This is a genomic window from Luteimonas terricola (assembly GCF_004352845.1).
GTDB classification, from domain to species: Bacteria; Pseudomonadota; Gammaproteobacteria; order Xanthomonadales; family Xanthomonadaceae; genus Luteimonas; species Luteimonas terricola.
Window position 1 is genome coordinate 1 of record NZ_SJRX01000008.1, and the last position, 56707, is coordinate 56707.

Annotated in this window: 50 protein-coding genes and 1 pseudogene (1 of these 51 cut by a window edge); 26 read left to right on the forward strand and 25 right to left on the reverse strand. The window is 69.9% G+C overall.

Annotated features, from left to right (window positions below; translation table 11 throughout):
* Positions 1-355: 355 nt before the first annotated feature.
* Positions 356-2020 carry a urocanate hydratase gene (gene hutU / locus E2169_RS11800; RefSeq protein WP_188726148.1) on the forward strand — a complete coding sequence of 555 codons (1665 nt, stop codon included), beginning with the start codon at positions 356-358 and terminating at the stop codon, positions 2018-2020.
* Positions 2021-2110: 90 nt separating this feature from the next.
* Complete coding sequence (locus E2169_RS11805; protein WP_132986814.1) at positions 2111-2353, forward strand: hypothetical protein; 243 nt, start codon at positions 2111-2113, stop codon at positions 2351-2353.
* Positions 2354-2872: 519 nt separating this feature from the next.
* Here E2169_RS11805 and E2169_RS11810 read toward each other — a convergent pair.
* Together E2169_RS11810 and E2169_RS11815 are read right to left on the reverse strand one after the other, a co-directional pair.
* Positions 2873-3262, reverse strand: coding sequence for a DUF3037 domain-containing protein (locus E2169_RS11810; RefSeq protein WP_132986815.1), 390 nt, complete (start codon positions 3260-3262; stop codon positions 2873-2875).
* Positions 3249-4019: a HipA family kinase gene (locus E2169_RS11815; RefSeq protein WP_132986816.1), complete on the reverse strand. Its 771-nt coding sequence runs from the start codon at positions 4017-4019 to the stop codon at positions 3249-3251. The genes E2169_RS11810 and E2169_RS11815 overlap by 14 nt, the downstream gene beginning before the upstream one ends.
* Positions 4020-4163: 144 nt before the next feature.
* Here E2169_RS11815 and E2169_RS11820 point away from each other — a divergent pair, with 144 nt between their 5' ends.
* The 5 genes from E2169_RS11820 (at position 4164) to E2169_RS11840 (ending at position 11833) form a co-directional block, all read left to right on the forward strand.
* Positions 4164-5675, forward strand: a complete 1512-nt coding sequence (locus E2169_RS11820) for an amino acid permease (RefSeq protein ID WP_132986817.1) — start codon at positions 4164-4166, stop codon at positions 5673-5675.
* A 10-nt stretch (positions 5676-5685) separates the two neighbouring features.
* Positions 5686-6570: an ATP-grasp domain-containing protein gene (locus E2169_RS11825; protein ID WP_132986818.1), complete on the forward strand. Its 885-nt coding sequence runs from the start codon at positions 5686-5688 to the stop codon at positions 6568-6570.
* Positions 6571-6654: 84 nt separating this feature from the next.
* Entirely contained in the window at positions 6655-9054 is a 2400-nt protein-coding gene (locus E2169_RS11830; protein WP_370465121.1) for a DEAD/DEAH box helicase, read from the forward strand.
* Positions 9051-9992 carry a ribonuclease H-like domain-containing protein gene (locus tag E2169_RS11835; protein ID WP_132986820.1) on the forward strand — a complete coding sequence of 314 codons (942 nt, stop codon included), beginning with the start codon at positions 9051-9053 and terminating at the stop codon, positions 9990-9992. Before E2169_RS11830 ends, E2169_RS11835 begins: the two co-directional genes overlap by 4 nt.
* A gap of 47 nt (positions 9993-10039) precedes the next feature.
* Positions 10040-11833, forward strand: a complete 1794-nt coding sequence (locus E2169_RS11840) for a DUF885 domain-containing protein (RefSeq protein ID WP_132986821.1) — start codon at positions 10040-10042, stop codon at positions 11831-11833.
* Here the strand turns inward: E2169_RS11840 and E2169_RS11845 are convergent.
* Both E2169_RS11845 and E2169_RS11850 read right to left on the reverse strand, forming a co-directional pair.
* Positions 11830-12291 carry a BON domain-containing protein gene (locus E2169_RS11845; protein WP_132986822.1) on the reverse strand — a complete coding sequence of 154 codons (462 nt, stop codon included), beginning with the start codon at positions 12289-12291 and terminating at the stop codon, positions 11830-11832. The two genes, E2169_RS11840 and E2169_RS11845, sit on opposite strands and share 4 nt — an antisense overlap.
* Positions 12292-12424: 133 nt before the next feature.
* Entirely contained in the window at positions 12425-13264 is an 840-nt protein-coding gene (locus E2169_RS11850; protein WP_132986823.1) for a hypothetical protein, read from the reverse strand.
* A 127-nt stretch (positions 13265-13391) separates the two neighbouring features.
* Here E2169_RS11850 and E2169_RS11855 point away from each other — a divergent pair, with 127 nt between their 5' ends.
* Positions 13392-13784 (forward strand): DUF6165 family protein, encoded by a 393-nt coding sequence (locus tag E2169_RS11855; protein WP_132986824.1) that lies wholly within the window; start codon positions 13392-13394, stop codon positions 13782-13784.
* A gap of 160 nt (positions 13785-13944) precedes the next feature.
* A complete protein-coding gene (locus E2169_RS14650) occupies positions 13945-14277 on the forward strand; it encodes a PH domain-containing protein (RefSeq protein WP_425480561.1) in 333 nt (110 codons plus the stop codon).
* Positions 14278-14350: 73 nt separating this feature from the next.
* On the opposite strand, the gene E2169_RS11865 is transcribed toward E2169_RS14650, so the two are convergent.
* On the reverse strand, positions 14351-15409 hold the full coding sequence (locus E2169_RS11865; protein ID WP_132986825.1) for a hypothetical protein: 1059 nt from the start codon (positions 15407-15409) through the stop codon (positions 14351-14353).
* Positions 15410-15880: 471 nt separating this feature from the next.
* On the opposite strand from E2169_RS11865, the gene E2169_RS11870 reads away from it, so the two are divergent.
* The 7 genes from E2169_RS11870 to E2169_RS11900 all read left to right on the forward strand — a co-directional run bounded on the left by E2169_RS11870 (position 15881) and on the right by E2169_RS11900 (position 24622).
* A complete protein-coding gene (locus tag E2169_RS11870) occupies positions 15881-16150 on the forward strand; it encodes a hypothetical protein (RefSeq protein WP_132986826.1) in 270 nt (89 codons plus the stop codon).
* Between the two features lie 53 nt (positions 16151-16203).
* The gene (locus E2169_RS11875; protein ID WP_370465120.1) at positions 16204-16863 is read left to right on the forward strand and encodes a hypothetical protein; all 660 of its coding nucleotides are present in this window, start codon (positions 16204-16206) and stop codon (positions 16861-16863) included.
* 219 nt (positions 16864-17082) lie between these two features.
* Positions 17083-17754, forward strand: a complete 672-nt coding sequence (lexA, locus tag E2169_RS11880; RefSeq protein WP_132986827.1) for a transcriptional repressor LexA — start codon at positions 17083-17085, stop codon at positions 17752-17754.
* A 4-nt stretch (positions 17755-17758) separates the two neighbouring features.
* Entirely contained in the window at positions 17759-18448 is a 690-nt protein-coding gene (gene imuA / locus E2169_RS11885) for a translesion DNA synthesis-associated protein ImuA (protein WP_132986828.1), read from the forward strand.
* 9 nt (positions 18449-18457) lie between these two features.
* Entirely contained in the window at positions 18458-19933 is a 1476-nt protein-coding gene (locus E2169_RS11890) for a Y-family DNA polymerase (protein ID WP_132986829.1), read from the forward strand.
* Positions 19930-23358 (forward strand): error-prone DNA polymerase, encoded by a 3429-nt coding sequence (locus E2169_RS11895; protein WP_229659157.1) that lies wholly within the window; start codon positions 19930-19932, stop codon positions 23356-23358. The genes E2169_RS11890 and E2169_RS11895 overlap by 4 nt, the downstream gene beginning before the upstream one ends.
* A gap of 70 nt (positions 23359-23428) precedes the next feature.
* Positions 23429-24622 (forward strand): COG3904 family protein, encoded by a 1194-nt coding sequence (locus tag E2169_RS11900; RefSeq protein ID WP_229659156.1) that lies wholly within the window; start codon positions 23429-23431, stop codon positions 24620-24622.
* 123 nt (positions 24623-24745) lie between these two features.
* Here E2169_RS11900 and E2169_RS11905 read toward each other — a convergent pair whose 3' ends face one another.
* Genes E2169_RS11905 through E2169_RS11920 form a run of 4 tightly spaced genes read right to left on the reverse strand, consistent with a single transcriptional unit; the run spans position 24746 to position 29142 of the window.
* Positions 24746-26584 (reverse strand): ABC transporter ATP-binding protein, encoded by a 1839-nt coding sequence (locus E2169_RS11905; RefSeq protein WP_132986935.1) that lies wholly within the window; start codon positions 26582-26584, stop codon positions 24746-24748.
* Between the two features lie 19 nt (positions 26585-26603).
* The gene (locus E2169_RS11910; protein ID WP_132986830.1) at positions 26604-28364 is read right to left on the reverse strand and encodes a DUF2207 domain-containing protein; all 1761 of its coding nucleotides are present in this window, start codon (positions 28362-28364) and stop codon (positions 26604-26606) included.
* A complete protein-coding gene (locus E2169_RS11915) occupies positions 28361-28918 on the reverse strand; it encodes a LemA family protein (protein ID WP_207918393.1) in 558 nt (185 codons plus the stop codon). The genes E2169_RS11910 and E2169_RS11915 overlap by 4 nt, the downstream gene beginning before the upstream one ends.
* Positions 28915-29142, reverse strand: coding sequence for an RNA-binding S4 domain-containing protein (locus tag E2169_RS11920; RefSeq protein WP_132986831.1), 228 nt, complete (start codon positions 29140-29142; stop codon positions 28915-28917). Before E2169_RS11920 ends, E2169_RS11915 begins: the two co-directional genes overlap by 4 nt.
* Before the next feature lie 101 nt (positions 29143-29243).
* Here E2169_RS11920 and E2169_RS11925 point away from each other — a divergent pair, with 101 nt between their 5' ends.
* The gene (locus tag E2169_RS11925) at positions 29244-29633 is read left to right on the forward strand and encodes an MAPEG family protein (protein WP_132986832.1); all 390 of its coding nucleotides are present in this window, start codon (positions 29244-29246) and stop codon (positions 29631-29633) included.
* A 1-nt stretch (position 29634) separates the two neighbouring features.
* Here E2169_RS11925 and E2169_RS11930 read toward each other — a convergent pair whose 3' ends face one another.
* The 6 genes from E2169_RS11930 to E2169_RS11955 form a co-directional block, all read right to left on the reverse strand.
* Entirely contained in the window at positions 29635-30333 is a 699-nt protein-coding gene (locus E2169_RS11930) for a general secretion pathway protein GspB (RefSeq protein ID WP_132986833.1), read from the reverse strand.
* Positions 30334-30342: 9 nt separating this feature from the next.
* Complete coding sequence (locus tag E2169_RS11935; protein WP_132986834.1) at positions 30343-32061, reverse strand: ExeA family protein; 1719 nt, start codon at positions 32059-32061, stop codon at positions 30343-30345.
* 4 nt (positions 32062-32065) lie between these two features.
* Positions 32066-33007, reverse strand: a complete 942-nt coding sequence (locus tag E2169_RS11940) for a DMT family transporter (RefSeq protein ID WP_132986835.1) — start codon at positions 33005-33007, stop codon at positions 32066-32068.
* Positions 33008-33126: 119 nt separating this feature from the next.
* Positions 33127-34407 (reverse strand): NTP/NDP exchange transporter, encoded by a 1281-nt coding sequence (locus tag E2169_RS11945; protein WP_132986836.1) that lies wholly within the window; start codon positions 34405-34407, stop codon positions 33127-33129.
* 3 nt (positions 34408-34410) lie between these two features.
* A complete protein-coding gene (locus E2169_RS11950; RefSeq protein WP_132986837.1) occupies positions 34411-35376 on the reverse strand; it encodes an aldo/keto reductase in 966 nt (321 codons plus the stop codon).
* Between the two features lie 76 nt (positions 35377-35452).
* Positions 35453-36283, reverse strand: a complete 831-nt coding sequence (locus tag E2169_RS11955; protein WP_132986937.1) for a DUF72 domain-containing protein — start codon at positions 36281-36283, stop codon at positions 35453-35455.
* A gap of 112 nt (positions 36284-36395) precedes the next feature.
* Between E2169_RS11955 and E2169_RS11960 the strand changes: the two genes are divergently transcribed.
* The gene (locus E2169_RS11960; RefSeq protein ID WP_132986838.1) at positions 36396-38015 is read left to right on the forward strand and encodes a serine hydrolase; all 1620 of its coding nucleotides are present in this window, start codon (positions 36396-36398) and stop codon (positions 38013-38015) included.
* A gap of 466 nt (positions 38016-38481) precedes the next feature.
* On the opposite strand, the gene E2169_RS11965 is transcribed toward E2169_RS11960, so the two are convergent.
* From E2169_RS11965 to E2169_RS11975, 3 genes are all read right to left on the reverse strand, one after another.
* Positions 38482-40296: a DUF885 domain-containing protein gene (locus tag E2169_RS11965; RefSeq protein WP_132986839.1), complete on the reverse strand. Its 1815-nt coding sequence runs from the start codon at positions 40294-40296 to the stop codon at positions 38482-38484.
* A gap of 77 nt (positions 40297-40373) precedes the next feature.
* A complete protein-coding gene (locus tag E2169_RS11970; protein WP_132986840.1) occupies positions 40374-40670 on the reverse strand; it encodes a hypothetical protein in 297 nt (98 codons plus the stop codon).
* Between the two features lie 100 nt (positions 40671-40770).
* Complete coding sequence (locus E2169_RS11975; protein WP_370465119.1) at positions 40771-41706, reverse strand: peptidylprolyl isomerase; 936 nt, start codon at positions 41704-41706, stop codon at positions 40771-40773.
* Between the two features lie 100 nt (positions 41707-41806).
* Here E2169_RS11975 and E2169_RS11980 point away from each other — a divergent pair, with 100 nt between their 5' ends.
* Positions 41807-42187, forward strand: coding sequence for a PadR family transcriptional regulator (locus tag E2169_RS11980; protein ID WP_132986841.1), 381 nt, complete (start codon positions 41807-41809; stop codon positions 42185-42187).
* On the forward strand, positions 42187-43107 hold the full coding sequence (locus E2169_RS11985; protein WP_132986842.1) for a sensor domain-containing protein: 921 nt from the start codon (positions 42187-42189) through the stop codon (positions 43105-43107). The genes E2169_RS11980 and E2169_RS11985 overlap by 1 nt, the downstream gene beginning before the upstream one ends.
* Before the next feature lie 15 nt (positions 43108-43122).
* Here E2169_RS11985 and E2169_RS11990 read toward each other — a convergent pair whose 3' ends face one another.
* Both E2169_RS11990 and E2169_RS11995 read right to left on the reverse strand, forming a co-directional pair.
* Positions 43123-44433, reverse strand: a complete 1311-nt coding sequence (locus E2169_RS11990) for a polyhydroxyalkanoate depolymerase (protein WP_132986843.1) — start codon at positions 44431-44433, stop codon at positions 43123-43125.
* A 115-nt stretch (positions 44434-44548) separates the two neighbouring features.
* On the reverse strand, positions 44549-45139 hold the full coding sequence (locus tag E2169_RS11995) for a class I SAM-dependent DNA methyltransferase (protein ID WP_132986844.1): 591 nt from the start codon (positions 45137-45139) through the stop codon (positions 44549-44551).
* A 71-nt stretch (positions 45140-45210) separates the two neighbouring features.
* Between E2169_RS11995 and E2169_RS12000 the strand changes: the two genes are divergently transcribed.
* Positions 45211-45663, forward strand: a complete 453-nt coding sequence (locus tag E2169_RS12000) for a CopD family protein (protein WP_132986845.1) — start codon at positions 45211-45213, stop codon at positions 45661-45663.
* Between the two features lie 46 nt (positions 45664-45709).
* On the opposite strand, the gene E2169_RS12005 is transcribed toward E2169_RS12000, so the two are convergent.
* Positions 45710-47407: an alkaline phosphatase gene (locus E2169_RS12005; protein WP_132986846.1), complete on the reverse strand. Its 1698-nt coding sequence runs from the start codon at positions 47405-47407 to the stop codon at positions 45710-45712.
* A gap of 151 nt (positions 47408-47558) precedes the next feature.
* Here E2169_RS12005 and E2169_RS12010 point away from each other — a divergent pair, with 151 nt between their 5' ends.
* Positions 47559-48824: a dicarboxylate/amino acid:cation symporter gene (locus E2169_RS12010; protein ID WP_132986847.1), complete on the forward strand. Its 1266-nt coding sequence runs from the start codon at positions 47559-47561 to the stop codon at positions 48822-48824.
* 83 nt (positions 48825-48907) lie between these two features.
* Here E2169_RS12010 and bla read toward each other — a convergent pair whose 3' ends face one another.
* Entirely contained in the window at positions 48908-49777 is an 870-nt protein-coding gene (gene bla, locus E2169_RS12015) for a subclass B3 metallo-beta-lactamase (RefSeq protein WP_132986848.1), read from the reverse strand.
* Positions 49778-49917: 140 nt separating this feature from the next.
* Between bla and E2169_RS12020 the strand changes: the two genes are divergently transcribed.
* Together E2169_RS12020 and E2169_RS12025 are read left to right on the forward strand one after the other, a co-directional pair.
* On the forward strand, positions 49918-51324 hold the full coding sequence (locus E2169_RS12020; protein WP_132986849.1) for a M16 family metallopeptidase: 1407 nt from the start codon (positions 49918-49920) through the stop codon (positions 51322-51324).
* Between the two features lie 10 nt (positions 51325-51334).
* Positions 51335-52756: a M16 family metallopeptidase gene (locus E2169_RS12025; protein ID WP_132986850.1), complete on the forward strand. Its 1422-nt coding sequence runs from the start codon at positions 51335-51337 to the stop codon at positions 52754-52756.
* A 76-nt stretch (positions 52757-52832) separates the two neighbouring features.
* Here E2169_RS12025 and E2169_RS12030 read toward each other — a convergent pair whose 3' ends face one another.
* From E2169_RS12030 to E2169_RS12040, 3 genes are all read right to left on the reverse strand, one after another.
* Positions 52833-53705, reverse strand: a complete 873-nt coding sequence (locus E2169_RS12030) for a bile acid:sodium symporter family protein (protein WP_132986851.1) — start codon at positions 53703-53705, stop codon at positions 52833-52835.
* 148 nt (positions 53706-53853) lie between these two features.
* The gene (locus tag E2169_RS12035) at positions 53854-54522 is read right to left on the reverse strand and encodes a C40 family peptidase (RefSeq protein WP_370465147.1); all 669 of its coding nucleotides are present in this window, start codon (positions 54520-54522) and stop codon (positions 53854-53856) included.
* A gap of 93 nt (positions 54523-54615) precedes the next feature.
* Complete coding sequence (locus E2169_RS12040; protein WP_132986852.1) at positions 54616-55167, reverse strand: C40 family peptidase; 552 nt, start codon at positions 55165-55167, stop codon at positions 54616-54618.
* A 72-nt stretch (positions 55168-55239) separates the two neighbouring features.
* On the opposite strand from E2169_RS12040, the pseudogene E2169_RS12045 reads away from it, so the two are divergent.
* Together E2169_RS12045 and E2169_RS14490 are read left to right on the forward strand one after the other, a co-directional pair.
* Positions 55240-55719, forward strand: a pseudogene (locus tag E2169_RS12045) (FKBP-type peptidyl-prolyl cis-trans isomerase); the annotation flags it as partial.
* A 106-nt stretch (positions 55720-55825) separates the two neighbouring features.
* On the forward strand, positions 55826-56707 hold the 5' portion of the coding sequence (locus E2169_RS14490) for an NAD(P)/FAD-dependent oxidoreductase (RefSeq protein WP_229659154.1). 369 nt of this gene lie beyond the right edge of the window; only the first 882 of its 1251 coding nucleotides appear in the window; it begins with the start codon at positions 55826-55828; the stop codon falls past the right edge of the window.

Here is a 56707-nt window from a genome sequence, read left to right on the forward strand (position 1 = left end):
GCCTTCGCGGCTCATGTCCCCCGGCATCCGCCTGGCGGCGGATGCCTCCTCCTTTACTTCCCCGCGAAGGCCTTCCGGCCACGACGGGGCTCGGCGTTGCTGCGGGTTCGCGGGATACCGGCTTTGCCCTTGGGGGCGCCGCGTACTGCTGCGCACCGGGTGCCAAGGCCCTTGAGAGCGAAGTCAAGGAGGAGGCGATGGCCGCAGGCCAGCGCCGGGGGACATGAGCACTCAAGGGCCTTGGCACCCGGCGCCCGAGAGGATCAATGGCGCGCCATTCCCTCAGTTGGGAGAAGAACCTTCTTTTCGCGCGATGCGATAATCCGGCGTCCAGTCCTGTGTGGATGCCCCGCCGATGTCGACCCGCCACGACCCTTCCCGCACCGTCCGCGCTCCGCGTGGCACGGCACTCAGCTGCCGCTCGTGGCTGACCGAGGCGCCGTACCGGATGCTCCAGAACAACCTGGACCCGGACGTGGCCGAGCGCCCGGAGGACCTGGTGGTATACGGCGGCATCGGCCGCGCCGCGCGCGACTGGGAAAGCTACGACGCCATCCTCGAATCCCTGCGCAAGCTGGGCGACGACGAAACCCTGCTGGTGCAGTCGGGCAAGCCGGTTGGCATCTTCCCGACCCATGCCGACGCGCCGCGGGTGCTGATCGCCAACTCCAACCTGGTGCCGGCCTGGGCCAACTGGGAGCACTTCAACGAGCTCGATCGCAAGGGCCTGATGATGTACGGCCAGATGACCGCCGGCTCGTGGATCTACATCGGCAGCCAGGGCATCGTGCAGGGCACCTACGAGACCTTCGTCGAGATGGGGCGCCAGCACTACGGCGGCAGCCTCAAGGGCCGATGGATCCTGACCGCGGGCCTGGGCGGCATGGGCGGCGCGCAGCCGCTGGCGGCGTCGCTCGCCGGCGCGAGTTCGCTGACCATCGAGTGCCGCCAGGCCAGCATCGATTTCCGCCTGCGCACCCGCTACGTCGATGAACAGGCGACCGACATCGACGATGCCCTGGCGCGGATCGACAAGTACACGAAAGCCGGCGAGGCGAAGTCGATCGCGCTGCTGGGCAACGCGGCGGAGGTCCTGCCGGAGCTGGTGAAGCGCGGCGTGCGCCCGGACTGCGTCACAGACCAGACCTCGGCGCACGATCCGGTGCACGGCTACCTGCCGGTTGGCTGGACCGTCGAGCAGTGGCTGGCCGGACAGGACGCGCATCCGGAAAACGTGCGCGACGCGGCCAAGCAGTCGATGCGCGTGCACGTCGAAGCGATGCTCGCCTTCCACGCCCGCGGCATCCCGACCGTCGACTACGGCAACAACATCCGCCAGATGGCCAAGGACGAGGGCTGCGTGAACGCGTTCGACTTCCCGGGCTTCGTGCCGGCCTACGTGCGGCCGCTGTTCTGCCGCGGCGTCGGCCCGTTCCGCTGGGTGGCGCTCTCCGGTGATCCCGAGGACATCTACAGGACCGACGCCAAGGTCAAGGAGCTGATCCCCGACGACGAACACCTGCACAACTGGCTGGACATGGCGCGCGAGCGCATCGCCTTCCAAGGCCTGCCGGCGCGCATCTGCTGGGTCGGCCTGGGGCAGCGCCATCGCCTCGGACTCGCCTTCAACGAAATGGTCCGCAACGGCGAGCTGAAGGCGCCGGTGGTGATCGGTCGCGATCATCTCGATTCGGGCAGCGTGGCTTCACCCAACCGCGAGACCGAAGCCATGAAGGACGGCAGCGATGCGGTCAGCGACTGGCCGCTGCTCAACGCGATGTTGAACGTCGCCGGCGGCGCGACCTGGGTCAGCCTGCACCACGGCGGCGGCGTCGGCATGGGCTACAGCCAGCACAGCGGCGTGGTGATCGTCTGCGACGGCAGCGAGGCCGCGGACCGCCGCCTGGCGCGCGTGCTTTGGAATGACCCCGGTACCGGCGTGATGCGCCATGCCGATGCGGGCTACGAGATCGCAAAGCAGTGTGCGAAGGAACAGGGGCTCAAGCTGCCGATGATCTGAGCGGCGCCGGCTCGGCATCGCTTCACGGCAGGATGAACAGGAAAGCGGGATGATTGCGGCAGTCCACCCTCAGGTATGGAGCAACATTCGATGGTCAACGGACAAGGTTCCACCGGCAACGTCATCGCCGCCATCTGCAGCCTCATCGTCCCCGGCCTGGGCCAGCTGGTGCAGGGACGCGTGCTCTCGGCGATCCTGTGGTTCGCGGCCGGCTGCATCGCCGGCGGCCTGACCTGGATCCTGACCCTGTCGCTGTTCCCGTTCGGCTGGTTCGTGGTCAGCCTGTTTTCCTGCATCAGCGCGGCCCTGTACCGGCGGCCTGTGCAACGGTAAGCGTGCCGCCCTCCAGCGCAACGCGGAGGGCATCCGATGCCGCAGGTCCGTTGCTTACGAAGCGACGATGGCGGCGCGCGCCGCCACGGTGGCCTCGTCCGGATGCTGCGCCGAATCCGCGTGCTCCAGACCGGCGAGGACGGTGCGGACGCGCGACATGCCTTCTGGGCGTCCAAGCTCCCAAGGCCTATTCATAAATGTCTAAACGTGCTATACTTTGCTCCGTAAGTCACTGTAAACATTAAATTTATTTGTGGAGGATCAAAATCACCAGCCAGATCAAGCACTCAATCCTGTCCCTTTTCTTCCCTCGCCGCCCTTCCCGGACCACGCGCTCCCGCGCCAGGTCGAAGCCGGCCACGAGCCTCACGCGCATCCAGGCCGGCCTGCCGCAGGCACGCTCCGCGCCCGCCCATCACGTGCCTCGCCGCCGCAGCAGCCCGCACGTCGCCTATATCCACGGCAGCTATCGTTTGCGGCCGCGCCGCGACTCCCACATCGGCCAGCGGATGTTCCGCATCAGCTGACCCGCACCATCCTGTCCATCAGGTGCTCGACGATGGCGTCCATGTCGCCGCAACGGCCCATGTGCACCTGCGAGGTCTGGATGACGGCACTCCGTTTTGCGGTCAGCCAATGAAAGCGCGCGCGCTGCGGGAGCAGGCCGATCGGGCCGCCCCCGGGGCCGCCTTCGCAGATGCGCCGGATGGCGTCGAGGTGGCGCCGCAGGGTCGGCAGGTCGATCCGCGGATCCAGTGCGCGCAGGCGGGCCTCGTCGAGTTCGACGACCGCCTTGAGGTACCCCGTCTTCTCGCAGGAGACGATCACGCCCACGTTGATGAACTCGCCGCGCTCCACGCGCGGCACCACCCGGATGACGGCGTAGTCGTAGCTGTCATGCGCGCGCATGGATGGCCTCCTGCACGAAGGCATGCGGCAGCGCCAGGCGCTGCTGCAGATAACTGGTGTAGGCGTCGCGCTGCTGCTGCGGGCTGGCAAAGCCGTCGCCGCCCTGGAGCCATGGGTCCGGGACCAGCGCCACGATCTGCGCCAGCCGCTCCGGCGGCAGCAGGGCGCTGAGGCGCACGTCCGCCTGCTCCAGTTCGCTGGCCCAGGGAAGCAGGACGTGGTCGCGGATGAGCGGGAAGGGCTTCCCGGCACCCGAGGTGTCGCCGTCCCAGCCGTGGTGGAAGTACAGCGACGCGCCGTGGTCGATCAGGGTCAGCTGGCCGTGCCACACCAGCAAATTGGGGTTGCGCGCGCTGCGGTCGACGTTGCTGGTGAACGCATCGAGCCAGACGATCGCCGAAGCGAGTCCGGCCGACGGCTGTTCCGCCACGGGGTCGAAGTTCACCGCGCCGGGAAGGTAGTCGAGCGCGATGTTGAGGCCCGCGCTGGCCTGGATCAGCTGCTGGATCTCGGGATCGCCTTCGGTGCGGGCCAGTCCGGCATCGAGTTCGATGAAGACGATCTCCGGAACCGGGAGGCCCAGCGCGCGTGCGATCTCGCCGGAGACCAGCTCCGCCACCAGCGCCCGCGGCCCCTGGCCGGCGCCGCGGAACTTGAGCACGTACATACCGTCGTCGTCGGCCTCGACGATGGCGGGCATCGAGCCGCCTTCGCGCAGGGGCGTGACGTAGCGGGTGGCGTGGACGGTGCGTGGCATCGGGCAAGGATAGCGTCCGGCGTGCCGGAGTGGCTCTTTCGGCATTGTCCCGCCCTCGGCCTGCGGCGTAGTCTGGCGAACCGCTTCGTGCGGCCGGCCCGGCCGGTGCGCGAGCCGCCCCGCCGTCACGCGAGCCGTATCCGAATGAGCCAGCCGCCAAGCCCACAGCCCGGTCCGTCGCGCAGCCTGTTCCGCACCAAATCCATCGAGCAGACCATCGCCGACAGCCACGAGCCCGGCCGCGAACTCAAGCGCACGCTCACCGCCTGGGACCTGATGATCCTGGGCGTGGCGGTGGCAGTGGGCGCGGGCATCTTCTCGGTGGGCGCGCGTGCGGCGGGCAGCTTCGCGGGGCCGGCGGTCACGGTGTCCTTCATGCTCGCGGCGCTGGCCTGCGCGCTGGCGATCATGTGCTACGCGGAGTTCGCCTCCAGCATCCCGGTCGCCGGCAGCGCCTATACCTACACTTACGCCACGCTCGGCGAGTTCCTGGCCTGGATCATCGGCTGGGACCTGATCCTCGAACTGCTCACCGCGGGCGCCGTGATCGCCAAGTACTGGGGCATCTACCTGGCGATGGTGTTCGAGCTGCTGGATGTCCACATACCCACCACCATCGACGTGCTGGGCATCGGCGTGGACTGGGGACCGCTGTTCATCGTCAGCGTGTTCACGGCGCTGCTGATCATGGGCACCAAGATGTCGGCACGGGTCAACAACGTCTTCACCATCATCAAGGTCGGCATCGTGCTGTTCGTGATCGTGGTCGGGCTGACCTATTTCAACGCCGACAACCTCACGCCCTTCATCCCGCCGGCCGTACCTGCCGAAGGCGGCGGCGCGGACGCCTGGTCGCAGTCGCTGTTCTCGTGGATGACGGGCGCGGAGCCGGCGAAGTACGGCGTGGCCGGCGTGCTGTCGGGTGCGGCCCTGGTGTTCTTCGCCTTCATCGGCTTCGATGTGGTCGCGACCTCGGCCGAAGAGGTCAAGGATCCGCAGCGCACGCTGCCGCTGGGCATCTTCGGCGGCCTGGCCCTGGTCACGCTGCTGTACATCGGCGTGGCCTTCGCGCTGACCGGCATGGTGCCGTACACGCTGCTGGCCGAAGCCGAGAATCCTTCGCTGGCCACGGCCTTCGTGGCCGTCGGCGCGGGCTGGGCGGCGCAGGTGATCTCGATCGGCATCCTGGTCGGCCTCACCACGGTGATCATGGTGTTGCTGATGGGCCTGTCACGCGTGCTGCTGGCCATGAGCCGCGACGGCCTGCTGCCGCGCTGGCTCAGCGTCACCTCGGAAACGCGCAAGACGCCGGTGCGGCTGCAGCTGATCAGCGGCGCGGCCGTGGCGCTGCTGGCCGGCTTCACCCAGGTCGAGATCCTGGAGGAGATGATCAACATCGGCACGCTGTCGGCCTTCGTGCTGGTGAGCATCGCGGTGGTGGTGCTGCGCCACAAGCGCCCGGACCTGCCGCGCGCCTACCGGGTGCCGTTCTCGCCGGTGCTGCCGATCGTCTCGGCCGCGCTGTGCTTCTACCTGATGCTCAACCTGACCACGCTGACCTGGGTGCGCTTCGCGGTGTGGCTGGCGATTGGTGCGGCGATCTATTTCGCCTACGGGCGGCGGCACGCGCGGGTCGGGTTGCCGTCGGCCCCGTGATGGAACCCGCATGACCGATATCGCCATCCTCACGCCCGATCCCGCGGACCAGAGCTATCGGGATCTGTGGCAGAAGGTGCTGGCGCGGCTGCAGGACGCGCTGTCTTCACAGGGCATCGTGGCGGTGCCGACGCCCTGGACCGCGCACGTGGACGCTGCCGATGGCCTGCGGCGCTTCGCGCGCGTGCTGCCGCTGCTGGTCTGGGGCTACCACTGCGACCACGCACGCTGGCTGCGGGCCTGCGCGACCTGGCGGCAGGCCGGTATTCCGATGTCCAACCCCGCCGACGTGCTGGCGTGGAACTCCGACAAGCGCTACCTGCTCGAACTGGCCGCGCGCGGCGTGGCGGTGCCGCCGACGGTGCTGATGAGCGAGGTGACGGGCGCGCAGCTGCGGCGGGTCTTCGCCGAGACCGGCGCCGACGAATTGATCGTGAAGCCGACGGTGTCCGGCGGCGCCTGGAGGACGCGGCGCGTGCATCGCGACGCGGCCCTCGACGAGGTGCCGGCGGGCGACGCGCATGGCGGGGACATGCTGGTCCAGCCCTATCTGCCGACCATCGCCAGCGAAGGCGAAACCTCGCTGCTGTTCTTCGGTGGCACGCTGAGCCACGTGGTGAACAAGCGGCCACCGGCCGGCGAGTTCCGCGTCCAGGAGCAGTTCGGCGGTGTCTACACGTCGCTGCCGGCGCCGCCGGCCGGTGCGCTGGCGCTTGCCGAACGCACCTTGGCCGCCATCGACGCGCCACTGCTGTATGCCCGCATCGACACCGTGCCCGATGCCGAGGGCAACTGGCTGCTGATGGAAGCGGAACTGATCGAGCCGGATTTCTATCTCGGCGCGGATCCGCGACGGGGTGAGGGCTTCGCCGCGGCCCTGCAAGGGCTGCTGTAGCCGTTAACGGGCGCCGGCTGTCGCAGGGGCTGCGACAGCGACGACGCAGCATGCGGGCCCAGCCGCCGCCGGAGCCTGCAGTCCTTGAACGCCATCCTCAAGCCCGGGAAGGGCCTTGCCGCCGCGACCGGCAGCGACGCCCTGGCCGCGAAGCTCGCGGCCAAGTATCCCGGCCGGATCACCGGCAGCCTGTTGCAGCCGGGGCAGGGAGGCGAGTACGCACCGTTCCCGGACGGCCTGCCGGAACCGCTGGCGCGGGCGCTGCGTGCGCGCGGCATCGAGCGGCTGTACAGCCACCAGGCACGCGCCTGGCAGGCGACGCAGGCCGGTCGCCACCTGGTCGTCGCCACGCCCACGGCCTCCGGAAAGTCGTTGTGCTACACGCTGCCCGTGGTGGCCAGCGCGCTGCGCGAGCGCGGCAAGGCGCTGTACCTGTTCCCGACCAAGGCCCTGGCGCAGGACCAGGTGTCCGAGCTGCTGGAACTCAACGCCGCCGGCGACCTCGGCCTGCGCGCGGCGACTTTCGACGGCGACACGCCCGGCGACGCGCGCCGCGCGATCCGGGTCAGCGGCGACATCGTGGTCAGCAATCCCGACATGCTCCACCAGGGCATCCTGCCGCACCACACCAAGTGGGCGCAGTTCTTCGAGAACCTGCGCTACGTGGTGATCGATGAAGTGCATACCTACCGCGGGGTGTTCGGCAGCCACGCCGCCAACGTCATCCGGCGGCTGAAGCGGGTGTGTGCGTTCTACGGCGCATCGCCGCGCTTCATCCTGTGCTCGGCGACCATCGGCAACGCCGGCGCGCACGGCCGCGCGCTGATCGAAGCTGCGCTCGACGAGGTCGAGGTCATCGAGCACAGCGGCGCGCCGCGCGGCGACAGGCACGTGCTGCTGTGGAACCCGCCGGTGGTCAATCCCGACCTCGGCATCCGCGCGTCCGCGCGTTCGCAGTCCAACCGCATCGCGCGGCTGGCGATCCGCGCCGGGCTGAAGACGCTGGTGTTCTGCCAGTCGCGGTCGATGGTCGAAGTGCTCACCAAATACCTCAAGGAAGTCTTCGACCACGACCCGCGCAAGCCGCGCCGCATCCGCGCCTACCGCGGGGGCTACCTGCCGACCGAGCGCCGCGCGGTGGAGCAGGACATGCGCGCGGGTCGCATCGACGGCATCGTCAGCACCTCGGCGCTGGAGCTGGGCGTCGACATCGGCAGCCTGGACGTCGTGGTGCTCAACGGCTATCCCGGCAGCATCTCCGCGACCTGGCAGCGCTTCGGCCGCGCCGGGCGCCGGCAGCAGCCCTCGCTGGGCGTGCTGGTGGCGAGCTCCGAGGCGCTGGACCAGTACGTGGTGCGGCACCCGGAGTTCTTCGCCGCGGCCAGCCCCGAGCAGGCGCGCATCGAGCCCGACCAGCCGCTGATCCTGCTCGACCACATCCGCTGCGCGGCCTTCGAGCTGCCGTTCCGCAACGGCGACGGCTTCGGCCCGGTGGATCCGGGCCCGTGGCTGGAAGTGCTCGCGGAAAGCGGCGTGCTGCACCATGAAGGCGAGCGCTGGGAGTGGATCGCCGACAGCTATCCTGCGCAGGCGGTGAACCTGCGCTCGGTGGCCGACGGCAACTTCGTGGTGGTCGACAGAACCGATGGCCGCCAGAAGATCATCGCCGAGGTCGACTATTCCGCCGCCGCGCTGACGCTGTACGAGGGCGCGATCCACATGGTGCAGTCCGAGCCCTTCCAGGTGGAGCGCCTGGACTGGGAGGGCCGCAAGGCCTACGTGCAGCGCACGCACGTCGACTACTACACCGACGCCATCGACTACACGAAGCTGAAGGTGCTCGATGACGCCGAGCAGGCGCCGGCGGGCCAGGGCTCGGCGCACCTGGGCGAGGTGCACGTCGTGCGCCGCGTGTCGGGCTACAAGAAGATCCGTTTTCACACCCACGAGAACATCGGCTACGGCCCGGTGACGCTGCCCGACCAGGAGCTGCACACCAGCGCCGTGTGGTGGCAGCTGCCGCAGCGGGTGCTGGAGGATGCGTTCGCGATGCGCCACGAGGCGCTGGACGGCTTCCTCGGCGCGGCGCATGCGCTGCACCTGGTGGCGCAGGTGGCGGTGATGGCGGAGTCGCGCGACCTGCTGAAGTCGGTGGGAAGCGGTGATGGTGCGTGGTTCGCGAACCGCGACGCGCGCGGTGCTGGAAACGACCCTGGTGACGGCGTGATGGTGCTCGCCGGGGCCGGACGCTTCACGCCCACGCTGTATCTCTACGACAACTATCCCGGCGGCGTCGGCCTCTCGTCGCCACTGTACGAGCGCCGGGCCGAACTGGTCGCGCAGGCGCGCGCGGTAGTGGCGAGCTGCGACTGCCACGGCGGCTGCCCGGCCTGTGTGGGCCCGATCCTGGCCACCGACGAGGACGCCGCGCGGACGCCACGGCAGCTGGCGCTGCGCGTGCTGGATCTGCTGGTGACCGGATGAGCGCGCTGGCGAAGAGGCTCGCCGGACTGCGCAGGCAGGCGGGTTCGGCGGCGCCAGCGGCCGCCCTTTCCACGGGCGATGTTTCGGGGGGTGGATCGGATCCCGCCCGCGCGCTGCGCGAAACGGGGGGCGCGTATCGCAACGACGCCAGCGCCGCGAAGGCTTCGCGCGAAGCCACGATCGCCCAGCTCCGCAGCCTGTTGAAGATCCGCACCGCGCCGCCGCCGGCACCGCGCAGTCTCGACCGCGCACTCCCCGGCGAAGAAATCGCCCCCGGACTGCGCTACCACGAGCAATGGACGCCGTGGCCTGCAGGCGAGGACACGCTGCCGCTCCACGGCATCGGCCAGGACGACATCCCGCGCGCGCACCTGCTCGCCTTCGACACCGAGACCACCGGCCTCGCCGGCGGCACCGGCACCCGCGCCTTCATGATCGGCGCCGCCGACTGGCGCGATGTTGGCCTGCGCATCCGCCAGCTGTGCATCACCAGGCTGGCGGCGGAGGAGGCGATGCTCGCGGCCTTCGCCGGTTGGCTGGAGCCGGAGACGGTGCTGGTCAGCTACAACGGCAAGAGCTACGACCGTCCGCTGCTGTCCACGCGCTACCGCCTTGCGCGGCTGCGCGATCCGCTGCCTGAGCTTCGCCACGTCGACCTGCTGCACCCGGTGCGGCGACGCTACCGCGGCGTCTGGGCGAACTGTCGCCTGGCCACCGTCGAACGCGAGCTCCTGGGCGTGCTGCGCGAGGACGACCTGCCGGGCTCGGAAGCGCCAGGCGCGTGGCTGGCCTACCTGCGCGGCGGCAGCGCCTCCAAACTGCGCCGCGTTGGCCTGCACAACGCGCAGGACCTGCGCAGCCTCTGCGGCCTGCTGGAGGCGCTGCAGGACGTGGCCGAAGGCGATTCAAGGGTCTGCACGCTGCCGGTGATCGCCTGAGGGCAGGCATACTCCCCGGCTGCACGATTCACATCCGGGAGCCCAACATGTCCGCAACAGGCCGAGTCCGCCTGCGTCTTTCCACCCTCTGTCTCCTGATGCTGGGCGCATGCGCGGCCGCCGGTATCGCGCTGGCGCTGCCTGGCGTCGTGCCGCAGGACGCCGTGCGCGACAACGTCGCGGCCACGCGGCTGCATGCGCTGTTCGATGCCGACGGCGCATGGCGCCGGCAGGAATACGGCTATACCGAAGTCGACGGCCGCTGGCGGCAGTCGGCGCGCTTGCCCTCGAACACGCCCGAAGCCTGGGAGCGCCGCGCGGCGCACTGGTCCGACACCCTGGCGAAGCTGGACGCCATCCCTGCCGATGCGCTCACGCGCGAGGACCAGGTCAACCTGGCGGTGTTCCGCACCGCGATGCAGGCCGATGTCGAGAACGCCGTGCGCCGCACCTGGGAGGCGCCGTTCAACAGCGACACCTTCTTCTGGACGGGCTTCGCGCCGCGCCAGCCGTACCAGAGCGAGCAGGAGTGGCGCGACTACATTGGCCGCCTGGGCGACATCCCGCGCGTCTTCGACGAGCACATCGACAACATGGAGCGCGGCCTGGCGCGCGGCTGGAGCGTGCCCCTCGCGTCGCTCGACAACCGCGACAACACCATCGTGCCGTACACGCTGGATGACGCCGCCAACCCGCTGCTCGCGGCCTTCGACACGATCCCGGCGACCCTCCCCGAAGCGGTGCGCGCACAGCTGCGCGCGGACGGGCGCAAGGTGGTGCTGGAGGAGGCCGTGCCGGCCTACCGCCGGCTGCTGTCCTATATGCGCAAGGACTACCTGCCGCGCACCCGCACGTCGATTTCGGCCGCGGACCTGCCCGACGGCGCGGCGTTCTACCGCGGCCAGATCCGGGAGTACGTGACCCGCGACATGGATCCGCGCGAGATCCACGAGCTCGGCCTGGCCGAGGTCGCGCGCATCTCGGCGGAAATGCGCGAAGTGATGGCGCGCGCCGGATTCGAGGGCTCGTTCGAAGAATTCCTGGCCTACCTGCGGAGCGATCCGAAGTTCTACGCCAGGAGCCCGCACGAACTGCTCGCCACCGCCGCCTACGTGGCGAAGAAGGTCGACGGCCAGCTCAAGCACGTGCTCGGCACCCTGCCGCGCTACCGCTTCACCATCCTGCCGGTGGCCGACGACATCGCGCCCAACTACACCGCTGGCCGTGGCGGGCTGGAGGCCTGCTGGTTCAACACCTACGACCTGCCGTCGCGGCCGCTGTACAACCTGCCGGCGCTGACCCTGCACGAATGTTCGCCCGGCCACAGCCTGCAGGCCGCGCTGGCGCTGGAGGCGCCGGAGCGGCCGGACTTCCGCCAGCGCACCTACTTCTCCGGCTACGGCGAGGGCTGGGCGCTGTATACGGAATGGCTGGGCACGCTGATGGGCATCTACGAGACGCCCTACGAGGACTTCGGCCGCCTGAGCTTCGAGATGTGGCGCGCCGCGCGGCTGGTGATCGACACCGGCCTGCACGAATACGGCTGGAGCCGCGAGCAGGCGATCGAGTACCTGGCCAGCCACGCCGCGCTGTCGCGGCCGGACATCGTCAACGAGGTCGACCGCTACATTTCATGGCCGGGCCAGGCGCTGTCGTACTACATCGGCTACAAGACCATCCGCGACCTGCGCGTGGAGGCCGAGCTGGAACTGGGCGCGGACTTCGACCAGAAGACCTTCCACGACACGATCCTGCGACTGGGATCGGTGCCGCTGCCGGTGCTGGAGGAAGAGGTCCGCGGCTTCATCGCGGAACAGAAGGCCGCGCTCTCCGAAGTTTAGGGGGCAGCATCGAGCGGCGGCGCGCCGGGGACGACGTCCGAAGGCGGGATCCCCACGTGCAGCGCATTCTCCACGTCGCGCACGCCGCCGCAGCCCTCGACGAGGTCCTCGGCCAGGCGCTTCATCATGCGGTGCGGCACCGAACCGGACAGGCGGACCACGCCTTCGCGCACCTCCACGCTGATATCGCTGGCGTCCAGCGAATCGTCGTCCGCGAGGGCGTCGCAGACATCGTCATGGATGCGCGCGTCGTCGCGGCGGTAAGCCCGTGGACCGACGCCGCGGTAGCCATGGACGGAGACATCGGACGCGCCGGCCGCACGGCCCTGGTTGAACTCGTCGCGCTTCTCGCCCAGCCAGTCGCGCGCGGCGCCGACGCAGCGTCCGCCGAGCTTCATCGCATCGCGCGCCACATCGCGGAATTCCTCGCTGGCGCTGCCGGTGGTGGATCGGGTCATCGTCAAGCCTCCATGGAGTTGGCGGGCGGAGTGCGTCGCCTTGGAGGCAGTGTCGGACGCGGCGTGTTCAAGCCGCGTTACGCCGGGATGACGCCGCGAAGGCGCGCGATCCCGGAGGGGCGTCGAAGCCGGCTCAGCCGGCGTCCATCGGATAGACCGCGCGGATCGGGCATCCCGACTTCGCACCCAGGATCTGCATGCGGTCGGAGCCGGTCATGAGGAATTCCGTGGACCTGCCATCGGCCAGGAACAAGGGCTGCCCCGGGCCGCTCCCTGCGCTGCCGACAGAGGCGGTTCCGCGGGTGCCGGTCCTGATGTCGTCGCCCGGGTTGCCGCAGATCAGGCCGATGCCCACGCCCGAGCGGAACGAGATTCCCACTGGCCCCGAAAGATGCGGGCAGGAACGCACCAGCTCCACGCGGTAGTAGCGGTTGCCGCCCGAGCGGCGCGGGTTCACCTCCACCACCACGCCCCTGGGATCCTCGGACCAGCCGCGCACGTGCCTGGGGTTGAAGCAGTAGTTGTGGGATGCCGCGAACCCGTGCCGGCGCTCGCCCTTGACCACCACGGTCGCCAGCGTGGTGCTGCCGTCGGCGCCGGTCTGGCTGGCGCGCGCGTGCTGCGCGTACTCGGCCGAAGTGATCGGCGCCACCGCGGCCACCGGACACAGCTGCGAGTCCACCGACACGTACTCGTTGCCGGTGCCGCACATCCAGCCGTTGGCGGCCAGCATGCGGGTGTTGCTGGTGGCGGTGACATCAGGGCACGCGGCACCCAGTTCCACGCGGAAGCGCTGGCCGTCCGACTGCACCATTGCCAGCGTGCGTGCGTCGGACTGGAACACCTCGCTGACCTCGCGGGCGTCCAGGCAGTGCGGCGCCGGTGGCGTGCGGGATTCGGCCGCGACGGACAGCGGGGCGAGCAGGGCGAGGGCAGCGGTGACGAGGGTCGCGCGCGAGGTTGACGTGACCATGGGGTCCATTCCGGTCGGGATCTTCGCGAGTCTAAGGCAGCGGTATTGCATTTGCGACGCGGTGTCCCGCCTTGCCGTGCGGCCATCGAAGTTCCACGATGGCGCGAACGAACATGCCGGAGCCCCCATGCAGACCATTTCCGTCCCCGTATCCGTTGGCGAACTGGCCGACAAGATCTCGATCCTGCACATCAAGCACGAACGCATCGCCGACGCCGACAAGCGCGCGCACGTCGCGGTCGAGCTCGAAGGACTGCGTCCGATCTGGCGGAAGCTCGTGGACGCGGCGCCCGAACTCGACGGCTTCTACGACCGCCTGAAAGCGGTCAACGAGCTGATGTGGGACGTGCAGGACGGCCTGCGCGCCCGGGAAGCCGCCAAGTTGTTCGATGACGCATTCATCGAGTTGGCGCGCGCCGTCGCGGCACGCAACGGCGAGCGGGTGGCGATCAAGAACGAGATCAATCGCCTGGCGGGTTCCGAGTTCATCGAGGAAAAGCAGTACCAGGGAGGCGCGTGATGCCCGACGCGCTGTATGCGGCGAAGAGGGCGGGGCGCAACGGGTATCACGTGGGCGCGTAGCAGGCCGGTTCCCTGCCGGCGCGGCGTCCGCCCTCGGCAACCGAGACCTGATTGACCGAACTCGCGATCACCGACAAGCGCGTGATCGCAAGTTCGGCCTGGTCCGCAGGCAGACAGTCGAGCTCCTGCACGGCAAGGTCGAGGGATTGACCGTGGACCAGGGCATCCTGGGTCGCATCCTCAATTTCGGCACCGTCATGGTGAATGGCACGGGTTCGGGGCGCACTCCGATTCGCGGAATCTCGGAGCCGTTGGAGTTCCGAAGTCCGCACTGGCCGAGATCGAAAGCAAGGCCTGACCGAGCGTATCGCCGGGGCTTGATGCCTCGGCTTTCCCTGCGTGGCCCCATTTTCATCGAGGGATGTCATCACCAGCACCGCCGCTTGTTTCCGGGCCTGGTCGCTGGCGACGGCAACCGAGCCCGGCGTTAGGTCCGGCCGCAGCCGGTAGCCGACCTTGGGCGGAACAAGCAGGGCCCCGCGCGTGCGGGACCCTGCCCCTGGCTTACTCCGTCGACGCCTCGTCTGGAGTTTCTTCCTCGGGGTACCACGAGTAGCGCCAACCGAGTGGCGCGTCGGCATCGACCGCGCGTGCGACGTACTGTCCATCTGGCAGCGCCTGTACAACACGATCGGTATCGTCGCGCAGTGGCGCCTCCGTCACGTCCGTTTCTACGCGGGCGGGGAGTGAGCCGGCAAACAGGCGGCTCAGCAGCGTCTCGATGTCGGTCGCACCTTGCGTGAGCGCGGAACGAACCAGGCTGCAGTCGTCGGCCGTCCATGCGCGCGCGCGCGCAGCCGCCGCTTCGCGCGGTGTCCACTCAAGTCTCTTGGCCTCGCGCATGCGCGCTTGGTGGGTCCTGAGCAATCCGCTGGCGGCGCGGCGGGCCGTACGATCGCCCGCGTTGGCGGCTTGGATCAGCTTGTACGCGCCAGTGTCCGCGAAGCGCGTGGTCTCGCGGGAGATTGCGGCTTCCACGTCTGCCGGGGTCTTCCTGGCCAATGGGACGATGTCTGACACCACGACAAGGTCATCGCTCCACGCTGGCTTCTTCTGCCAGCGCGTCGGCGCCCCTGGCAGTTGCGCCGAGTACGCGGCCAGCGCGACCGAGGTGACCAGCGCGGAATAGTCCGGCGTCATGCTGTAGGTCGCCACCAGCTCGTAACGCGGCTCGTCCTGCGGCACCAGATCGTCCACCGAATGATCTGGCGCGAGCACATGCCGTTGGACGCTTCGTCCCGCACCCCATGGCGTGCCACCAACGCTGCGCTCGATCGCCCCCAACAGTGCGTCGGTGTTCGACAGCTTGCACTGGGCACGGTCGAACTCCGTGTTCGCATCCCGGACCTGGTTCTTGGCTGAGGCTTTGGCTTCGGCATTGATGAGTACCGAGGCGATCAGGCCACCGGCGAGGCCAGCGGCAGCCGCGCTGCCGTACGACAGTCCGGGCGTGCTCGCGTATAGGTTGTTTGTGGCGTTGGCGGCGGTGGCACCCACGTTGATGTACCCGTAGGTGATCTGGCTCTTGAGCCGGTCATGCGCGGCGACGGCGTGCACTGCCATGCCCGAGAGTAGTTCGTCTTGCGATGGATCGTGGCCCCCCGGCCTTTCCTTCGCCGCGTGCGCGGAACCGCATGCGCAGGCAAGAACCGCCGCCGCGAGCGGCAGCCCAATGCTTCGACTCGTCATTTCTTCCCCTTTCCCCTGAATGCGCGAACGCGCCGCGAGAGCTTATCCACAAGCCGCAAAGCTCGTAAAGTGGGTTTGGCTTAGGGCAGGTGAGTCCGACCGCGTGGGTTTACGGAACGGCAGCTGGGCAAGCTCGGATCCAGGGCGTGGCCGGAAGGCACGCAGCCCCCAATCCGCTGATATCGATCAGCCGATGTCCGCTTCCAACCCGAGCGGACATTGCGCGCGGTGCAGTAGTGATGCCGGGAGAGACTATGTCGACCGCCCGGTTGCCACATCTTCACAAACCATCTACGTATTCCAACGCCAGACTGGTCCTGATACCCCAGACGAAGGACGATTGAAATGCTTCTGACCAAACAACATCTGGTGATGGCGCGTACGCTCGGCGTGGCGATCATCGCCATCGCGGGACTTGCCGGCTGCGCAACCTATGCTGACGAGTTTGCGGGGATCAACTCACGCCTCGATCGACTCGACACGGAGGTGCAGAACGCGGCCCAGAGCGCCGAATCCGCCAATCAGTCCGCGCAGCAGGCCAACCAGCGGCTGGATCAGATCGAAAGCCGCGTCCAGCAGCTCGAAACGAAGCCGGGCCGCCCGCCGCGGGGTTAAAGGAATATCCCATCCGTACGTATACACACCCTGCGATCCGGGCCGTTTATGGCGTGCTCGCGCTGGGGCTGGCTTTTTCGAGCTTCGGCGTGGCCAGCGCCGAGGATGCCGCTGCGAAACCGGTCGCCGCCGTCGACCAGCTTCCGCAAGGCCAGGATGTGTCCGGCACGGTCATTGAGCTCGCGGGCTGGGTTGTCGCAGCCAGGGACAGCGAAGGCTATCCGTTCGCGGTCATGGACAAGGCCGCCGCACAGATCTTCGTGTTCGGCGGCGACGGCCGGCTTCGCGGCGCGGCGCCCGGGCTATTTGGCTCGGCGGTCGGCGATCATACGGCGCCCGGCATCGCCGGTCTCGCGCTTCGCGAGATTCCGGGCCGGGATCGCACGACGCCTGCTGGTCGCTTCGTGGGCGGTTACGGTCCGTCAATCGACGCTGGGCGGGTGCTGTGGGTGGACTACGATTCCGCGGTCTCCATCCACCCGACCGCTACTGGCGTCCCGGCCGAGAGACGCCCGGAACGCCTTGCATCGCCTTCGCCGGACGACAACCGCGTCACTCATGGTTGCATCAACGTCTCGCCCGAGTTCTACGAGCAGGTCATCCGTCCGACGTTCGCGCGGGGCGGGGTGTTCTACATCCTGCCGGATGCGGCGCCGATAGCGGAGACCTTCCCGGAGTTCGCGCAAAGCGCGACTACGCAAGGCAACGATTGAGGACGCGCACGGCCCGCCCGCCAGTAAAAGGCGCGTCGACGTGTTGCCTTCGCCCTTGACCCAGACATCCGTCTCCTCGGCATTGCTCCGTAAGCGGCTGCAGAGTCAGCCGCAAGCGATTGATCTGAAACCCCCTCTCATCCCCTGAGACCGCCCGGCGCTGGAATCTTCCGACCGCCGGGCTTGCTTATGCCCGCCAAGGTAAATAGATTTTTACCCATGACCGATGACCTCACCCCCCGACAGCGCGACGTGCTCGGCTTCATCCAGGCCCATGCCGGGGCCGAGGGCGCGCCGCCCACGCTGCAGCAGATCGCCGACGCCTTCGGTTTCCGCCAGGCCTGCGCGGCGCACAAGCACGTGCGCCGGCTGCAGCAGGCGGGCTACCTGGAGGTGCGGCCGAACGAGGCGCGCGGCATCCGCGTGGTCGGGGGGATGGCCGGCGCCGGGAAGGCACGGCGGAGCGGGGTGGGGCATGTGCCCGGGACGCGACTGAAGGTGCGCGACGACCGACTGGAGCTGCCGGTGCTCGGCCGCGTGGCCGCGGGTGCGCCGATCGGTGCCGATGCCGGCATCGAGCGTCATGTGCTGCTGGACCGCGCGCTGTTCACCAGCAAGCCGGACTACCTGCTGCGGGTGAAGGGCGACTCGATGCGCGACGACGGCATCTTCGACGGCGACCTGGTGGCGGTGCAGCGCGCCAGCGATGCGCGCAACGGGCAGGTGGTGGTGGCGCGCGTGGAGGGCGAGATCACCATCAAGCGGCTGGAGCGCACGCGCAGCCGGATCCGCCTGCTGCCGCGCAATCCCGACTACGCGCCGATCGAGGTGCCGGCAGGCGCGGACTTCGCCATCGAAGGCCTGTACTGCGGACTGGTGCGCACGGCGTGAGGGCATGGCGATGACCTCCGTGACCGCGCTCGCACCCTTGCCCAGCCTCGACGCCATGCTGTCGGCGCGCACCGTGTGGCGCGGCGGTCACACGCCGGTGGTGGCCGCCGGCGGCGAGCCTACCGGCCATGCCGGACTCGACGCGCTGCTGCCGCAGGGCGGCTGGCCGCGCGCTGCGCTGACCGAACTGCTGCTGCCGGCCGACGGCGTGGGCGAATTGTCGCTGCTGCTGCCGTCGCTGGCGCGGCTGACGCAGGCCGGCAGCGTGGTCGCGGTGGTGGCGCCGCCGTACCTGCCCTACGCGCCGGCGTGGCAGGCGGGAGGCGTGGACCTGCGCTATCTCGAGATCATCGCCGCCGACGCGCGCGGTGCGCTGTGGGCCTTCGAACAGTGCCTGCGCAGCGCGGCCTGCGCAGCGGTGCTGGGCTGGCCGCTGCAGGCCGATGCGCAGGCGCTGCGGCGACTGCAGGTGGCAGCCGACAGCGGCGATTGCCTGGGCTTTGCATTCCGCGATGCGAAGCACGCGACCAATCCGTCGCCGTCGGCGCTGCGGCTGGAGTACGCCAGGACAAGCACGGGTGAGAACGCGTGGCATGTGCGCAAATGCCGCGGCGGCAGCGTGCCTACCCGCACGTTCGCAGCAACCCTTGCTGTAGCTGCTCCTGCAGACAGCCGCCTGCGCGCCTGGTCGTAGGAGCACGCAATGCTCTGGGCCTGCATCGCGCTGCCGCGGCTGGCGCTGGACGCCGTCCTCCGCCGTACGCCGGATCCGTCGCGGCCGCTGGCGCTGGTCTCGGGGCCGGCGCAGCTGCGCCACCTGCACGCGGTCAACGCATCGGCGGCCGCCGCAGGGCTGAAGTCGGGCATGCGGCTGTCGGCCGCGCACGCGCTGCTGTCCGACGTGGCCATGGTCGAGCACGATCCGGCGTCCGAGGCGCGCTGGCAGCGCTTCCTCGCCGCCTGGGCCTATCGGCACAGCTCGCAGGTCAGCGCGCAGTGGCCGGGCGCGATCGTGCTGGAAGTGCGCGCCAGCTTCCGCCTGTTCGGGCCCTGGCCGCGCTTCGAGGCGCGGCTGCGCGAGGAGCTGGACGGCCTCGGCTTCAGCCACCGCATCGCACTGGCACCGACGCCGCGCGCGGCGCGGGTGTTCGCGGGGCTGCGCGACGGTTTCGCGGTCACCAGTGCGGAAGCGATGCGCGAAGCCCTGGCGCGGGTGCCGGTGCGCCGCGCGGCGCTGCCCGACGACGCCGGCGAGCGCCTGCATCGCATGGGCGTGCGCACGTTCGGTGCGCTGAAGGCGATGCCGCGTGATGGTTTGCGGCGGCGCTTCGGCATTGCGCTGCTCGACCACATCGACCGCCTGCACGGTGACGCCGACGATCCGTTGGAGTGCTACGCGCCGCCGGACCATTTCGACGGCCGCATCGAGCTGGGCTTCGAGGTCGAGAGCCACCAGGCGCTGCTGTTCCCGCTGCGCCGGTTGATTGCCGACCTCGCCACGTATCTGTCCGCGCGCGATGGCGGCGTGCAACGTTTCACCCTGCGCCTGGAGCACGAGGCGCGGCACGCGCTGCCTTCGCACGAGGCCGATCGCGAGCAGGAGGCCGGCCCCGCGCATACCGACGTGCCGGTCGGCCTGCTGGCCGCCGAGCGCGATGCGGCGGTGCTGTTCGACCTCACCCGCAACCGTCTCGAGCAGGCGGCGCTGCCGGCGCCGGTGATCGCTGTGCGCCTGCTGGCGCGCGAGCTGCCGCCCTTCGTGCCGGCCGCGCGCGATCTGTTCGACACCCGACCGGCACAGGCGGTGCCGTGGCCGCAGCTGCGGGAGCGCCTGCGCGCGCGGCTGGGCGACGAGGCGGTGCATCGGGTGGCGCCCTCGGGCGATCCGCGGCCGGAGCGTGCCTGGCGCCGCGCCGGCGTCGATGACGACGCGGCCTGCGCGGCACCGGCGCCGCCACGCCCGCCGCGTCCGGCCTGGCTCTTGCCGCGCCCGGTGCCGCTGCGCGATCCGCGGCTGCGCATCGTGTCGGGTCCCGAGCGCCTGGAAAGCGGCTGGTGGGATGGCGACGACGCGCGCCGCGACTACTACGTGCTGGAGACTTCGCGCGGGCAGCGCGCCTGGGCCTTCGCGCCACCGGGCGTGCAGGGCGACTGGATGCTGCACGGGTGGTTCGCATGAGCCACGATGACGACTACGGTCTCCCGCCCGGCGTCGCGCCCGATACCCCCGGCGCGCGGGCGCCGCGGATCGTGCGCATGCAGCAGCAGATGGCGCTGGGGCTGCGGCGGGCGACCGGTGTTGGAATGGGCGCGGCCAACGATGCTTTCGCCGCGGTGGCGGGTTCCACCGGAAAGGGCCGCCAGTCCGAACTCTTCGGCGGCGGTGACCGTGGACGCGGCCCGGCCCACGATGCCGCCCCGGCTTATGCCGAACTCCACTGCCTCTCCGACTTCACCTTCCTCCGCGGCGCCGCCAGCGCCGAGGAGCTGTTCATGCGCGCCGCGCAATGTGGCTACGAAGCGCTGGCGATCACCGACGAGTGCTCGCTGTCGGGCATCGTGCGCGCGCACGAGGCGGCGAAGATCACCGGGGTGAAGCTGATCGTCGGCGCCGGGTTCCGGCTCGACGACGGTTTGCGCCTGGTGCTGCTGGTGGAAAACGCCGCCGGCTACGCGCAGCTGTGCCGGCTGATCACCACCGCGCGCCGCGCCGCGGCCAAGGGCGAATACCGCCTGTCCCGCGCCGATGTCGAAGCCCTCTGTGGGAGCGGCTATAGCCGCGATAAAAGCACCATCACCGCGGATGGCTCGCCAATCGCGGCTGTAGCCGCTCCCACAGAAGCCACGGCAAGCGGGCTGTTCGCGGAAGCTGCGGAATGCGGCCTGTTCGCACTGTGGCTGCCGGGTGTCGAGCCCGACGCCGGCGAGGGCGCCTGGCTGCGCAGCGTGTTCGGTGATCGCGCATACCTCGCCGTCGAACTGCATCGCGAACAGGACGATGACGCGCGGCTCCGTCGGCTGCTGGCGCTGGCCGCGAACCTCGGTCTGACACCGCTGGCCAGCGGCGACGTGCACATGGCGACCCGTCGGCAGCGCGTGCTGCAGGACACCGTCACTGCCATCCGCCACGGCCTGGCCCTGGCGGAGGCGGGCGCGCATCTGTTCCGCAACGGCGAGCGCCACCTGCGCACGCGCCGCGCGCTGGGAAACATCCATCCGCACGGGCTGCTGGCCAATGCGGTGGAGCTCGCAGGGCGCTGCAACTTCTCGATGTCCGAGGTGAAGTACACGTACCCGGCCGAGCTGGTGCCCGAGGGCGAGACTCCGGCCAGCCGGCTGCGCAATCTGACCGAAGCCGGCATGCGCAATCGCTGGCCGGAAGGAACGCCCCCGAAGACCGTCCAGCAGATCGAGGACGAGCTGGCACTGATCGCCGAGCTGGAGTACGAAGCCTTCTTCCTCACCGTCGAGGACATCGTCCGCTTCGCCCGGAGCCGCGGGATCCTCTGCCAGGGCCGCGGCTCCTCGGCCAACTCCGCGGTCTGCTACGCGCTGGGCATCACCGCGGTGAACCCGGTGGAAAGCCGGCTGCTGATGGCGCGCTTCCTGTCGAAGGAGCGCAAGGAACCGCCCGACATCGATGTCGACTTCGAGCACGAGCGGCGCGAGGAGGTCATGCAGTACGTCTACGGCAAGTACGGCCGCGAACGCGCCGCGCTGGCCGCCACCGTGATCCGCTACCGCGGCAAGAGCGCCGTGCGCGACGTGGCCAAGGCCTTCGGCCTGCCGCCCGACCAGGTCGCCCTGCTGGCCGGCTGCTTCGGCTGGGGCAACGGCGAGACGCCGATGGAGCTGCGCCTGCGCGACGCCGGCTTCGACATCGACAACCCGCTGGTCGCGCGCATCCTGGGCGTCACCGCGATGCTGCGCGGCAAGCCGCGGCACCTGTCGCAGCACGTCGGCGGCTTCGTCATCTCCGATGCGCCGCTGTGGCAGATGGTGCCGGTGGAGAACGCGGCCATGGACGATCGCACGATCATCCAGTGGGAGAAGGACGACCTCGAATCGCTGGGCCTGCTCAAGGTCGACTGCCTGGCGCTGGGCATGCTCACCTGCATCCGCAAGGCACTGGACCTGGTGCGCGTGCACCGCGGCCGCGACCTTGAGCTCGCCACGATCCCCGCCGAGGACACGCCGACCTACGACATGATCCAGCTTGCCGATACCGTCGGCGTGTTCCAGATCGAGTCGCGCGCGCAGATGGCGATGCTGCCGCGGCTGAAGCCGAAGACCTTCTATGACCTGGTGGTCGAGGTCGCGATCGTGCGTCCGGGGCCGATCCAGGGCGACATGGTGCATCCCTATCTGCGCCGGCGCATGCAGCAGGAAGCCGTGACGTATCCGTCGCCGGGCATCGAGGAAATCCTCGGGCCGACGCTGGGCGTGCCGCTGTTCCAGGAGCAGGTGATGGAGCTGGTGATCCATGCGGGCTATACGCCCGAAGAGGCCGACCACCTGCGCCGGTCCATGGCCGCCTGGCGCCACGGCGGCGACATGGAGCCGCACCGCCAGCGCATCCGCGAGCTGATGGAGAAGAAAAACTACGCGTCGGAGTTCATCGACCAGATCTTCGAGCAGATCAAGGGCTTCGGATCCTATGGCTTCCCGCAGAGCCACGCGGCTTCGTTCGCCAAGCTGGTGTACGCGAGCTGCTGGCTGAAGCGCCACGAGCCGGCGGCCTTCGCCTGCGCGCTGCTGAATTCGCAGCCGATGGGGTTCTATTCGCCGAGCCAGATCGTGCAGGACGCGCGGCGGGGGAAGGCGGCGCGGCCGGGGGTGGAGGTGCTGGCGGTGGATGTGATGTGCAGCGATTGGGATTGCACGCTGGAGGGAAATCCCCATCCAGCCATCCGCCTCGGCCTCCGCCAGATCAACGGCCTCTCCAAAGCCGCGGGCGACGCCATCCCCGCCGCCCGCGCCCAGCGCCCCTTCCGCGACATCCCCGACCTCTGCCGCCGCGCCAGCCTCGACGAGAAGGCGCGCAGCGCGCTCGCCGAAGCCGGCGCCCTGCAGGCACTCGCCGGCCACCGCCACGACGCGCGCTGGACCGTGGCCGGCATCGAGCGCCAGCGGCCGCTGCTGCCGGGCAGCCCGGACGAGGATGCGGTGGCGCTGCCGGCCCCCGGCGCGGGCGAGGACGTGCTGTCGGACTACCGCGCGCTCGGCCTGAGCCTGCGCCAGCATCCGCTGGCGCTGCTGCGCGACCAGCTGCGCGTGCGCCGGCTGCTGTCGTCGCACGAGCTGCGCGGTCGCCGCCACGGCAGCCACGTGGCCGTGGCCGGTCTGGTCACCCAGCGCCAGCGGCCGCAGACCGCCAGCGGCACCATTTTCGTGACCCTGGAAGATGAGGCGGGCATGGTCAACGTGATCGTGTGGCCGCGGGTGGCCGAGCGCCGGCGCAAGGCGCTGCTGGGCTCGACGCTGCTGGTCGTCCGCGGGCGCTGGGAGCGGGTGGACGGGGTGGAGCACCTGGTAGCCGGGGACCTCGAGGACCTGTCGCCGCTGCTCGGCGGCCTGCGCACCGAATCCCGCGATTTCCATTGACGTCCCCTGCAGGGACAGGTTCACCCGGCGTTCCTTTCGGGGGCGCGGCCAGGCCATAGACTGTGCAGCCATGCCCACGCCGTTCGACTCCATGCCGATCCTGCTCCGTGCGTTCGCCCTGTGTGTCCTGCTCGCCGGCTGTGGCGCGCAGTCGCCCCCAGCGTTTCCCGAGCCGGAGCCCGATGCGATCGCCGAGGCCAATGGCACGGGCGAATTCATCAGTACGCCGGTCGAAGCGCCGCCCAGGGCCTACGACGTGCGCAAGGGCACCGACTGGCCTGAGGCGGATCTGGCCGACGGCACAGCCTCGATCAGCTGTGAACTCGACTACGCCAACCTGGGCGACGGCGAACCGCTGGCCAACCTGTCCTTCCTCGGCGTGGCCGACGCGCTGACGCCCTGCCAGGAAGTTGGCCTGGTGCGCCTGCGCTACGAGGGCAAGATCAACGCCGGCTTCCACGCCCTGGTCGAGCGCGTGGCCGCGATCGCCGACCGCATGGAGATCGGCAAGCGCGTGCTCGACATCGATTCCAGCGGCGGCCAGGTGGAGGATGCGATCAAGGCCGGCGACGCCATCGGCGCTTCGGGCTGGACGATCTGGGTGCGCGAAGGCGCGAGCTGCCACAGCGCCTGCGTGCTGATCCTCGGCGCCGGCGACGTGCGCATGATCTCGGGGCCGGTCGGCATCCACCGCATCATCCGCATGAGCTCCACCGCGACTTCGCGTGCGCAGCTCAACGAAGAGCTGCAGGCGGTCTACGGGCGGGTCAAGGAATACCTGGCGCGCAACGGGGTGGCGGTGGCGGTGGCCGACATGATGATGGCCGTGCCCAATCGCAACCTGCGCCTGCTGACCGCCGACGAGCTGCTTGAATACGGCCTGGACGGTACCAACCCGGCGCAGGACGACCTCGACCGGCTGCAGCTGATGCGCAAGTGCGGCGAGGATTTCGTGCGCCGCCGCGATGCGTTCCAGCGCAACTTCGACTACCACTGCAAGGTGCCCGACCGCGAGCTCGAGGAGCTCACCGACTGCGGCCTGGCATTGCGCGACCAGTACGGCTTCCCGGACGAGACCTGCCCGGACGACAGTCCGATGAGCGAGTTCGACATGGTGCGCAGTGCGTTCTTCCGCCAGCGCGCGCCGGTGCCGGTTGTGCCGGAGGACGTGCCCCAGGGAGGCGACGAATCCGCGTCGACACAGACCGAGTCTGCCGGTCCCACCGCCTCGATGCCGGAGCAGGCCGCAAGCGGATCGCTGTAGGAAGGCACGAGGTGGGAAGGCGCGCGGTGCGGCGGGTTGGCGGGTACTCCGTGGGCGTAAAGACCACCACGTGGTCAGCCGGCGGAGTACCCACCCACCCTCAGCCCCGGCGACCCCAGCCGCTCAGGAGTCGGCGGAATCGGTGAGAAAACCGCCGGACTGCCGCCGCCAGAGCTGGGCGTAGATGCCGCCGCGCGCGACCAGATCCTCGTGCGTGCCTTCCTCGACGATCGCGCCGCGGTCCATCACCACCAGACGGTCCATCGCCGCGATCGTCGACAGGCGGTGGGCGATGGCGATCACCGTCTTGCCTTCCATCAGCCGGTACAGGTTGCCCTGGATCGCGGCTTCCACTTCGGAATCCAGCGCCGAGGTCGCCTCGTCCAGCACCAGGATCGGGGCGTCCTTGAGCAGCACGCGGGCGATGGCGATGCGCTGGCGCTGGCCGCCGGACAGCTTCACCCCGCGCTCGCCGACGTGGGCGTCGTAGCCTCGGCGGCCGGTGGAGTCCGACAGTTCGAGGATGAAGTCGTGGGCCTCGGCCTGGCGCGCGGCTTCGAGCATCTCGGCCTCGCCCGCGTCGGGGCGGCCGTAGAGGATGTTCTCGCGCACCGAGCGGTGCAGCAGCGAGGTGTCCTGGGTCACCACGCCCACGCGCGCACGCAGGCTGTCCTGCTGCACGCTGGCGATGTCGATGCCGTCGACCAGGATCCGCCCGGTTTCGACGTCGTGGAAGCGCAGCAGCAGGTTCACCAGCGTCGATTTGCCGGCGCCCGAGCGCCCGATCACGCCGATGCGCTCGCCGGGGCGCACGTGCAGGTCCAGGCGTTCGATTACGCCGGAGCCCTTGCCGTAGTGGAAGCCGACGCCCTCGAAGCGGATGTCGCCGGTGACCGCCGGCAGTTCCGGCGCGTCGGGGGCGTCGTCGACCGTCGGCGGCAGCGAGATCGAGTTGATGCCGTCCTGCACGGTGCCGATGTTCTCGAACAGCGCCGACAGCTCCCACATGATCCACTGGCTCATGCCGACCAGCCGCAGTGCGAGTGCGATGCCCACCGCCACTGCGCCGGCACTGACCGCGCCTTCGATCCACAGCCACAGGCCGATGGCGGCGACCGCGAATACCAGCCCCATGTTGATCGCGTAGTTGCCGGCGCCCACGCGCGTGGCCAGGCGCATCTGCCGGTACACGGTGCCGAGGAAGCCGTCCATCGCCTCGCGCGCATAAGCCTGCTCGCGCCGCGAGTGCGAGAACAGCTTCACGGTGGCGATGTTGGTGTAGCTGTCGACGATGCGCCCGGTCATGTCCGAGCGCGCGTCGGCCTGCTCGCGCGAGACCCGCTCCATGCGCGGCACGAAGTACGCCATCAGCAGCACGTAGCCGACCAGCCAGCCGGCGAAAGGCAGCATCAACCGCCAGTCCGCGGCCGCCGCGGCCAGCATCGCGCCGACCACGTACACCAGGATGTACACGCCGACGTCGAGCAGCTTGACCACGGTCTCGCGCACTGCCAGCGAGGTCTGCATCAGCTTGGTGGCGATGCGCCCGGCGAACTCGTCCTGGAAATAGCCCATCGACTGCCGAAGCAGGTAGCGGTGCACGTTCCAGCGGATGCGCATCGGGAAGTTGCCGAGCAGCACCTGCAGCTGGACCAGGTTGTCGAGCAGCACCAGCAGCGGCAGGCCGATCACCACCATCGCCGCCATCCATGCCAGCCGCGGACCCTCGGCGGCGAGGAAGGTGGCGGGCGTGTGTTCGCCGAGCCGGTCGACCAGGGCGCCGAGGTAGACATAGAGACTGAGCTCGGCGACCGCGATCAGCGCGCCGAGCACCGCCATCAGCGCCAGCCAGCCTCCGGTGCCGCGCGTGTAGTGCAGGCAGAAGGCGACCAGGCCGCGCGGCGGCTGTCGGGGCGGGGCCTCGGGAAAGGGATCCAGGCGCGATTCGAACCAGCCGAACAGGCCGCGCCGCGGCCGGTCTTCAGCGTCCACCGCCACCTCCACCGCCGCCACCGCCTCCGGAGAAGCCACCGCCGCCGGCGCCCGACCCGCTTCCCGGCGTCGCGGACGAGGTGGTGATCTGGCTGCTGAGCGCGCTGCCGATCGAGCCGGTGAACGTGCCGAGGTCGCCGACGTTCCCGCTGCCGTGGTACCAGGCGATGCCGGCCGTGGCCGCGGCCGCCGTGGCGGAGCCCACGGCGATGGTGAACTTCTTCGTCCAGGCCTCTTCGACGTCGAGCGCCACGGCATAGGGCAGCAATGCCTCGAAGCGCTTGCCGTCGAGCGGCGGGGGACGGCCGCTGGCGGGCCCCTGGATGCGCGCGAGGTCGTCCTGCTCGGCCACCGCCAGATAGCGCTTGAAGCCTTCGATCTCGTCGAGCAGCCGGCGCCCCTCCGGGGTCGGCGCGCCCACCGTGAATGCAAACACCAGCGCGACCGCCAGCCCCAGCGCCAGTGGCGCCAGCGCCCAGGGCATGCCGCCGCCGTTGCTGGCTGCGGTCAGCAGCAGGGTCGTCACCGTGGTGACGACGAAGATCAGGAAGGCGATCGCGATGCTGCCGCCGTTGTGCCGGAACATCGCCGGCTGGAAGCGCTTGGCCAGCGCCTTGCTGTGCTTTGCGATCGCGGCCTGGATGTGGGCGGCGTTCTCCTTGTCCAGCTCCAGGCGCGGACGCGAGGGCGGCAGCAGGGCCTCGAGCAGGCGTCGTTCGTCGCCGTTGGCGATCGCGGAGGCGGGTACGCCGCTGCGGCGCAGCGTCCAGCGGTCGCCCGGCATCCGCTTCTCGTGTTCGATGGACAGCGCGCCCTTCACCGCGCAGGCGAGCAGGTCGGCGGACATGCAGGTGGTGTCGTAGCGGCGGCGCAGCATGTAGCGCAGCGCCGCCGGCGACTCGCCGCGCGGCGGCTCGTAGCGGGCGATGACCACGCCGGGCTTGGGGTCGCGGCCGACGCGCTGCCAGCGCTTCACGCAGAAGCCCAGCAGCACGATCAGGCCCGAGAGCGCCGCCAGCAGCGACAGGTTGTCGCGCAGCAGCCACATCGCGCTGGCGGCGCGGGAGGGCACCTCGACGATGCCCTTGGGGAAGGACAGCACGATGGTCAGCCCCTCGCGCGCCGCCAGCGGGTGGGTGAGCGCCCAGCGCACCACGCCGGGGGCCGTCACCGTCGCCTGGAAGTCGCCTCCGCGCATGCCGTAGCGGCCGGAATAGCCCTCGGCGGAGAGCAGCGCTTCCGGTACCGGTTCGGGCAGGCGCACCTCGACGCTGCCCGAATCGATGGGGAACTCCCAGAACTGACCGATGGCGTTCCAGTAGAGCTCGTCGTGGTCGTCGAAGAAGCGGAGCTGGCGCGTGGTCCGGTAGCGCAGGGTGTAGGTGGTGTCGAACGGCACCGGCAACAGGTCGTCGCTCCCGAAGTTCACCCGCACGGCGTTGTGCAGGCCCTCGGTGAACCAGGGTTCGGGCCGCCCGTCGCGCTCGACGCCAAGCACGTCGAAGCCGACGACGATGTTGTTGCCTTGCTTGTTCTTGTAGCGGATCGGGAAGTCGCGATAGATGCCGCGGCGGATGTTCCGGCCCTCGGCACGCACGCGGATGCGTTCGGTGACGTCGAGGCTGCCGTCGGCCTGGACGTCGACCGTGATGTCGTAGGCGAGGATGCGCTCGGATGCGGCCGCACACGCTGGCAGCAGCAGCGCGGCCGCCAGCAGCCAGGCCAGCAGCGGCACACGCCGGCGGTTCATTCCCGGAATTCCACCGTGGGCGCCGCGCGGCTGTCGGCGGCGGCCTGGAAGAACGCGGCCTGGCCAAAGCCGAAGGTGCGCGCGACCAGCACGTCGGGCACGCGCTGCACGGCGTCGTTGAGGTCGCGCACGGCGCCGTTGTAGTAGCGCCGTGCGTACTGCAGATGTTCCTCGACGTCGACCAGGTCGTCCTGCAGGCGGACGAAGTTCTCGCTGGCCTTCAGGTCCGGATAGGCCTCGCGAAGCAGCACCAGGCGGCCCAGCGCCTGCTCGAGTTCGGTTTCCACCTGGCCGAGCTCGGCCGGGTCGCGCAGGCCGAGCGCGCGCGCGCGCAGCGCGGTGACGGCTTCCAGCACCGCGCCCTCGTGCGTGGCGTAGCCCTGCACCGATGCCACCAGCTGCGGCACCAGGTCGTGGCGGCGCTGCAGCTGCACGTCGATGTCCGACCAGGCGGTTGCCGCCTGGTTGCGCAGGCGCACCAGGCGGTTGTAGGCGATCACGGCCCAGGCCAGCACCGCGGCCGTGAGCATCCCGGCCAGGATCGGCGCGATCACGAGGGCGCTTCCGCGTGGACATGGACCTCGATGTCGCCCAGCGCCACCACCTGGCCGGCGCGGATCTTGGCGGTCTTGCGCGACTCCACCGCGCCGTCCACGCGCACCGCGCCCGAGGCCACCAGTGCCTTGCCGGCGCCGCCGCTGTCGCACAGGCCCGACAGCTTCAGCAGCTGGTTGAGCTCCACGTGTTCGCCTTCGAGCTCGAAATCGATCTGCTGCATGGGGGTTCCGTGATCCATCAGCCTGCGAGCGTAACCCAGCACGCCGGACCGGGTTAATCTCGGCGCGAGCGTCCCGCCGGGACGCGCAGGGAGACCACCGCATGGGTACCGAACTGCAGATGCTGGCCTGGGCGATCGCGCTGGGCCTGTTCCACCTGATGCTCGACGCCACTCTCAAGACCTCGCAGCGCGGGCTGGCCTGGAACGCCAGCGCCCGCGACGGCGTGCCGAAGCCGCTGGACGGGGTCGCGGGGCGGGTCAACCGCGGATTCCAGAATTTCCTGGAAACGTTCCCGCTGTTCGCCGCGGCGGTGCTGGCGGTGGTCGCCGTCGGCCGCGGCGACGCGCAGACCGCACTGGGCGCGCAGCTCTATTTCTGGGCGCGCCTGGCCTACATCCCGGCCTATGCCTCCGGCATCCCCTACGTGCGCAGCCTGATCTGGGCCGTGTCGCTGGTCGGCATCCTGATGGTGCTGCTGGCGCTGTTCTGAATCAGGGAAGCGGGACGCGCACCCGGCGGCCGTCGAGATCCAGCAGGACGCCGTCGCGGTCGATGGCGGCGATGGTGGCTTCGCCGATGCGGTCGCCATCGACCTTGCGCTGGCCATCGATGACCACGAAGCGGCGCGCGGGATCCTCGTTCCACATGTGCATGCTGAGCTTCATTGCCGGCAGGCGCTGGCGCTGCGCGGAAGCGAGTTCGGTGATACGCGGGATGTCGGCATCCGGCCGTGGATCAGGTCGCGGTGCTGCGGCGATGGAAGGTTCCGTGGAAGCGGGCCCGGCCGCGGCAAGCGGAGCTGCAGGGATTGCCGGCGCAGGGTCCGGAGCCGATGGAGCCACGGGGTTGGCAGGCGCGATGCGCTCGACGCGTGGGAATGCGCCTTCGCCTTCGCCTGCGGTGCCGGTGTCGGAACGCTCCGCAGGTCCGGTTGCGGGCGGCGCCACGGCCGTCTCGTTGCCGGTTGGCGCCCCGTCCCCGCGATCATCGACATCGGAACCGGTTCCGGGTGGCCATGGCAGGGCGAGCGTTGCCAGCAACACGACCGCCGCGCCGGCGATCCACGCCCACGCGGGCACGGCGGAGCGTTTGGGCACGGCCACCGGCGGCAGCTCCACGCGCAGGCCGGGCGCTTCGCCGCGGCGACGTTCGGCTTCTGATTTGCGCAGGGCTTCGAGAATCAGGGACATGCGCGTGCCTCAGTCCAGGGTCCGGGCCAGGCGCGGGCCGGCGTCATTGGAGGCGAGCGCGAACAGCGTCTCCGGACCGACCACGCCGTCGACAGCGAGGCCGCGCGCACGCTGGAAGCGGCGCACCGACTCCGTCAGCGCGGCGTCGTAGGGCGTGCCCGGCGCCGCCTCGGCGGCCACGCCTTCGCGCACCAGGCGCTCGCGCAGCCAGTCCACCGGAGCGCCCCTGCCGCCGCGCGCAGGCGCAGGCACGAGGTCCCCGGATGCACGCCACACCGCGGCATAGCGCCCGGGCCAGGCGCGCTGCAGCGCGGCGCGATCGACATCGACCGGGGTATCTCCGAGCAGCAGGCGTGCGCGACGGCCGTCCGAACCCTGCAGCAGCGCCCAGGCGCTGCCATCGCCGGCTTCGAGCAGGAGCAGGGCCGGCCGGCCGATGGCGGCCAGGCGATCGAGGTGCGCGGTGGCGGTCACGCAGTAGGTGCCGGGCGCGAGCATCGGCGCGCAGCCGCTGGCCGCGCGTGCGTCTTCCACGGTGTGCGGCAGCGACCAGGTGTTCAACAATGCCTGCCAGGCGACAGCGCGCGCGGCGCCGGTGGATGCGGCGCCGATGCGTGAGGCAAGGCCGGCATCGTCGAGCGTGATTGCAGGCAGTGCGTCCGCGTCGCTTCCGTCCGTCGCCGTCGCAGCGTCGCTCATGCCGCTGGCTCCGTCTGCGACTGCTCGGGAGCCCGGAGCAGACGCCGTGGCGCCGTTCGCCGCGCCCGTCGCGATCCCCTCCGCGAGCGGCAAAGCATCCGGCTGCACATTCGGGCGCGGCCACAGCGCCGCGGTCGCGATCGCAACAACAGCCGCGGCACCGATGCCGGCGGCCGCCAGCAGCCAGGGCCGCGGCCGACCGTGCATGGAGGCCTGCGGCTGCAGCGCTTCGCGCGCGGCTTCCTCAACCAGCGCGGCATCGATCGTGGCCCGGTCGCGCGCGTAGCCGGCGAGCAGTGCACGTTCGGCGATCACGTTGACCAGGCGCGGGATGCCGCCGCTGCGCAGGTGGATGCGCTGCACCGCGCCGGCATCGAAGGGGAAGTGCTGGCCGCCGGCGACGCGGAAGCGGTGGCGCAGGTAGTCGGCGGTGCCGGCGGCGTCGAGCGGGGTGAGGTGGAAGCGCGCGGTGATGCGCTGCGCCAGCTGCCGCAGGCCGGGCTCGGCGAGCATGTCGCGCAGTTCCGGCTGGCCGATCAGGATCACCTGCAGCAGCTTCTGGGTGTCGGTCTCGAGGTTGGTGAGCAGGCGCACCTGCTCCAGCGTTTCCACCGGCAGCGCCTGCGCCTCATCGACCAGCAGCACCACGCGCAATCCCTGCGCATAGGCCTCGAGCAGGTGGGCGTTGAGCGCGTCGACCAGGGCCTTGGCATTGCCGCGCCGGCCGTCGAGGTCGATGCGCAGCTCTTCGCACACGGTCTCCAGCAGCTGCACCGGATCCTGGCGCGGGTTGAGCACCAGGGCCACGCGCGCGTTGTCAGGGAGCTGCCCCAGCAGCAGCCGGCTGAGCGTGGTCTTGCCGGTGCCGACCTCGCCGGTGAGCTGTACGAAGCCGCCGCCGCCGCCCTGGGTGATGCCGAACAGCAGGTGCGCGAGCGCGTCGCGGTGGCGTTCGCCGAGGAAGACGAAGCGCGGATCCGGCGTGATCGAGAACGGTGGCTCGGCGAGTCCGTAGTGCTCGAGGTACATGCGATCAGTCTGTCACGTCGCGCGATTCCCCCACGGCCAGGGCCTCGGGGTGGGTGATGCGCCGCGGCCGGGTCAGCACCGGATGCACCAGAACCGCGGCGAGGATGATCACCACGCCCAGGTAGAAGGGCAGGCTCAGCTCCTGCTGTTCGGACAGCAGCACGATGGCCAGCAGGATGGCATAGACCGGCTCCAGGTTGACCGCCAACTGCGCCGAGAACGCGCTCATGTGGCGCAGCGCCACCAGGGACAGTGCGAACGGGAACAGCGTGCAGGCAAAGGCCAGCAGCAGCAGGTAGCCGGCGTCGGACGCACCGGGCAGGGTGAACAGCGGTCCGGCCAGGGCCGGGAACACGAACGGCATCAGCGGTGCCAGCAGGGTGAGTGCGATGGTGCCGGCGCCGAGTTCGACCGCGGTCACGACCAGCGGATCCGCGTGCTCCACCAGGCGCTTGTTGAGCGAGCCGAACAGGGCCACGAACAGCGCCGACACCGCGCCCACCGCCACCCCGATGCGCATGCCGTCGGGAATGCCGCCGACCACCAGGGCGACGCCCGGGAGCACCGAGATGCCCAGGGCGAGCTCGGCGCGCGAGAAGCGCCGCTTCGAGAGTCGCGGCTCGATCATGGCCACGAACACGGTGGCCAGGGCCATGCAGGTCGCCGCCACCGAGGCGTTGGCGAGCTTCACCGCGCCATAGAAGGTCAGCCAGTGCAGGGCCACCAGCACGCCGATGCCGGCATAGGACAGCAGCAGCCTGCGCGGTAGCGCGCGCAGCCCGCGCCACACCCGCGGCACCAGCGCCAGCGCCGCGACCACCAGCAGCATGCGCCACCACACCAGGGGCAGCGCCTGCAGCGTGATCAGCTTGCCGAGGATCGCGGTGAAGCCCCAGAGCAGCACGCACAGGTGGACCTGCAGCTGGGCCTTGGTTGTCGGGGTCATGGGGCATCGCCAAGGGTGGTGAGGCGATTATCGGCGGGAGTGGGGGGCGGTGGCGAGGTTGCCCCCATCTGCCCTTCGGGCATCTTCCCCAGTAGGCGACGAAGAGGGTCGGCTTCGGGTCAGGGGGAGGGGGAAGTGCGACGCTGGGCCCGTGCAAGCCAGGCGCCGTTGGCGGCCCAGACCAGGGCGATGCCGGAGCCGATCACCATCGCCACCGCCGGCTGCTGGGCCACCATGTCGATGCCGGCCTTGACCCAGCCGCTGACCGCGTCGGCGCCGCGGTAGACCACGGTGTCGTTGAAGTTCTTGGCCTTGTACTTGGCTTCCGGCGCGACCACGGTATAGAGCATCTCGCGGCCTGGGCGCACGAAGGCGTACTCGCCGGCGCGGCGCACCACCATCACCACCGCCAGTACCGCGAACACCGGCGCGAACGCCAGCCACAGGAAGCCCGCGGCCACCACCAGCGGCACCGCCACCAGCAGCACGCCCACGCCCAGCGACTTCGCCACGCGCCCGGTGATGAACAGCTGCGACAGGATCGCCAGCGTCTGCACCAGGGTGTCGATGATCCCGAACACGCGGGTCTGGTCCTTGGGGTCCGGGAAGCGGGCCTCCACCAGTGCCGCCTGTTCGAAATAGAGGAAGGTCGTGACGCTGGCCAGCAGCAGGACGAAGCTGGCGATGCCGAGCAGGTAGGGGGACCCCAGCACATCGGTGGCGCCGGCCAGGGGGCTGCCGCCGAGCGCGCGCTGGCGCGGCATGTCGGCGTCCCCGGGCAGCGGCCTCGCGTCGCGCCAGCGGTGCACGCGCCAGGCCGCCAGCGCGGCCGCGGCCAGCAGCGCCGCCGACAGCAGCGACAGTCCCGCATAGCCCAGCGGCCCGACCAGGAACACGCCGAGCAGCGGCCCCACCAGGCCACCGAGGCTGGCGCCGGCGGCCATCAGCGCGAACAGGCGTTTGGACTGCGCCGTGGTGAACACGTCCACCAGCACGCTCCAGGCCACCGAGATCGCGATCATGTTGAACACCGACAGCCAGATGTAGAACGCGCGCGCGATCCAGGGATCACCGGGCTTCAACGCGAAGCAGGCGGCGAAGGCCAGCAGGTTGGTGATGAAGAATCCGTACACCCAGTACAGGATCCGCCGCCGGCGTACGCGGCCCGCGACCCACCCGAACAGCGGCATCGCCGCCAGCGTGGCGACGAAGGTGCCGGTGAACAGCCACTGCAGGTTGTGCACGCCGCCGGCGATGCCCATGGTCTCGCGCACCGGCCGCAGCATGAAATAGCCCGCGAACAGCAGGAAGAACATGGCGAAGCCGGCGACCACCGCGCCGGCTTCGTCGTCTTCCACGCTGAAGGCGCGCTGCAGCCAGCGCGCGCTGCCGGTGGCCATCGATCAGCTGAACATGGCGACGAGTTCGTCTTGCTGGGACGACGTGAGCAACTCGCCATGGCCGGCGCGGAGCTGGTCGGCCTGGCGGTCCGGCTTGCCGGTGGCCGGGATGACCACGGTGACCGCGGGATGGCTGATCGCGAACTTCAGGAACATCTGCGACCACGAGGTGATGCCGGCCTCCGCGGCCCAGTCCGGAAGCGCGCGTCCACCCACGCGACCGAACAGCTTGCCGTCGTCGAAGGCGCGGTTGACCATCACCGCCACGCCCTGGTCGCGGGCGGCCGGGAACAGCCTCGACGCCGCGGCCGGGGAGTTCACCGAGTAGTTGATCTGGATGAAGTCCGGCTTCTCGTCCTGCATCGCCTGCCGCAGCGCGTTGTGCGCGCTGGTCTGGTAGTGGGTGAGGCCGATGTACTTCACCAGCCCCTGCTCCTTCAGCTCCCGGGCATAGGCCAGGGCCTCGGCCATGTTGCGCATGTTGTGCACGGCCAGCAGTTCGACGCGGTTGGTGCGCAGGCGTCGCAGCGAGTCCGCCCACTGTGCCTCGAGCTCGGCGCGGCTGTCGGCGGCGAGCTTGGTGGCGAGGAAACAGCGGTCGCGCCAGCCGCCTTCGTCGAGCAGGGCCCCGACCACGTCCTCGGCGTTGGAATAGTTGGGCGAGGTGTCGATGACGCTGCCGCCGCCTTCGAAGAAAATGCGCGCGACCTCCTTCAAGGCGTCGTATTCCGGCGAACCCGCAGCGACCTCGTAGCTGCCCGAGGTGCCGGCGCCGATCACCGGCAACTGCTCGCCGGTGGACGGGATCGCGCGGGTCAGCATCGGGCCGGTGGACGCAGCGGGAACGGGCGCGGCCGCTGTCTGTGAACCGGGGGGCGTCGCCTCGCGACTGCATCCGGCCAGCGGTGAAAGCACGATCCCGGTGGCGGCGAGCGAGGCGACGGACAGGAATTCACGTCGTGACGTCATGGGCGAATCCTCCTGCTGGAGCGGGCTCGCCAGGCAAGGCTTGGCGAGCATGGGCCAAGGTGCGTGAGGGTCGCGCTCAGCTTCGCACAAGCAGGGCGTGCAGCGCCATTGCGGCGGCCGGGTTGCGCTCCTTGGCGGCGGAAATGAAGAACACGAACACGTCGCGCGGTCCGGCCGGCGCGGCTTCGGCCGCAGCGATGCGGGGCAGGTCGTCGGGTTCGCTGCCGGCTGCCCAGGCGCGTGCGCGCTCGGCCCAGCGCGCAAGCTCGGGCTCCGGGTAGCCGGTCGCGATCCCGGGGCGCGAGCGCATCAGCCGCGCATAGACGAAGCCGGCGGTGATGTCGGCGAAGGTGGGATGCTCGTCGGAATCCGTGAACACGGTCGCCATGCCGTATTCACGCGCAAGCGCGATGTAGTCGGCATCGACGAAGCCGGGGTCGCGCACGTCGAGCACGTGCCGCAGGCTGCGTCCGCCGGACTCGCGCGGCAGCAGCGCGAGGAAGGCGGTGAAGTCGTCGCGGGCGATGCGGGTGCCGCGGTCGAACTGCCACACCAGCGGGCCGAGACGGTCGCCGAGTTCAACGATGCCGCCGATGAAATCCTCGACCTGCGGCCCGGTCTTCGCCAGCGTTCGCGACTGCATGATCCGCTTCGGTGCCTTTGCGGAAAACACGAAGCCCTGCGGCGTCTCGTCGCGCCATCTGGCGTACGTCGCCGGCTTCTGGGTTCCGTAGTAGGTGCCGTTGACCTCGATCGCGGACAGGCGGCGGCTGGCGTATTCCAGCTCCCGTCGCTGCACCAGGCCCTTGGGATAGAAGTTGTCGCGCCAGGGCGCGAAGGTCCAGCCACCGATGCCGGTGCGGATGCCGTCGACCGGCGGCACTGCGTTGTCGAAGAGGCTGTCCATGGTGCCGATGCCCGCCGCCGGCGGGGCCGGCTGGAGCCCGATCATAGCTGCGTGTTCCGATGCGCCGCGTCGTGGCCGATACTGCCCGACAGTCCAGACAGGTGCCTTGCCCATGCGCAGACCGACCCTTGCCCTAGCCCTTTCGCTGCTGCTGCTCCCGATCGCCAACGCAACGCATGCCGCGGATGCCGCGCCTCCTGCGCCGCTCACCGGGCTCGATGCGCAGGTCGAGTCGGTGCGCGAAGCCTTCAAGGTGCCCGGCGTCGCAGTGGCGGTGGTGAAGGATGGCGAGCTGGTGTTCGCCGGCGGCTGGGGCGAACGCGAGGTCGGCAAGGCCGAAGTCGTCGACGCCGACACGCTGTTCTCGATCGCCTCCATCACCAAGGCCTTCACCTCGGCCTCGCTGTCGATCCTTGCCGACGAAGGCAAGCTCGACATGGACGATCGCGTGATCGACCACCTGCCCTGGTTCCGCATGGACGACGCCTACGTCACCCGCGAGATGCGCATCCGCGACCTGCTGGTGCACCGCAGCGGACTTGGCCTGGGCGCCGGCGACCTGCTGTTCTGGCCGCCGAGCGACTACAGCACGCGCGACGTCGTCGAACGCCTGGCGCGCGTGCCCATCGCCGGCGGCTTCCGCGACCGCTACGCCTACGACAACGTGCTCTACGCCGTGGCCCAGCTGGTGATCGAAGGCGTTTCAGGCCAGGCCTACGCGGATTTCGTGCGCGAGCGCCTGTTCCAGCCGGTGGGCATGGGCGACACCCGCATCGACAGCAACGCACTGCGCCCCACCGACACCAACGTCGCCACCGGCCACGCGCGCGCCGGCTTCACCGGTGAGCCCGAGCCGGTGCCGGCGATGTCCTGGTCGAACAACACCGCGGCCGGCGGCATCTATTCCAGCGTCAACGACATGGCGAAGTGGATGCGCGTGCAGCTGGACGGCGGCGTGCTGGAGGGCGAGGGCGAGGATGCGAAGCGACTGTTCAGCGAGAAGCGGCACGAGGCGATGTGGTCGCTGGTGACGCCGATCCCGATCCGCAAGCCGACGGTGCCCGAGCTTGCGGCCACGAAGCCGAACTTCGCCGGCTACGGCGAGGCCTGGAGCCTGAGCGACTACCGCGGCCGCAGGCTGGTCTGGCACACCGGCGGCTGGCCGGGCATGGTTTCGCGGCTGACGCTGGTGCCCGAACTCGACCTGGGCGTGGTGGTGCTGACCAACCAGGAAACCGGCGCGGCTTTCAACGCCATCACCATGCACGTGCTCGACGCCTACATGGAGGCGCCGGCCACGGACTGGGTCGCGGCCTACGCCGCGGCCATCGCCAAGGGCGGCGACAGGGCGGACGAAGACTGGAAGAAGCACGTCGCGGCGCGGGACGCGCGGTCGAAGCCTGCGCTGCCGCTGAGTGGCTACGCGGCCACTTACCGCGACCCGTGGTACGGCGATGTGGTGTTGGCCCAGGGCAGCAAGGGCCTGGAGATGCGCTTCGCCCGCACCCCGCAGCTGGTCGGCGACCTCGAGCACTGGCAGCACGACAGCTTCATCGTGCGCTGGCGCGACCGCACCCTGAACGCCGACGCCTTCGTCGACTTCAGCCTCGATCATGACGGCAAGGTGCGTGAGGCCAGGATGGAGGCGGTGTCGCCGCTGACGGACTTCAGCTTCGACTTCCACGACCTGCGGCTGAAGCCGGTAGAGAAAAAAGGTTCATCTCCCAACTGAGGGAATGGCGCGCCATAGCTACAGCGCGGGCGCCGGATGCCAAGGCCCTTGAGTGCTCATGTCCCCCGGCGCTGGCCTGCGGCCATCGCCTCCTCCTTGACTTCGCCCTCAAGGGCCTTGGCACCCGGTGCGCAGCAGTACGCGGTGGCCGGGAGCAAAGCCGGGGATCTCGCGCATCTGCGGCCGAAGCCAAGCCCCGTCGTGGCCGGGAGGCCTTCGCGGGGAAGTCAAGGAGGAGGCATCCGCCGCCAGGCGGATGCCGGGGGACATGAGCCGCGAAGGCCTCCCGGCCGCGGCGGGGCCCTCCAGGTCTCCGCGAGGCGTAGCGAAAGAAGCACACACTCCTCGTCGAACCGGTTCCCCGGAATTCGGAGATGAACCAAAAAATTAGGCGATACCCTCTTCCCCCGCTTGCGGGGGAAGAGGCCCGAAGGGCAGCTGGCGGCGAGCTTGCGGGAATGTCCCGTTACTGGATCGCCTCTCCCAGCAACAACTGCCGCGCAAACCTCACCGGCGGCGCGCCCGTCGCCAGCACGGCATCGTGGTAGCGCTTCATGTCGAAAGCCTCTCCCTTCTTCGCTTCCACCGCGCGGCGCATGTCGAAATGCTCCTGCGCACCGACGAAGTACGTCGCCAGCTGCGTCGACGACAGCTGCGCGCGGATCCACTTGCCCTCGGCTTCGCTCTGCTGCTGGAAGGTCTGGCGGACCATCAGGTCCATCGCCTGTTCCTTCGTCCAGTTGTCGACGTGGATGCCCTGGTCGAGGATCGCGTTGCCCACCGAGCGGGCGTAGAACTTCAGCTGCATCAGGCGGAACAGCGGGTCGTTGTCGAGGTAGCCGGCATCGGCGACCACGCGCTCGGTGTATACCGCCCAGCCTTCGGCGAAGGGACCCGAGCGTAGCGCCGCGCGCAGCGTCGAGGGATGCTTGGCCGAATGCGCGCCTTCCAGATAGTGGCCCGGCATCGCCTCGTGGATGCTGAGCACGTGGATCATGCGCTTGTTGTACTCGCGCAGGAACGAGGTCACCTGGGCGTCGTCCCAGTCCTCGGGGATCGGCGAGATCGCGTAGTAGGTGTCCAGGCCCTTGTCGAGCGGGCCGGGCGAATCGCAGTAGGCGACCGCGAAGCCGCGCTGGAACTCGGGCATCAGGATGATCTTCACCGGGTCGTCGGGCACGGTGACGATGTCGTGCCCGCGCACGAAGTCCGTGGCCACCTCGAGCGTGTACTTGGCGAAATCGACCACTTCGTCGCGGCCGGGGCGGTCCTCGTTGGCAAGCTCCATCGCCGCTTCGATCGCGGCCTGGCGCTGGTCTTCGCTGGGCTGTTCCGGCGTGTCCGGTGCGCCGTCGAGATCGGCCAGCACCACGTTCGCCACCTCGTACATTTCGTCGCGGACGCGGGCCAGTTCGGCCTCGGCGCGGCGGCGGATCTCCTCGCGCCCCAGCGAGGAGTTCAGCGAGAAGCGCAGCTTCTGGTCGTAGCGCTCGGCGCCGATGCGGAACTCGCCCTTCGCGTTCGGCACCAGGGTGCCGTCCAGCCATGCCTGGTGTTCGCCCACCGCCGGGCGCAGGGCGGCGATGGCGGCGTCCAGGCGCTCGCGATCGGCGCCCTCGAGCAGGTCCGCGTTCGGGGTGATGAAGGTGTCGATCAGGGTGAACAGGCCCTGGTTCTGGCGGGCGACGGTCTCGGCGTGGGTCCTGGGCACGCGCGCCGGATCGAGGTTCTCGCGGGCCTGTGCCAGCAGCGCCGGGATCTTCTCCATGCGTGCGGTGGCGGATTTCAGGCGCTCGGGCAGCGGTGCGAACTCGCGCGCCATCAGGCTGTAGATCGCGCCGCCGGCCAGGCCGCTGTAGACCTGCGGATCCCAGGCCCAGCTCTGCATGGTTTCCAGGTCCCACAGCGAACCTTCAAGGGTGTTGCGCAGGATCAGCGCATCGACCTGGTTCTCGCGGGACAGCGCGCTGGCTTCGAGGGCGTCGAGGGCGTCGAGCATCCCGCGCGTCCACTCGACCGACTTCTGCCGCCCCGCCGCGCCGAGGTCGTCGAGCTCGGCGTCGAAGCGGTGGTCGCCCACCTGGGTGGCCGACACGGGTGACAGCGCCAGGCCCTCATCGAGGAAGCGGGCGGCGAGCGCTGCGAACGCGCGGTCCTGTTCGCTTTCGGCGACGGTCGCGGCGGTCGTGGCCGCATCGCCCGCGGGCGTGGGCACGGTCTGCCCCTGGCAGGCGGCGAGGGCGAGCGTGAGCAGGGATGCGGCGAGCAGTGGACGGGACATGCGGGTCTCGGGTTGGCGGGGACGCGGCAGCATAGGCCGGACGAAGGCAACGCGCAGATGCCGTGCCGACACCGGCCTCAGCCGTCGTCGTCCTCGTCGAACTCGACCAGCGCATCCAGGTCGAAGGCCAGCGCCTCCACCGCCTCGCGCACCCGGCGCGCGGTGGAGGGGTTGGGCGCATCGATCTCGATGGTATGGCCCTGCGGGCCGTCGACGTCACTGAGACCTGCGGAGCTCGAGTCGGCGTCGTCGAGTTCGGGCATCAGGTCGCCGACCTCCTCGACATGCTCGATCCCGTCGAGGCTCTGCAGCAGGTTGATGATGGCGCGCGCGGTGTCGTCGCTGCCGGTGAGGCGGATGCGGAGCAGGGCCATCGTGGGGTCCTCGGGAGGTCTGCCGGGCGGGCGGGGGAGGGGCAAGCCCCGGATGCAGGCTAGGAAGCCGCCGGCAAAGACCGCGTGACGACTCCCGCACTCACTCCGCGATGCGCACCGGCACGGAGATGTTGCACAGGTCGATGTGGCCGGCCGGCTGCAGGTACCAGTCGTCGCGGCGGTTGCGGCGCGACTCGACCACGGCGTCGAACAGCGGCGTGTCGGTGCGCAGCACGCGGACGTCGCTGCGCTCGGCTTCGGGGACCTCGGATGCCAGGCGCAGGGCCTTGATCGGAACGCGCTGCGCCGCCTCCTCGTGGAAGCCCAGCGGGCCGGTGCCGCGCGGCACCACGCTCAGCAGTTCCATGCCCTGCAGCACCCGGCCGACCTGGGTGATGTTGCGGTCGAGCTGGCGTGGCGCCTGGCCGATGACGACATAGAGTTCGGTGCCGTTGCTGGAGTCGGCGGTCATGTCGCGACCGGCGCCGAGGGTGCCGTAGCAGTGCGCCATCCAGGCCTCGCCGGTGTCCGGGTCACGCGCGGCGGGAAAGCCTTCGGCAAAACCGGTCTCCGGCGCCCAGCCGTCGCGATCCGGCAGCGCGTGGAAGGCGAGGCCTTCGGCGGGGCGGGCGAACTCCGCCGGCAGGGTCGGCTTGGCGCTGCCGATCGGCTTCGGCGCTTCGCCCTCGCCGGTGAGGTCGCCGAACTGGACCACGAAGTTGTCCTGCGAGCGGTAGATCGTCAGCCCGTCCCAGAAGCCCTCTTTCGCCAGCGTGCGGATGTTGGCGACGTGTCCGGGGGCGAAGGTTGGCGCGAGCTCGATCACCACGCGACCGCCGGCGAGCTCCATGTACAGGGTGTTGCCCGGGTCGGGGCTGCGCCAGTCGGTGGGGAGGGACGCGTCGAGCAGCTCCTGCGTGGTCTTCGGTCGTTCGGCTTCGGCGGCCGGTTCCGCCGCAGCGGCAGCGGTCGCGGCGGCGGCACACAGCAGGGCAAGGAACAGGGGCAGGGGACGGAAACGGTGGTCTGTGCGCACGTTGGAACTCCGGTCGGGTTGTCCCGATTGTTGCCGATCCGGTGGTCGGACTGACTATCGGCACATTCGCTATATGGAAGTTCGTAATAGCATCGCTTCCATGGCCGAACCCCTGCCCCCGCCGGACATCGATGCCGCCCTGCGCAAGTTCCAGCGCGAGCTGAGCACGGGCACGGTGGCGCTGACCTTGCTCGCGGTGCTGTCGCGTGCGCAGGAGCCGATGTACGGCTACCAGATCGCCAAGACCCTGGAGCGCTTCGGCGATGGCGTGCTCAGCGGCAAGCAGAGCGCGCTGTACCCGGTGTTGCGCAACCTGGAAGGCACGGGCCTGCTGGCCAGCCATGTCGGGCCTTCCGATGCCGGTCCGCCGCGGCGCTATTACGAGATCACCGACGCAGGGCACGCCACCCTGCGCGAATGGGCCGCCGCCTGGCGCGCCACCCGCGATTCCGTCGACACCGTCCTGGAGGGGACCCCGTGATGAACACACTGCCGCGCACCATTCCCGAGTACCTCGAGCAGCTGCGGCGCTCCCTGGCCGGTGCAGACCCGGCGATGATCCAGGACGCGCTCTACGATGCCGAGGAATACCTGCGCTCCGAACTCGCCGAGAATTCCGGCCGGTCCGAGGCCGAGGTCATCGCCGCGGTCGCGTCGAGCTACGGCGCGCCGGACGAAGTGGCCGACATCTACCGCGACACCGAGGTGACGGTGCAGACCGCGCTGCGCTCGCCGGCGCCGCCGCGGCGCAAGTCGCTGCCGGGCCGCTTCTTCGGCGTGGTCGCCGATCCCCGCACCTACGCCTCGCTGTTCTACATGGTGCTGGCGCTGGCCACCGGCATCTTCTACTTCACCTGGGTGGTGGCCGGCTTCTCCACGACGGCGGGCCTGTCGATCACGATCGTCGGCATCCCGCTGCTGATCCTGTTCTTCGGATCGGTGCGGGTGCTGTCGCTGGTGGAGGGGCGGATCGTGGAAGTGATGCTTGGCGAGCGCATGCCGCGGCGGCCGCTGTACTCGGTGCGCGGGCGCAGCATCTGGCAGCGCATCGTCGACATGTTCACCGACCCGCGCACCTGGAGCACGATGCTGTACTTCCTGCTGATGCTGCCGCTGGGGATCGTCTACTTCACGCTGGCGGTGACGCTGCTGGCGATCGGGATCAGCTTCGTGCTTGCGCCGATCGCGGTCTGGACGGGGATCGGCGGGGACTGGCTCGACCTCAACGACGTGGTGCTGGTCGGCATCAACGGCGTGCCGCTGCAGGGCTGGGAGCTGGTGCCGATGCTGGTGGTCGGCGTGCTGCTGCTGTTCGCCACCCTGCACCTGGCGCGCGCCATCGGCCGCGGCCACGGCCTGCTGGCCAAGCACCTGCTGGTGAAGACCGCCCAGTACTCCTGAGCGGTCGCGCCGGACTCAGCGGCGCTTCGCACCCGTGCGGCCCGCCTTGGCGGCGCGTGCGGGCGCGGCGCGTTTCGCCGTTGAAACATCGTGCCTGGCGATGAAGTCGCGCACCTGCGGATACACCTGCGTGCGCCAGCGCCGCCCGCTGAAGATGCCGTAGTGGCCGGCGCCCTCGACGGTCAGGTGCGCGCGGTCGCGCTCGGCGACGCCGGTGCACAGCGCATGCGCGGCGCGGGTCTGGCCCAGGCCGGAGATGTCGTCGAGTTCGCCCTCGATGGTCATCAGCGCGCAGCCCTTGATCGCCGCCGGGTCGACGTGTTCGCCGGCCACGTCCCAGGCGCCGCGCGGCAGCAGGTGGTCCTGGAACACCACGCGGATGGTGTCGAGGTAGTACTCGGCGGGCATGTCGAGCACGGCGTTGTATTCGTCGTAGAAGCGGCGGTGCGACTCGGCGTCTTCCATGTCGCCCTTCACCAGGTCCTGGTAGAAGTCCCAGTGCGACATGAAGTGGCGCTCCGGGTTCATGGCCATGAACCCGGAGTGCTGCAGGAAGCCCGGGTACACGCGGCGGCCGCTGCCGGGATAGTTCTGCGGCACCACGTGGGTGACGTTGTTCTCGAACCACCACAGCGGCTTCGTGGTGGCGAGGTTGTTGACCGCGGTCGGCGACTCGCGGGTGTCGATCGGCCCGCCCATCATCACCATCGACCGCGGCAGCTGTTCGCCGCGCGCGGCCATCAGCGAGATCGCGGCCAGCACCGGCACGGTGGGCTGGCAGACGCTCATCACGTGCAGGCGTTCGGCGCCGATGTGGCGGATGAACTCCTGGATATAGGCGACGTAATCGTCGAGGGTGAAGGCTCCGGCGCCCTTGGGCACCATGCGCGCGTCGACCCAGTCGGTGATGTAGACCTTGTGGTCGGGCAGCAGGGTGCGCACGGTGTCGCGCAGCAGCGTGGAGTGGTGGCCCGACAGCGGCGCGACCACCAGCACGGTGGGCTGGTCCTTCATGCCGAGGATGTTCTCGGCGTCGTCGGTGTAGCGCTTGAAGCGCAGCAGGCGGCAGAAGGACTTGTCGAGCGCCACCTTCTCCACCACCGGCACGTCATGGCCGTCCTTGACCACCTGGTGGATGGCGAAGGGCGGCTTTTCGTAGTCCTTGCCGATCCGGTGCAGGAGCTCGTTGCTTGCGGCCACCCGGGCGGCGCCGGGAAGCGAGGACAGCCAGGTGCCGTCGGTGCCGAAGATCTTCGCGTTCGCCTGGGCCATCTCGGTGAAGGGCGCAAGCAGGTTGCGATTGAGTTCGTGCAGTTGGTAGATCATCGGCGGTGGGTGCCCCGGTTTCTGATGCGCCGCAGCATAACGCAGCGGGCCGTGGGCGACAGGTGGCCATTGGTCACAGGGGCGAGGGGGCTGTTCAGGCGCTGCGGGCGCCGTTTCAGGCCAGTTCGAGCGCGGTGGCCCCCGGCGCCAGCGCCGGCGAGAGCCAGCAATGCGAGCCCAGGGCGCGGAATCCCGCGGCCTCGAAGCGGCGGCGATAGAAGGCGCCCGGGCGGCCGATGAAGCCGTCCTCGTCGCCCTCGGCGGCGTCCTCGCGGGCGAAGGTTTCAAGGAAGGCGACGCCGCCGCACAGCTCGGCCAGGCCCGGCAGGCCGCGGTCGATCTCGCGCGCCTGCAGGTAGTGCAGCACGTCGCTGCACACCACCAGGTCGGCGGGCGCGCAGGGGCGCAGCTCGGCGAAGTCCGAGAAGCGCGCGTGGTGCAGGTTGCGGCGCCCGCCGTGGCGCTCGATCGCATACACGCTGCTGTCGAAGCCGAGGTAGTGCGTCTTCGGGCGCAGCTTCAGCAGCGGTGCGCGCCAGGCGCCTTCGCCGCAGCCGATGTCGAGCACGCTGCGCAGCGGGCGTTCGAGGTGGTATTCGGCCGTGGCCACCGCCAGCGCCACCTTGCGCGCCAGTCGCTGCTGCCCGCCGATGCCGCCGCGGCGGTACCAGCGGTCGAAATAGGCCTGATCGTAGGTCTTGTCCATGGGCGGGCACGATACCGGCTGCGGTGCGCGCCGTGCGATCCTGTAGGCCATCGACAGACTGGCGGGAAGCAATGCAGACCTATTTCTGGATCAAATCGCTGCACATCGTGTTCGTGATGGCCTGGATCGCGGGGGCGTTCTACCTGCCGCGCATCCTGATCAACATCGTGGAGGACGGCGGCAACCCCGCAGTGCGCGAGCGCCTGCTGCTGATGGGGCGGCGGCTGTACCGATTCGGCCACGTGATGTTCGGGCTGGCGGTGGTCGCAGGCCTCGTGCTGTGGATGGGGTATCGCGTGATCCCCGACTTCCCGACGATGGTCGGCAGCGGCACCGGCTGGATGCACGCCAAGCTGCTGCTGGTGGCGGTGATGTTCGCGATGTACATCCTCGAGGGCCGCCAGCTGAAGGCCGTGGCACGCGGCGGCGCGATGCCATCGACGAAGCTGCTGCGCATCCGCAACGAGCTGCCGGTGCTGATCCTGCTGGTGATCGTCTGGCTTGTGCTCGCCAAGCCGTTCTGAGCCGGACCTGCCGCGGCCGCCTGCTGGCGGCCACGGACAGTCGTTTTCAGCGGGTCTTTGCCCCGTCCACCGGCGGCAGGTCCACCGGCACGCCCGACGCGTCGCAGTTGCCCCCCGCGCACAGCTGCTCCCGCAGCTTCGGCGTGGCCTGCACGATCACGTGGTAGATCGCGTTCTGCTCCAGCGTGCCGCGGAAGGCCTGGCTGCCGGGGCCGCGCGCCCAGATGCCGACGTCTTCGCCACCGTGGGTTTCCGAACCCAGCGGCACCATCGCTTCCTGCATGTAGTCGGGATGGGTGGTGTCGACGTCCGAGAGGTCGGGCCGGCCGGCGGCCACCTGGATGCCCCTCGGTTCGTGGAAGTGGCGCTTCGGGCCTTCGGGCTGGGTGGCGCTGGCGCCGGGATAGCCCGGGCCGTTGGCATAGCCGAGCGTGGTGTAGGGCAGGCCCAGGGCATCCAGCGCGGGGCCGTCGCCGCGCCCGCGCACCTTGCCGAGGATCGGGTTGCCGCGGCGCGGATAGCCGGCGAAATTCAGCACGTGCGAATGGTCGGCGGTGACCACGATCAGGGTGTCGTGGGCCGAGGTCATGTCGACCGCGGCCTGCACCGCGCGCGACATCGCCACGGTCTCGTCCAGGGCGCGGTAGGCGTTGCCCTCGTGGTTGGCGTGGTCGATGCGGCCGCTTTCCACCAGCAGCACGTAGCCTTCGGGGCGCTGTGACAGCGACTCGATCGCGAAGCGGGTCATGGCTTCGATGTCGGGCTCGCCATCCGGTCCACGGTCGCGGTCGTGCTCGTACTGCATGTGGCTGAGTCCGAAGAGTCCCAGCACCGACGGCGCGCCGCGCGCCGCTTCGAACTGGCGGTTCGTGTACACGAAGGCACCGTCCGGATTCAGGGCCTGCCATTCCTCGACCAGGTTGCGCCCGTCCTTGCGCTTGCCGCGCACGCCGGGCAGCACCTCCGCGTCCGGCAGGAACTCCCGGGCGCCGCCGGCCAGCACCACCTGCGGTGCGCCGTGCCTGCGCGCGAAATCGATGAACTGGCTGGCGATGTCGCTGCAGCCGGCCTCCTTCGCCGCCGCCGGGGTCGACGCGTCGCTTTCCCAGTTGCGGTTCGGCACGTGGGCGTAGGTGGCGGCCGGCGTGGCATGGGTCAGGCGCGTGGTGGTGACGATGCCGGTGCCCATGCCGGCGTCGCTGGCCAGCGCCAGCCAGCTCTGCAGGCGGTTGCCGTGCGACTGCGCGCAGTCGTCGATGCCGCCGGCGCTGACCCCGACCGCGCCGATGTGGCTTTTCACGCCGGTGGCCATCGCAGTCATGGTGCCGGCCGAATCCGGCGTCTGGGCGTCGGTGTTGTAGGTCTTGGAGAAGGCGGTCGCCGGGAAGTGCTCCCAGGACAGCAGGTTCTCTTCGCCCGGCTGCCCGGCCTGCTGTCCGGCGAAGATCCGCGCTGCGGCAACCGTGGTCAGGCTCATGCCGTCGCCGACGAACAGGATCACGTTCTTCGCGCGCCCGGACATGGCGCCGTTGGCCGCGGCCGCGGAAGCGCCGCTGCGGTACCACCAGACGGGGGTCTCGCCGTCAGGGCGGCGGATGGCGGGTACGTCGATATGGATCGCTCCGGGCGCGGCGGCTGCGGCTGTGCCTGCGGCGGGGGTGGCGTTGCCGGCGGGCTCGGTGGCGCAGGCGGTGGCGAGGCAGGCGGCAAGGACTGACAGGAACAGTCGGGGGCTGGGAGTCATAGGGTCTGCGCGGTCCGGATGGCCATTAAGGAACGCGCATTGTCGCCGACGCGCAGTGTCCCGGGTATGACATCCCGGCGTTCCGTCGCCGTGATCGCCGGCTGCCGGGGCATCGGCTAAGGTGCTCCATTGCGGTTTTCGCTGGATTCCGATGAAGCTTGTCAAAGCCTGGTTCAAGATCCCGTTCTGGCAGCGCGTGGCCGCCGGCTTCGTGCTCGGCGCGCTGGCCGGCTGGGCCTTCGGGCCGGCCGCGGACACGTGGTTCAAGCCGCTGGGCGACGTCTACGTCAACCTGATCCGGATGATCGCGACGCCGTTGGTGTTCTTCGCCGTCACCAGCGCCATTTCCAGCCTGCACGGGCAGAAGTCGATGGTCTCGCTGGGCGGCCGCACCTTCGCCTGGTTCGCGATCACCGCAGTGCTGGCGGTCTGCGTGGGCCTGGGCGTGGGCCTGGTGCTGCAGCCGGGCACCGGCGTCACCGGGCTGGTGGCGGCGCCGGATTACGTGGTGCGCGAGGTGCCGGGGCCGGTGCAGGTGCTGGTCGATCTGGTGCCCACCAACCCCTTCCGCGCGCTGACCGAAGGGAAGATCCTGCAGGTGATCTTCTTCGCCGCGCTGCTCGGCTTTGCCCTGGTGAAGCTGGGCGAGCGCACGCAGCGCCTGCGCGCGCTGATGGCCGAAGGCAGCGAGGCGATGATCCAGATCACCCGCTTCGTGCTCGAGATGACCCCGCTGGGCACCTTCGGCCTGATCGCGGCCCTGGTCGGTACCTACGGCTTCGAGAAGCTGCTGCCACTGGGCAGCTACATCGGCGCGCTGTACCTGGCCTGTGCGATCCATATCGTGTTCGTCTACAGCAGCCTGCTGCTGGCGCACGGGCTCAACCCGGTGAAGTTCTTCCGCGGCGCCGCGCCGGCGATGCAGGTCGCGTTCGCGGCCTCGTCGAGCTTTGCCGCGCTGCCGGCCAGCCTGCGCAGCGCCACCCACAACCTGGGCGTCGACAAGGACTACGCGGCCTTCGCCGTGCCGCTGGGCGCGAGCGTCAAGATGGACGGCTGCGGCGCGATCTACCCGGCGTTGACCGCGGTGTTCGTGGCGCAGTACTTCGGCATCGACCTCGACATGTCGCAGTACTTCATCATCCTGCTGGCATCGGTGCTCGGCAGCTTCGGCACCGCCGGCGTGCCGGGCACGGCGATCGTGATGGTCACCCTGGTGCTGAGCGCCGCCGGGCTGCCGCTGGAGGGCATCGGCTACCTGGTCGCCATCGACCGCATCCTCGACATGATGCGCACCATGACCAACGTCACCGGCCAGGTGCTGGTGCCGGTGCTGGTGGCGAAGCAGACCGGGATCCTCGACCAGGAGGTGTACGACGCGGCTTCGAGCAACGTCGGAGTCGAGACGCAGTCGTAGCGGCCGTGCCCCCGCCGCCATGCCCCCCCGGCCGCGGGCATCGCATCCCGACGGCACGGCACTGTGCCGCACCCGGCCGGCGATCAGCGCACGGCTTCGCGCTCGGCTTGCAGCTGGGCCTCGAAGTCGCGCTCGGCCTGGTCGGCGTATCCGGCGCAGCCCATTTGCTTGGATGCCGCTGGATCCGCGTAGTCGCGGCCGCTGCTACCCGGGTGCGGCGTCAGCAGGACATCGCAGGGCAGGGCGCGGACGACATCGAAGCTGCGGCGGTAGTCCTCGACGATGCGCGGGTAGCGCGGGTTGTCGATCAGCTGGTAGCCCGGTGCGCTCAGGCTGTCGGCATAGGCGATGCGCACGGAATTGCCGTCGTCGCTGTCGGTCCAGGTCCAGGCCATGCTGCCCGGTGTATGCCCGGGCATGAAGTGCACGGTGAAGCGCATGCCGCCCAGTTCAACCACTTCGCGGTCCATCAGCAGGCGGTCGACCTGCACCGGCGGGAAGACGATGGCGTCGCCGAAGTGGATGTCGTCGCTGCCGCCGCGCGCCAGCAGCACCGCGGATTCGGCGTTGGCGGCCACGCGCGCTCCGGTCCGCCGGCGCAGTTCGGCCAGCGGGCCGACGTGGTCGGCGTGGGCCTGGCTGAGGAAGATCAGCTCCAGGTCGCCCGGTGACACGCCCAGGTCCGCCATGTGCCGCAGCAGCATGTCGGCCGCCTGTGGCATGCCGCCGTCGATCAGCACCGCGCCGTCCGCGGTCTTCACCAGGATCGCGCCGAGGTTCGCGGTCCCGATGTGCCAAGTGTTGTCGGCGATCCGCACCGGAGCGATGGGCTGGCGCCAGCTTTCGTGCACGGTGTAGGCCTTGAGCTGGGGAAGCGGCGGCTCCGCCGACCCGGCGGCATGGGCGGGCAGGAGGACGGCCAGGGCAAGGGCGGGCAGGGTGCGCGGGAGCATCGTTCACCGGTAGGGCGGCAGGCGGGTGCGAAGTATCGCCCGGTAGGGGGCGCTCCGGCACCGGCATGACTTCCGGCGGGCCACCGACGCGGGCGGCCGGGTTATGTTCGCAGTCCGTCCACAAGGGAAATGGGGGACACATGAAGCTTTCCAGGCCTGCGGCATGGCTGTGTGCGTTGCTCTTCGCAGCACCGGCCTTCGCCGCCGATACCGGCCGCTGGGACATCCCGGTGGCCACGAGAACGCTCGACAACGGCCTCACCGTGGTCGTCTCCGAAGACCGCAGCGCGCCGGTGGTCGGCGTGAGCGTGGTCTACGGCATCGGCATGCGGCTCGAGCCGCGCAACCGTACCGGCTTCGCGCACCTGTTCGAGCACCTGATGTTCGAGGGCTCGGCCAACGCGCCCGAGGGCGTGTTCGACCGCGTGATCACCGGTGGCGGCGGGCGCAACAACGGCTCCACCCGCGCCGACTTCACCAACTACATCGAGATCGCGCCCTCGTCGGCGATCGAGCCCATCCTGTGGCTCGAGGCCGACCGCATGCGCATGCTGGACTTCAGCGAGAGCACGCTGAAAAACCAGCAGGACGTGGTGAAGGAAGAGATCCGCAACAACGTGCAGAACCAGCCCTACGGCGGTTTCATGTGGATCGACATCGGCATGCAGGCCTTCCAGAAGTGGGAGAACAACCACGACGGCTACGGCAGCTTCGAGGACCTGGAGAACGCCGACCTCGATGACGTCAAGGCTTTCCACCGCGACTTCTACGGTCCGAACAACGCGATCCTGTCGATGGCCGGCGACATCTCGCCCGAAGAAGGGTTCGCGCTGGCCGAGAAGTACTTCGGCGACATCGCCTCGCGCCCCACGCCGCCGGCACCGGACTTCAGCGAGGGCCTCAACACGCAGGAGAAGCGGATCCAGCAGGGCGACAAGCTGGCCCAGGTGCCGGCGATCGCCGTGGCCTGGAAGATGCCCGACCGCGGCAGCGCCGACCAGGCGCCGATGGCGGTGCTGGGCGCGCTGCTCGCCAACGGCGATGCCTCGCGCCTGTACCAGGGCCTGGTGAAAGGCCGCGAACTGGCGCTCAACGTCGATTCGCTCTACGGCCTGACCAGCGAGTGGGAGTACGACGGCCCGACGCTGTTCACCGTGTTCGCGCTGTACAAGCCGGGCACCGACGCCGATGCGATGCTTGCGGCCATCGACGAGGAGATCGCGAAGGTCGTCGCCGACGGCGTCGATGACGCCACGCTCGCGCGCGTCAAGACCCGCATGCTCGCCGACTGGTACAACGGCCTGGAGTCCTTCATCTCGCGCGCCGACGCCCTGGCCAAGCTGCAGCTGATGTGGGACGACGCCGAAGTCGTCAACGTGATTCCCGGCTGGATCGATGCGGTGACCTCGGCCGACGTGCAGCGCGCCGCGCGTACCTACCTGACCCGCGACAACCGCACGGTCATCGACCGCAAGCCCGAGGCCATGCTGCAGGCCGCCGCGGCCGATGTCGAAGCCGATGCCGATGCCGGCGCGCCCCGGGACTGAGGACACCACCATGACGATCTTCAAGCACACCCTGCTCGCCCTGGCCGTTTCCGCGCTGGCCTGCGGCGCCGTCGTCGCCGGCCCCGCCGCCGACCTGCCGAAAGACCTGCCGCCGTACGCGGCCGACAAGCCGCTGCCGGTGCCCGATATCGCGAAGAAGACCCTGGCCAACGGCCTCGAGGTCTGGGTGGTGCCGCGCGATGGCATCCCGCGCGTGGACTACGTGCTCGCGGTGCGCAACGCCGGCTACGTCGCCGACGCGTCCGATGCGCCCGGCTTCGCCTCGCTGATGGCAGGACTGCTCACCGAGGGCACCGCCAGCCGCGACTCCCGCGAGATCGCCGAATTCGCGCAGGGCCAGGGCGGCAGCGTCGGTGCCTCGGTCAGCAGCGACGGCGCGCTTGTCTACGGCAATGCGCTGGCCGCCAATGCCGGGCCGATGCTGTCGCTGCTCGCGGACGTGGCGCGCACGCCGGCCTTCCCCGACAGCGAGGTCAAGCTGGCGCAGGCCAACGCCCTGCAGGCGCTGAAGGCCGCCGAGGCACAGCCCGGCTTCCGTGCCAACCGCGCCCTGCTGTCCGCGGTCTACGGCGACCACCCCTATGCGCGCACCCAGCCGACCGAGGCCTCGATCATGGCGGTGACGCCCGCGGCGCTGCGCAGCGAGCACCAGCGCCGCTTCCATCCCGACCGCAGCCTGCTCGTGGTCGCCGGCCGCATCGATGCCGACGACGCCTTCCGGCTGGCCGAGCAGGCCTTCGGCGACTGGGACGCCTCCGGCGCGGCCGACGTCCCGGCCACGCCGCCCGCGCGCCGCGACGCGACGGCGCAGCGACTGCTGCTGCAGCGCGACGGCAGCGTGCAGTCGACGCTGCGCCTGGCGAGTCCCGCGGTCCCGGCCACCGATCCCGATGCGATCCCGCTGCAGCTCGCCGGCACCGTGCTCGGCGGCAGCTTCTCCAGCCGCGTGATGCAGAACCTGCGCGAAGAGAAGGGCTACACCTACGGCGCCCGCGCGGGCCTTGCGACCGCGGCCGAGGGCGGCTACGTCAGCGGCTCCGCGGACGTGCGCAACGAAGTCACGGGCGCATCGCTCACCGAGTTCTTCAAGGAGTACGCGCGCATCGGCAGCGAGCCGGTGCCCGTCACCGAGCTCGACGACACCAAGCGCTACGTCGCCGGCGGCTACCTGATCGGCAACCAGATGCAGGCCTCGGTGGCCGCCACGCTGGCGTCGAACTGGCTGGTCGGCCTGCCGCCCGGTTACCTCGGCGAGTACGTGCCCAAGGTGCGCGCGGTGAGCGCGGACCAGGTGCAGGCGATGGCGGCGAAATACTTCGCGCCGGAGCGGCAGAGCATCATCGTGGTCGGCGATGGCGGGGCGATCGCGGAGCAGCTGGCGGAGTGGGGCGAGTTCCGAACGGTCGACTAAGGCCGACCCCCTTTCCCCGCGTTGCGGGGAAAGGGGAGTTGCGGTCTGTTGGTGCCGTCGCAATCCTGCGAAGGGGTTACGCGGTCACCGGCACGTCGCGCGGCCTGTTGAGCCAGTACGCGAACCCTCCCGCCGTGAAGAACATCAGCAGGCTGTACACCGCCGCGGGGATCGACATCACCGCGCTGCCCAGCACGTTGAGGCCGATGAAGATCGCCAGCGTTCCGTTGTGGATGCCGATTTCCATCGAGATCGCGATCGCCTGCGGCCGCGGCAGTTTCAGCGCCAGCGGTGCGGCATAGCCGACGCCCAGGCTGGCGAGGTTGAACAGCAGGCAGGCGAGTCCGACCGTGGCGATCGACGCCAGCAGCACTTCGTAGGACTGCGCCACCGCGACCGCGACCAGCAGCGCCAGCACCAGCACCGACAGCAGCCGCAGCGGCTTGGCGGAGGCCGCCGCGAAGGCCGGGGCGAAATGGCGCACGACCATGCCCGCGGCCACCGGCAGCAGGATGATCATCCCGACCTCGACCACCTTCGCCACCGGCGGCGGCACGTACTGGCCGGCGCCCATGAAGTATTCCAGCGAGAGGTTGAGGATCACCGGCAGGGTCAGCAGGCAGAGCAGGCTGTTGATCGCGGTGAGGGTGATGTTGAGCGCGACATCGCCGCGTGCGAGGTGGCTGTAGATGTTGGCCGTGGCACCGCCCGGCGAGGCTGCCAGCAGCATCAGCCCGACCGCCAGTCCGGGCGACAGCCCCAGGCCCAATGCCAGGCCGAAGGCCACCCAGGGCAGCACCAGGGTCTGCAGCCCGAGGCCGACGAGCACTGCTTTTGGGTAGCGCGCCACGCGCCGGAAGTCGTCGATGGTGAGGCCCATGCCGAGCCCGAGCATGATCACGCCCAGCGCCAGCGGCAGGAGCAGGTTGGTCAGCAGCGAAGCCTGCATCGGTCTCCCTTCCGTCCTTGTGTCCAGTCAGGGCGAGCTTCGCCCGCTGCCCCCGTGTCGTGCACGCCGCGCTGCAGCGCGGGCGCGGCGGATACGAAAAGGCCGCCCTGGGGCGGCCTTCGAAACAGCGCTTTGCCGGGGGCGTGCCTCAGCTGTGCAGGCCTTCGACCCGACGCGCCTGCAGGAACCTGCCGGCCCAGTAGCCGGTGTCCAGGCGCGAGACGGTCACGTCGCGGCCGCTGCGCGGGGCGTGCACGAACTGGCCGTCGCCGACGTAGATGCCGACGTGGTCGACGCGCTTGCCGCGGCGGCCGAAGAACACCAGGTCGCCGGCGACCAGCGCGGCGCGATCGATCTTCTCGCCGTTGCTCGCCATCTCGCGCGAAACGCGGGGCAGTTCGATGCCCAGGGTGGTGCGGAACACGTAGTTCACCAGGCCGCTGCAGTCGAAGCCGGAGTCCGGCGAGGTGCCGCCCCAGCGGTAGGGCGTGCCGAGCAGGCCCTTGGCGCGGCGCAGCAGGGCCTGGATGCGGCTCGGCGGCTCGTCCTGCCCGGCGGCGGCCCCGGCCTCGATCAGCTGGTTGACGTCGGCGGCGCTGAGCATGTTGCGGTCGGGTGCCAGGGTGCTGCCCACCAGTGCCTGGCTGGTGGAGCCGCCGAGCATCTGGTCGGCGGAATCAGCCGCCAGCGGGGCGGCCAATGCAGGCGCCGCGGCGAATGGCAGCAGGAGTGCGAACAGGATGGAGTGCACCCGCGGGGCGGGGCGGCGACGGAGTCCGGTCGGTGCGGAAGAGGTCACGCGGTTTTCACAAGTCAGAGCAGCAGCGCGGGATGGTGACCGAGAGCGCAGTCCTGTTTGTTAATTTTTCGTGCATCGAGCGTGAATGCGGTCGTGCCCGGTGTCCGCGATTCAGCGCAGGATCCGTTTTGCGCCGCTGTAGTTGCGCCGCCAATAGCTGCCGTCCAGGTGGTCCAGTCGCACCGTGCCTCCGGTGCTGGGGGCGTGGACGAAGCGTCCCTCGCCGACGTAGATCCCGACGTGGGTGACGTTGCCGCCGCTGCCGAAGAACACCAGGTCGGCGGTGGCCAGCTTCCGCGGTTCGATCTTCGGCCCCTGGTAGGCGGCCAGGTCGCGCGAGGTGCGTGGAAGCTTCAGGTCGAGCATGTCGTTGTAGACGTAGTTGACGAGGCCGGAGCAGTCGAAGCCGCCGTCGGGCGTGTTGCCACCGTAGCGGTAGGGCGTGCCGACCAGGCTGATGGCACGCATCAGCACCGAGTTGGCCGCGGCCGGGTCGGCCGGCGTGACCTGCGGCCACTCGCGCTGGCCGACCACGCCGGCCTGCGGCGGGGCGGGTCGGATGTCGTCGCGACCGCAGCCCGCGGCGAGGAGCACGACCACCAGGCCCGCGAGTGCGATTGGCGCCCGGTGGCCGGTGTCTGGATAATGCGTGGCCTTGCCCATCGGTCGGCATCTTGGCCGAACCCCTGCCTTCCTTACAAGCGGCCGCGTGTCGCGCCACCGGATCCATTACCCATGAAGATCGAGAAAGACCGCGTCGTCCGCTTCCACTACACCGTGTCCGAACAGGGCGGCGAGCCGGTGGAGAGTTCGAAGGACAGCGGCCAGCCGCTGGCCATCCTGCTGGGCCACGGCAACATCATCCCCGGTCTTGAGAAGGCGATGGAAGGCCGGGTGGCCGGCGACAGCTTCGGCGCCGACGTGCCGGCCGCCGAGGCCTATGGCGAGCGTCGCGACGGGCTCACCCAGCGCGTGCCGAAGAAGCATTTCACCGGCCAGAAGCTCTCCGTCGGCGACCAGGTGGTGCTCAACACCAACTTCGGCCCGCGCGCGGTGACCATCCAGAAGGTCGGCATGAGCGTGGTCGACGTCGACCTCAACCATCCGATGGCCGGCAAGGACCTGCACTTCGACGTCGAGATCGTCGACGTGCGCGAGGCGCAAAAGGTCGAGATCGAGCACGGCCACGTGCACGGCGACGGCGGCCATGACCATGGTGACGATGCCGGACGCGCGGACCCGGCCGACGCCGCTGCAGACGACGCCGGTACCGGCGCCGACAAGGCCGACTGACGGGACCGGGCGCCGCTACAATTCCGCCATGGACGAACGTGTCGATGTGGTGGTGGTGGGTGGCGGCGTCATCGGACTGTGCACGGCGCTGTGCCTGGCCGAGGCCGGGCGCAGCGTGCGCGTGCTGGAGGCGAAGACGGTCGGCAGCGGCAGTTCGCACGGCAACTGCGGGACCCTGACGCCCAGCCACGCCGCGCCGCTGGCCGCGCCCGGCGCGATCACCCAGGCGCTGCGCTGGATGCTGACGCCCGATGCGCCGTTCTACGTGGCGCCGCGGCTGGACCCGGGACTGTGGCGCTGGCTGTTCGGCTTTGCCCGGCGCTGCAACGCCCGCGACTGGCGCACGGCGCTGGCCGCGCGCGCGGCCATCCTCAACGATTCGATCACCGCCTATCCCGACTGGGTGGCGCGCCACGCGCCGGACGCGGAATACGCGGGGGAGGGCGTGGATTACCTCTTCCGGACCGCGTCGGGATTCGACGAGGCCGCACGCGACATCCCGCACCTGGCCGAGGTCGGCATCGCCGCCGAGGTGATCGCCGGCAGCGACTACGAGCGTTCGGATCCCGCGCTGAAGCCCGGCCTCCACGCCGTGATCCGCTTCCCCGGCGATGCCAGCCTGCGCCCGGACCGCTATGTCGCCGGCCTGGCGCGCTCGCTGCGCGCGCTCGGCGGCGTGATCGAGGACGGCTGGGAAGTGCAGGGCATCGACGAGGACGCCGACGGCGTGGTCGTGCACGGCAGCCGCGGCAGGCTGCGCGCGCGCGACGTGGTCCTGGCCACCGGCGCCTGGTCACCCACGCTGATGCGTTCGGCCGGCCTGGGCGCGCTGCCGGTGCAGCCGGGCAAGGGCTACTCGATCACCTACGACCGGCCGGCGCGGGTGCCGCGGCGCGCGCTGTCGCTGCAC

Bases quoted from the DNA above. Each gene is read 5' to 3' on its own strand.
- E2169_RS11965 (WP_132986839.1), bottom strand. From the start codon at position 40,296: ATGTCCCGTCCACTGCTCGCCGCATCCCTGCTCACGCTCGCCCTCGCC.
- E2169_RS11920 (WP_132986831.1), bottom strand. From the start codon at position 29,142: ATGCAGCAGATCGATTTCGAGCTCGAAGGCGAACACGTGGAGCTCAAC.
- E2169_RS11955 (WP_132986937.1), bottom strand. From the start codon at position 36,283: ATGGACAGCCTCTTCGACAACGCAGTGCCGCCGGTCGACGGCATCCGC.
- E2169_RS11895 (WP_229659157.1), top strand. From the start codon at position 19,930: ATGAGCCACGATGACGACTACGGTCTCCCGCCCGGCGTCGCGCCCGAT.
- E2169_RS11925 (WP_132986832.1), top strand. From the start codon at position 29,244: ATGGGTACCGAACTGCAGATGCTGGCCTGGGCGATCGCGCTGGGCCTG.
- E2169_RS11845 (WP_132986822.1), bottom strand. From the start codon at position 12,291: ATGACCCGATCCACCACCGGCAGCGCCAGCGAGGAATTCCGCGATGTG.
- lexA (WP_132986827.1), top strand. From the start codon at position 17,083: ATGACCGATGACCTCACCCCCCGACAGCGCGACGTGCTCGGCTTCATC.
- E2169_RS11865 (WP_132986825.1), bottom strand. From the start codon at position 15,409: ATGGCAGTGCACGCCGTCGCCGCGCATGACCGGCTCAAGAGCCAGATC.
- E2169_RS11930 (WP_132986833.1), bottom strand. From the start codon at position 30,333: ATGTCCCTGATTCTCGAAGCCCTGCGCAAATCAGAAGCCGAACGTCGC.
- E2169_RS11855 (WP_132986824.1), top strand. From the start codon at position 13,392: ATGCAGACCATTTCCGTCCCCGTATCCGTTGGCGAACTGGCCGACAAG.
- E2169_RS11995 (WP_132986844.1), bottom strand. From the start codon at position 45,139: ATGGACAAGACCTACGATCAGGCCTATTTCGACCGCTGGTACCGCCGC.
- E2169_RS11890 (WP_132986829.1), top strand. From the start codon at position 18,458: ATGCTCTGGGCCTGCATCGCGCTGCCGCGGCTGGCGCTGGACGCCGTC.
- E2169_RS11810 (WP_132986815.1), bottom strand. From the start codon at position 3,262: ATGCGCGCGCATGACAGCTACGACTACGCCGTCATCCGGGTGGTGCCG.
- E2169_RS11900 (WP_229659156.1), top strand. From the start codon at position 23,429: ATGCCCACGCCGTTCGACTCCATGCCGATCCTGCTCCGTGCGTTCGCC.
- imuA (WP_132986828.1), top strand. From the start codon at position 17,759: ATGGCGATGACCTCCGTGACCGCGCTCGCACCCTTGCCCAGCCTCGAC.
- E2169_RS11805 (WP_132986814.1), top strand. From the start codon at position 2,111: ATGGTCAACGGACAAGGTTCCACCGGCAACGTCATCGCCGCCATCTGC.
- E2169_RS11970 (WP_132986840.1), bottom strand. From the start codon at position 40,670: ATGGCCCTGCTCCGCATCCGCCTCACCGGCAGCGACGACACCGCGCGC.
- E2169_RS11950 (WP_132986837.1), bottom strand. From the start codon at position 35,376: ATGACGTCACGACGTGAATTCCTGTCCGTCGCCTCGCTCGCCGCCACC.
- E2169_RS11960 (WP_132986838.1), top strand. From the start codon at position 36,396: ATGCGCAGACCGACCCTTGCCCTAGCCCTTTCGCTGCTGCTGCTCCCG.
- E2169_RS12025 (WP_132986850.1), top strand. From the start codon at position 51,335: ATGACGATCTTCAAGCACACCCTGCTCGCCCTGGCCGTTTCCGCGCTG.
- E2169_RS11935 (WP_132986834.1), bottom strand. From the start codon at position 32,061: ATGTACCTCGAGCACTACGGACTCGCCGAGCCACCGTTCTCGATCACG.
- E2169_RS11990 (WP_132986843.1), bottom strand. From the start codon at position 44,433: ATGATCTACCAACTGCACGAACTCAATCGCAACCTGCTTGCGCCCTTC.
- E2169_RS11985 (WP_132986842.1), top strand. From the start codon at position 42,187: ATGAACACACTGCCGCGCACCATTCCCGAGTACCTCGAGCAGCTGCGG.
- E2169_RS11825 (WP_132986818.1), top strand. From the start codon at position 5,686: ATGACCGATATCGCCATCCTCACGCCCGATCCCGCGGACCAGAGCTAT.
- E2169_RS11870 (WP_132986826.1), top strand. From the start codon at position 15,881: ATGCTTCTGACCAAACAACATCTGGTGATGGCGCGTACGCTCGGCGTG.
- E2169_RS11820 (WP_132986817.1), top strand. From the start codon at position 4,164: ATGAGCCAGCCGCCAAGCCCACAGCCCGGTCCGTCGCGCAGCCTGTTC.
- E2169_RS11945 (WP_132986836.1), bottom strand. From the start codon at position 34,407: ATGGCCACCGGCAGCGCGCGCTGGCTGCAGCGCGCCTTCAGCGTGGAA.
- E2169_RS11910 (WP_132986830.1), bottom strand. From the start codon at position 28,364: ATGAACCGCCGGCGTGTGCCGCTGCTGGCCTGGCTGCTGGCGGCCGCG.
- hutU (WP_188726148.1), top strand. From the start codon at position 356: ATGTCGACCCGCCACGACCCTTCCCGCACCGTCCGCGCTCCGCGTGGC.
- E2169_RS12030 (WP_132986851.1), bottom strand. From the start codon at position 53,705: ATGCAGGCTTCGCTGCTGACCAACCTGCTCCTGCCGCTGGCGCTGGGC.
- E2169_RS12005 (WP_132986846.1), bottom strand. From the start codon at position 47,407: ATGACTCCCAGCCCCCGACTGTTCCTGTCAGTCCTTGCCGCCTGCCTC.
- E2169_RS12040 (WP_132986852.1), bottom strand. From the start codon at position 55,167: ATGGGCAAGGCCACGCATTATCCAGACACCGGCCACCGGGCGCCAATC.
- bla (WP_132986848.1), bottom strand. From the start codon at position 49,777: ATGCTCCCGCGCACCCTGCCCGCCCTTGCCCTGGCCGTCCTCCTGCCC.
- E2169_RS11835 (WP_132986820.1), top strand. From the start codon at position 9,051: ATGAGCGCGCTGGCGAAGAGGCTCGCCGGACTGCGCAGGCAGGCGGGT.
- E2169_RS12020 (WP_132986849.1), top strand. From the start codon at position 49,918: ATGAAGCTTTCCAGGCCTGCGGCATGGCTGTGTGCGTTGCTCTTCGCA.
- E2169_RS11815 (WP_132986816.1), bottom strand. From the start codon at position 4,019: ATGCCACGCACCGTCCACGCCACCCGCTACGTCACGCCCCTGCGCGAA.
- E2169_RS11940 (WP_132986835.1), bottom strand. From the start codon at position 33,007: ATGACCCCGACAACCAAGGCCCAGCTGCAGGTCCACCTGTGCGTGCTG.
- E2169_RS11850 (WP_132986823.1), bottom strand. From the start codon at position 13,264: ATGGTCACGTCAACCTCGCGCGCGACCCTCGTCACCGCTGCCCTCGCC.
- E2169_RS11980 (WP_132986841.1), top strand. From the start codon at position 41,807: ATGGCCGAACCCCTGCCCCCGCCGGACATCGATGCCGCCCTGCGCAAG.
- E2169_RS12010 (WP_132986847.1), top strand. From the start codon at position 47,559: ATGAAGCTTGTCAAAGCCTGGTTCAAGATCCCGTTCTGGCAGCGCGTG.
- E2169_RS11840 (WP_132986821.1), top strand. From the start codon at position 10,040: ATGTCCGCAACAGGCCGAGTCCGCCTGCGTCTTTCCACCCTCTGTCTC.
- E2169_RS12000 (WP_132986845.1), top strand. From the start codon at position 45,211: ATGCAGACCTATTTCTGGATCAAATCGCTGCACATCGTGTTCGTGATG.